This is a genomic window from Staphylococcus sp. EG-SA-14 (assembly GCF_017151935.1).
In the GTDB taxonomy this organism is placed as follows: domain Bacteria; phylum Bacillota; class Bacilli; order Staphylococcales; family Staphylococcaceae; genus Staphylococcus; species Staphylococcus aureus.
This window is the reverse complement of sequence record NZ_JACVZM010000022.1, coordinates 1-49,112: the sequence shown is the minus strand read 5'-3', so window position 1 is coordinate 49,112 and position 49,112 is coordinate 1. Positions and strand designations below refer to the sequence as shown.

The window sequence follows — 49,112 nt, the reverse complement described above, 5'->3', positions numbered from 1 at the left end:
TACAATATGCTAAAAACGTTATGGGGGCTAAAATTGTTGCCTTCGACATCAATGATGATAAATTAGCATTCGCGAAAGAATTAGGTGCTGATGCTATTATTAATTCTAAAGATGTTGATCCAGTTGCAGAAGTTATGAAATTAACTGATAACAAAGGATTAGATGCAACAGTGGTAACTTCAGTTGCTAAGACGCCATTTAACCAAGCGGTTGATGTTGTAAAAGCTGGTGCAAGAGTTGTTGCCGTTGGTTTACCTGTTGATAAAATGAACTTAGATATCCCAAGATTAGTGCTTGACGGTATTGAAGTAGTAGGTTCACTTGTTGGTACAAGACAAGACTTACGTGAAGCGTTTGAATTTGCTGCTGAAAATAAAGTAACACCTAAAGTTCAATTAAGAAAATTAGAAGAAATCAATGATATTTTTGAAGAAATGGAAAATGGTACTATAACTGGTAGAATGGTTATTAAATTTTAAAAATATCAACTGACTATATAGATAAAGAAGGTAGTGCTCTGAACACTATCATTATAATCAAACACGAGGTTTTCATGAAAGATAGTGAAAATCTCGTGTTTTTTTGGTTTTGAGGTGTTGTTAGTATTTTATAAAATGGCTTACATATATGAAGCGTTGATTAAGTATGGAATTGTTAATTAATTGAACCTATTTAGCTTTAAGAAGGCATAACAAGATGACCTTATTTTATGCTATAATATTTCTATTATGCGAAGATTAAGGTGAGTAGTAAATTGGATAAAAAAGTAAGTATTCAAACAAAGCAAGTGTTGAAACAGCACAACGAAAAAGAAAAATTTGAATTTACTACTGAAGGAACTTGGCAACAAAGGCAATCTAACTTTATTCGGTATGTAGAACAAATTGAGGATGCAACAGTTAATGTTACAATAAAAGTGGATGATGGTAGCGTTAAGTTGATTCGTAAAGGCGACATTAATATGAATTTGCATTTTGTTGAAGGACAAACGACAACAACTTTTTACGATATATCGGCTGGACGAATTCCACTAGAAGTTAAAACATTACGCATTTTGCATTTCGTAAGTGGAGACGGTGGCAAGCTAAAGATTCATTATGAATTATATCAAGATAATGAAAAAATGGGTTCTTATCAATATGAAATTAACTATAAGGAGATAGGCGAATGAATATTATTGATCAAGTGAAACAAACATTAGTAGAAGAAATTGCAGCAAGTATTAACAAAGCAGGATTAGCAGATGAGATTCCTGATATTAAAATTGAAGTTCCTAAAGATACAAAAAATGGAGATTATGCTACTAATATTGCGATGGTACTGACTAAGATTGCAAAGCGTAATCCTCGTGAAATTGCTCAAGCGATTGTTGATAACTTAGATACTGAAAAAGCACATGTAAAACAAATTGACATTGCTGGTCCAGGATTCATTAATTTTTACTTAGATAATCAGTATTTAACAGCAATTATTCCTGAAGCAATTGAAAAAGGTGATCAATTTGGACATGTAAATGAATCAAAAGGTCAAAATGTATTGCTTGAGTATGTTTCAGCTAACCCTACAGGAGATTTACATATTGGTCATGCTAGAAATGCAGCAGTTGGTGATGCTTTAGCTAATATTTTAACTGCAGCTGGCTATAATGTAACACGTGAATATTATATTAATGATGCTGGTAATCAAATTACTAACTTAGCGCGTTCGATTGAAACACGTTTCTTTGAAGCTTTAGGTGACAATAGTTATTCAATGCCTGAAGATGGCTATAATGGAAAAGATATTATTGAAATAGGTAAAGATTTAGCAGAGAAACACCCTGAAATTAAAGATTATTCTGAAGAAGCACGTTTGAAAGAATTTAGAAAATTAGGCGTAGAATACGAGATGGCTAAACTGAAAAATGATTTGGCAGAGTTCAATACGCATTTTGATAATTGGTTTAGTGAAACATCTTTATATGAAAAAGGCGAAATTCTTGAAGTTTTAGCAAAAATGAAAGAATTAGGTTATACGTATGAAGCTGATGGCGCTACATGGTTACGTACAACTGATTTTAAAGACGACAAAGACAGAGTATTAATTAAAAATGACGGTACATATACGTATTTCTTACCAGATATTGCGTACCACTTCGATAAAGTTAAACGTGGTAATGACATTTTAATCGATTTATTTGGTGCTGATCATCATGGTTATATTAATCGTTTGAAAGCATCTCTTGAAACGTTTGGTGTAGATAGTAATCGTTTAGAAATTCAAATCATGCAAATGGTTCGTTTAATGGAAAATGGTAAAGAAGTGAAGATGAGTAAACGTACTGGTAATGCGATTACATTAAGAGAAATTATGGACGAAGTTGGCGTTGACGCTGCACGTTATTTCTTAACTATGCGTAGTCCTGATAGTCACTTTGATTTTGATATGGAATTAGCGAAAGAGCAATCTCAAGACAATCCAGTTTACTATGCTCAATATGCACATGCGCGTATCTGTTCAATTTTAAAACAAGCGAAAGAGCAAGGAATTGAGGTAGCTGCTGCGAATGATTTTACAACGATTACAAATGAAAAAGCGATTGAATTGTTGAAAAAAGTAGCTGATTTCGAACCTACAATTGAAAGTGCAGCTGAGCATAGATCAGCACATAGAATTACTAATTATATTCAAGACTTGGCTGCTCATTTCCATAAATTCTACAATGCTGAAAAAGTATTAACAGATGATATTGAAAAAACAAAAGCACATGTTGCTATGATTGAAGCGGTCAGAATTACATTGAAAAATGCATTGGCAATGGTCGGTGTAAGCGCACCTGAATCAATGTAAGAACATTTATATACACTCCAACGTAGAGTTTCTCGAAAGATACTTTGTGTTGGAGTGTTTTTTTTAGGTATGTGACATATTGGGGAATGCTTAGTATGTGAATAAGGTTAAGAGGAACACAGTTGGATGCTACTGCACAACTGCATAAGAGAGCCTGAGACATAAATCAATGTTCTATGCTCTACAAAGTTATAATGGCAGTAGTTGACTGAACGAAAATTCGCTTGTAACAAGCTTTTTTCAATTCTAGTCAACCTTGCCGGCGGGGCCCCAACAAAGAGAAATTGGATTCCCAATTTCTACAGACAATGCAAGTTGGGGTGGGACGACGAAATAAATTTTACGATAATATCATTTCTGTCCCACTCCCTCTAAAATGGAGGGTGTAAATGTTAGGAACTGATGAATTATATAAAGTTTTATATGAACATCTCGGACCACAATTTTGGTGGCCTGCTGATAATGACATTGAAATGATGTTAGGTGCAATTTTAGTTCAAAATACTAGATGGCGAAATGCAGAAATTGCATTGAATCAAGTTAAAGAACACACGCATTTTAATCCAAATCATATATTAGAACTACCTATTGAAACGTTACAATCATTGATACATTCAAGTGGCTTTTATAAAAGTAAATCACTGACGATTAAAACATTATTAACATGGTTAGCACGACATCATTTCAATTATCAAGAGATTAATGAGCGATATAAAGGTGGATTAAGAAAAGAATTATTATCTTTGAAAGGTATTGGAAGTGAAACAGCAGATGTCTTACTTGTTTATATATTCGGACGTATTGAATTTATTCCAGATAGCTATACAAGAAAAATATATGATAAATTAGGATATGAAAACACTAAAAGTTATGATCAATTAAAAAAAGTAGTCACATTACCAAATCATTTTACAAATCAAGATGCTAATGAATTTCATGCTCTGTTAGATGTATTTGGTAAACATTACTTTAGAGACAAAGATATAAAGAATTATGATTTTTTAGAACCTTACTTTAAAAAGTAAACGCTGTGAAGTTAGATAGATGAGTTTATATGAAATATAAAAAATAATTTACTATTTTCTTTTAGTATGTGGACTTATATAATAAATAGAAGCATATAAAGAAAAAACAGTTGTTTGCTAACGCACCAAATGCATAAAAATCCCTAATTAATAAATTAAGGGGTAAAGAGGATTACAGTTGCTTGCTAAGGCACAACTGCATAAATCCCTCTAATCGCTAAAGATGAAGAGAAACGCAGTTGGATGCTAAGGCACAACTGCATAAATCCCTCTAATCGCTAAAGCTCAAGAGGCTTTAAAAAGGAGATGTGATAGTGTGAAGAAATCGTTAATTGCTTTTATTTTGATTTTTATGCTTGTCCTGAGTGGCTGTGGTATGAAAGATAATGATAAACAAGGTAGCAATGATAATGGCTCGTCTAAATCGCCGTACCATAGAATTGTTTCGTTAATGCCTAGTAATACTGAAATTTTATATGAATTAGGATTAGGTAAATACATAGTTGGTGTTTCAACGGTTGATGATTATCCAAAAGATGTGAAAAAGGGTAAGAAGCAATTTGATGCTTTGAATCTAAATAAAGAGGAACTTTTAAAGGCAAAGCCAGATCTAATTCTTGCGCATGAGTCGCAAAAGGCAACTGCTAATAAAGTATTGTCATCATTAGAGAAACAAGGCATCAAAGTAGTGTATGTTAAAGATGCACAATCAATTGATGAAACTTACAACACATTTAAGCAAATTGGGAAATTAACGCATCATGATAAGCAGGCTGAACAACTTGTTGAGGAAACTAAAGATAATATCGATAAAGTCATAGATTCAATTCCTGCTCATCATAAAAAATCAAAAGTATTTATTGAGGTTTCATCAAAGCCTGAAATATATACAGCAGGGAAGCATACATTTTTTAATGATATGTTAGAAAAATTAGAAGCCCAAAATGTGTATAGTGACATTAATGGTTGGAACCCTGTAACGAAGGAAAGTATTATTAAAAAGAACCCAGATATATTAATTTCGACGGAAGCTAAGACAAGATCAGATTATATGGATATCATCAAAAAAAGAGGTGGATTCAATAAAATTAATGCTGTCAAGAATACACGTATTGAAGTTGTAAATGGTGATGAAGTATCAAGACCAGGTCCACGTATTGATGAAGGATTAAAAGAATTAAGAGATGCAATTTATAGAAAATAAACCATTCTAATTATGCCCCTTATTGCTACATGTAAAAAATACATGTTTGAGATAAGGGGTTTTTAAAATATATTTAGTGAATGATAGCAACGCGAGTATGTGATTGCTATAATGAATGTAATTATCGATGAAAGAAAAGAGAATGCTATGACATTTAATAAAGTATTATTGAGCTGGATAGTCATATTGATTATAACAACTAGCATATATCTATTTTGGCAGTTGGGCGATATCAATGATGTATTTAACCAGTCTATTTTAATCAATGTTAGATTACCGAGATTATTAGAAGCATTGTTGACAGGTATGATATTAACTGTTGCAGGCCTTATATTTCAAACAGTTTTAAATAATGCATTGGCAGATAGCTTTACATTAGGATTGGCAAGCGGCGCTACATTTGGTTCAGGATTAGCATTATTTTTAGGTTTAACAACGTTATGGATTCCTGTATTTTCAATAACATTTAGTTTGATAACATTAATAACTGTATTAGTCATTACGTCGGTATTGAGCCAAGGCTATCCAGTTAGAATCTTAATATTAAGTGGTTTAATGATTGGTGCGTTATTCAATTCACTTCTATATTTTTTGATTTTATTAAAACCTCGCAAATTAAATACAATTGCCAATTATCTGTTTGGTGGTTTTGGTGATGCAGAATACTCAAATGTATCTATAATAGCAATCACATTTATCATTGCATTGTTTGGTATATTTATCATTCTTAATCAACTAAAGTTATTGCAATTAGGAGAACTAAAAAGTCAGTCACTAGGCTTAAATGTTCAATTGATTACATATATCGCGTTATGTATAGCTTCTATGATAACGGCGATAAATGTCGCATATGTTGGCATCATTGGATTCATTGGTATGGTGATACCGCAACTCATTAGAAAATGGCAGTGGAAACAATCATTAGGAAGACAATTGGCTTTAAATATTGTAACTGGAGGACAAATAATGGTTATGGCAGATTTTATTGGTAGCCATATATTGTCACCAGTACAAATACCGGCAAGTATTATCATTGCATTAATTGGTATACCAGTGTTATTTTACATGCTAATATCTCAGTCGAAACGGTTACACTAGCACACGACATTTGCTAAAATAAAAATAACTATAAACATAAAGAGGGCATAAGCGATGGATTTGAATCAAATTAAAGCAGTTGTATTTGATTTAGAAGGTACGTTGTTGGACAGAGTTAAATCTCGAGAGAAATTTATCGAAGAGCAATATGAACGATTTCATGACTACTTAATTCATGTTCAACTGGCAGATTTTAAAAAAGCATTTATTGAGCTAGATGACGATGAAGATAATGATAAACCTGATTTATATAAAGAAATCATTAAACGTTTCCATGTAGATAGGTTAACTTGGAAAGACTTATTTAATGATTTTGAAATGCATTTTTATCGTTATGTATTTCCTTATTACGATACTTTGTATACACTAGAAAAGCTATCGCAAAAAGGCTTTCAAATTGGTGTTATCGCAAATGGTAAATCTAAGATTAAACAATTTCGATTACATTCACTTGGTTTGATGCATGTTATTAATTATTTATCAACATCAGAAACAGTTGGTTTTCGTAAACCACATCCTAAAATTTTTGAAGATATGATTGATCAACTAGGGGTATTACCTGAGCAAATTATGTATGTTGGCGATGATGCGTTAAATGATGTAGCTCCAGCACGAGCTATGGGCATGGTTAGTGTATGGTATAAACAAGAAGATGCTGAAATTGAACCACTCGAAGAAGAAGTTGATTTTACAATTACAACAGTGGAAGAATTATTAACCATTTTACCAATAAAAAATGATAATAAAGGAGAAAATTATGGATCTATTTACTAGAAAAGATGGAACATCGATACATTACAGTACATTAGGTGAAGGCTATCCTATCGTATTGATTCATACTGTACTTGATAATTATTCTGTGTTTAATAAATTAGCAGCAGAATTAGCAAAATCATTTCAAGTTGTGTTAATTGATTTACGTGGACATGGCTATTCTGATAAACCTCGTCACATTGAAATAAAAGATTTTTCTGATGACATTGTTGAATTACTTAAATATTTATATATTGAAGAAGTTGCATTTGTATGCCATGAAATGGGTGGAATCATTGGTGCGGATATTTCAGTACGTTATCCTGAATTTACATCATCACTTACGTTGGTAAATCCAACATCTATTGAAGGTGAATTACCGGAAGAACGTTTATTTAGAAAATATGCCCATATTATTCGAAACTGGGATCCTGAAAAACAAGATAAATTTTTAAATAAGCGTAAGTATTATCGTCCGAGAAAAATGAATCGATTCCTCAAACATGTCGTAGATACAAATGAAATATCAACTAAAGAAGAAATTCAAGCAGTTAAAGAGGTATTCAAAAACGCTGATATTTCTCAAACTTATAGAAATGTCGTAGTACCGACAAAAATTATTGCAGGAGAATTCGGTGAAAGAACAACAAGATTAGAAGCTAAAGAAGTAGCTGATTTAATCCAAAATGCGGACTTTGAAGTATATCAAGAATCAAGTGCATTCCCATTTGTTGAAGAGCAAGAAAGATTCGTCGAAGATACAGCTGCATTTATCAACAAACATCACGATGAAAAGCATGTTTAATTTTTAGTGATAAGTGAAATATAAAAGTAGTAATTATTATTTGTAATATAATTGTAATATGACTGTTGTTTTAGAAATGATTGTTGTATAATGGTTGTGAGCACAAGACGATATAAATAAAAGGAGAGAGTGCTTATGAAAAAGCTACTAACGGCAAGTATAATTGCATGTTCTGTTGTAATGGGAGTAGGCTTAGTGAACACTAGTGCCGAAGCAGCAAGTGGCAACTCTATTGATACTGTTAAACAATTAATTAAGGGTGATCAGTCATTAGAAAATGTGAAAATTGGCGAATCTATTAAAGATGTTTTAACTAAGTACAAAAATCCGATGTATTCTTACAATGAAGATGGAACTGAACATTATTACGAATTCCATACTAAAAAAGGTATGTTATTAGTAACTACTGATGGTAAGAAAAACAATGGTAAAGTAACTCATATTTCAATGATGTATAATGATGCTAATGGTCCAACATATCAAGCTGTTAAAAATTATGTTGGCAAAGCAGTAACACATACGGAATATAGCAAAGTTGCTGGTAATTTTGGATATATTGAAAAAGGCAAAACGACTTATCAATTTGCCTCAGCACCAAAAGATAAAAACATAAAATTATATCGTATTGATTTGGAAAAATAATAATTAAATTAATCGTGCTTAACCGACAAGTTAAATCGCAATACTTGTCGGTTATTTTATTACATGGCATAATACAGTGAATATTAATTTTTATGATTTGCGAAGGGGAAATTAAACCAATACAATAAATAAAGATGTTTCATTTTAAAGGAGTACTACCAATGCGTATTAACGATAAAATTTTACTAGAAAATATAGAAGATTACTTTAATCATAAAGGTTTATCACCGCATTTGATTGATGATATTAAAGAGAAAGTAATTACTGATATAAAAAATTCTGAAAAGAAAGATCAAGATTATATTGAATATAAAAGAAAATCTCCAGCACAAATCATATTAATGATTCAAAGGAATTTGTTTGCTTTACAAATGAATCCAGTTATTTTCTTTATTATAAACTTCATTCTCATATCCTATTTATATGATAAACAGTATGTTCAGTTTCAAGCTATTACTGGAATGAGTCTATTTTATTGTTTAGTGATTTTTCCAATGACTATTGTTGTATACCTAAGGGTGTCTCAAAAGAATTACTTGCGTAGTAATAAAATAGAAATGATTATGGGTACAATTATCGCTATCATATCCTTGTTATTAATTATATTACAAGCATTTAATATTACTTGGGGCGTTATACCAATTACAAATTTTGGACATCAATTTTTCTTTTTCATTGGTATTATTTTAGTAATTGCCGGCATATTTTATAAGCGACTTGAGTTTTCGGGAATCGGGTTATTATTTTGTCAAAAAACCGTCGATGCAATGATTCATAATCCACAATCAGCCCAGATTTTTTCATTAATTATATGGATATTATTAGTAGTTCTAGTTATATATTTCACAATTAGATTATCTTCACGTACAAGATTATAAATATGATAAAACTATTCACTTGATTAATTGTATTAATTGAGATGAATAGTTTTTTTATTGTTGGAATAACTTTTGGTAATTTATAAATAATTTAAAAAAATTGTTTATAAAATGGAAGCGTATATAGAATGAAGGTTGGGTATATAGTTTATTGAGGGAGGTGTCACAATGAATAAAGTCACAATTAATCCTCAAATCCAATTAACTTATCAAATTGAAGGTAAAGGGGATCCTATAATATTACTTCATGGATTGGATGGTAATTTAGCTGGATTTGAAGATTTGCAACATCAACTAGCATCATCATATAAAGTACTTACTTACGATTTAAGAGGTCATGGCAAGTCTTCTAAAAGTGAATCATACGATTTAAACGATCACGTTGAGGATTTAAAAATTCTAATGGAGAAGTTAAATATTCATGAGGCACATATTCTAGGACATGATTTAGGTGGGGTAGTTGCTAAGTTATTTACAGATAAATATGCTTATCGTGTAAAATCATTAACTACCATTGCATCGAAGAAAGATGACTTAATACACAGCTTTACTCAATTGTTAATACAATATCAAGATGATATAGCGGGTTTTAATAAGTCTGAAGCGTATATTCTTTTATTTTCTAAATTGTTTAGAAATCAAGAGAAGACGATGAAATGGTATCAAAAACAAAGAATATATAGCATTAAGTCTGAGGATGATAGTGCGGTGGCAATTCGTTCATTAATTTTGCATAAAGATGAACCTATGTATTTAAAAAAACGTACATGTGTACCTACTTTGTTAATTAATGGGGAACATGATCCTTTGATTAAAGATAAGAATCATTTTAAATTGGAAGCGCATTTTTTAAATGTTACGAAAAAAATCTTCGAACATTCAGGACATGCACCGCATATTGAAGAACCAGAAGCATTTATGAATTATTATTTAAATTTTTTAAAAAGCGTATCATAATATGTGATATATAAACCTAGGGCATAAAGTCCTTAGGCAATGTGAAAAAGCTGATTACTATTCATTATTTGATAGAAATCAGCTTTTTTTGAAATGTATTTGATATATACTGCTCGTTATGCGGCTATCTTCCTTATATTAAGTGCCATTAGTGCAAAACCTCTTAACAATTAGGTAAAAAAAGACATAAAAAAAGGAAGTTTAATAGAATGTATCATCTATCAAACTTCACCAAATTGCGCTAAACAAAATTATAGTTCAATTTCGTTGTTTGCTTCAGTGATTCGTTTATTTACTCGACTCAATAATGATTCGATTTTTTTACGTTGTTGTGCATTAACAAGAATTAATACAGTTCTTTCATCATGCTCATTACGTTTTTTATCGAAGTAATCTTCTTGAGATAAAATTTTAACTGCTTTAACAACTTGTGGTTGTTTGTAGTTTAAATGATTAATAATATCTTTAAGATAGTATTCTTTCTCTTTGTTTTCGCTGATGTATGTCAATACAGCGAATTCTTCAAAGCTAATTGAAAATTCCTTTTTAATTAAACTTTTTAATTTGTCAGCATAAGTGACCATTGATAACAACTCAAAGCAATCATTGATTTTTGTAATTGCCATGTTTAAAACCTCCCTATTTGATGCATCTTGCTCGATACATTTGCCCGATAATATATTGATATCTAATCTTTATTTATTATAGATATGTTAGTCATAATTTTGCATTAAATAAGTTTTATTAAATATATTTAATGCTCTATTATTTAGTTAATTATAACTAATTAAAAATGAGAAGTAAACAAAAAAGTGTTTATAAAACAAATTATTCATTAGACACAGTGATTGTATTTCTGGATTAGCATTTGGTTTAGTCAAAAATATCAGCATTTTTTATAATTTACCTTAATTTAATCGTCAATACAAGGTAATTTATTTAATGAAACGATTTAGCGCAATTAAATGTTTCGATATTCAATGTGTGTCTAAAGAGATTCTTTGTTATAGCTTAACTCTTCCAAGTTAACTTCTTCTACTATTTATACCCATTTTTCAGAATTTTATCACTAAAAATGAAAAATTTTTATAATTTTTTTAATTTAGTAATTCTCAGTGCAGTTTTAATGATAAGAAAAACACATTAATTTAGTGATTAAAACCAATCTATAGCACGTTAAAGTGTCTATACGTTATTCCGATTGATAACGGGTAACAAATAATAGAAAGTACGATAATTGATCATGCATTAAAGCACTTTTATTTTTCAAACTCGACTCAATGAATTATAAAAAGTTGTGCATTTTGACTTATTTTTAATTAATTGAATAACCAACTATGAAATATTAGCACGAATAACATAATTTTTGCTATTAATTTGGTGTAAATTATTAAAAAATAACATTAATTTAGGTCTTAAGAATGAGTTGACTATCGAATTTGCTAAATTAAAATTTGTTGTGTCAAAGTATACTACCCAAATCAACGCTTTTCTAAAGATTTTTAGACCACAAAAAAATAGCTTATCACTTTTAAAAATAATTACAAGTTAAAATGATAAGCTAAAAGTTAAATTAAAATAATCTTAAAAGTATAATGCCTGTCAAAATACATAATAGACCAATAGTTTTTCTGGATGTCATTGCTATTTTAGGTGAACTAAATAATCCAAAGTGATCTATCAATATGCCCATTAGAATCTGGCCAAACATCCCAATAAGTGTTGTTAATGCTGCACCCATATGAGGCATTAAGATAATGTTAGCTGTTACAAAAGCCATACCAAGTATACCGCCAGTAAAATAGATAGGCTTTAATTTACCGAATTTTAAATGACTTGTTTTTAGTTTTAAAGAACGATTAAAAATAGCGGTTAAAATCAATAGCGCTATTGACCCAATTGTAAATGATACTAATGATGCAAAGGCTGGTGAATGAGTATGACTTGCTAAAGCACTATTAATTGTCGTTTGAATAGGTGGAAAGAAACCAAAAATAAATCCTAAGAGAAGCCAAAACAGTAAATACTTTTGATCAGTTAGTAATAAATTATTCTTGTTAAATTGATTCATTATGACGATGCCGACAATGAGTAACAATACTCCGATTGCTTTAATTAAATTAAAATCATGAACTGTTGCACCAAATAATCCGAACGTATCAATAATGACCCCCATTATAATTTGGCCCGCAACTGTTGCAATGACAGTTAATGTTGCACCTAATTTTGGCAATAACAATAAATTGCCAGTTAAAAAGCTAACCCCAAGCAAACCACCGACTACCCATGTGTAGTTAAATGATTGATTATTGTAAAAGTGAATAGTAAAGACTTCTGGATTGATAATGATATTTAAAATAATTAAACAAATTGTTCCAACTGAAAATGAAATGAATGAAGTATAGAAAGGCGATTTAGTATACAGTGATAGTCTTGAATTGACAGATGTTTGGATAGGAATAAGCATTCCAACTAGGACACCAATGATATAGAAAAGAAGCATATGAATAAAGTCTCACTTTCCAAAGTTAATAATAAAATCATATATATACATTATCATTATAGAGAAAATATACAACTCATTTACAATAATGTTGAAAAAAACAGGACATTATCACAACAAAATCACCCTAGACAATCATGATGAAAGTCTAGGGTGTTAGTATTTATACTAAATTAATTGTGCTTTCTTTATATCTATTTCTTATCTTCAAATAAAACAGTTGTTGTTTTATCAATAATTTGAGCAGAATGTACTTTGGTGATAGTACCACTATTTGACTTTATAATATTTAAATCTACTAATGCATTCATACTATCACGTGCAACTTGCTCGGTCACTACGTTGTTTAATTGTGGTAATTGCAGTTTTACAGGCTTGTCTAGTGAAGATTTAAAACTTAATTCAAGTGTTTTAGTCATGAATATGTCCTCCTGATTAAATTGATAAAGATTTGATGAGTTCGATATTGCTATATGTTTCTCCAGTAAGTCGCTCAATAAGTTTGCTGAATGTTTTAATTTGGTCGTTTGATGCATCAGGGTTAATGTTAGCGAATCGACGCTTAAATTCTGTTTGTTTGCCGTTAGCGTCTAGTTTAGTAAATGATAATACAATAGTGATGTGGTTTATTTTACTCATATTTTAAAACCTCCTTTCAGACTATATATCGAAACAAAATAATAAAATGGCTAATTTTATTTTCTATGTTTAAAATCTATAAAAAAGGTAATAGATATATGTAACTAAAATATAAAATAGCTATGATTAAGACACTTAAAGCAAGGGGAGGTTGAGTAATGAATAAAGTAGAAGCGATTAAATTTAATGATGATATTGTTAAAATGTATGAAGCGCTCAAGATAAAATCTGAACGTGACTATTTATTCTTTAAGTTAGCTATACATAGTGGATTGAAAGTATCAGAATTATTAACAATTACAGTCTCTCAAGTTAAGAGACTAATTGAAAAGTGTACGTTATCAGAAATGTGTAAAGCACATTTTCATTCGTTGATTAAAATTAGGTTACCAGAAACATTATCGAAAGAACTACTTCAATATATAGAGGACAGGAGTCTTTCGAATGAAGACGTTCTTTTTCAATCACTACGAACAAATCAAGTATTATCTAGACAGCAAGCATATCGAATAATTCACCAAGCATCAATTGAAGCTGGTATAGATAATGTAGGACTAACGACATTGCGTAAGACATTTGCATATCATGCTTATCAAAAAGGTATACCTATACCAGTCATTCAAAAGTATTTAGGGCATCAATCTGCTATTGAAACACTAAATTTTATCGGTTTAGAAAATGAGTGTGAACATAGTATTTATATTTCATTACAATTATAGAAACAAAGGAGGCTAATAATGAGTTTGGTTTATTTATTAATTGCTATACTTGTGATTATGGCAATGATACTTCTAATGTCTAAACGTAGAGCATTGGCTAAATATGCCGGGTACATAGCGTTGGTTGCACCTGTAATTTCATCTATCTATTTTTTGATTCAAATACCATCAGTAGCTAAACTGCAATATCTTTCTACCTCTATTCCATGGATTAAGACATTAGATATTAATTTAGATTTACGTTTAGATGGTTTAAGTTTAATGTTTTCTCTTATTATTTCACTTATTGGAATTGCAGTATTCTTCTATGCAACTCAATATTTATCCTCTCGAAAAGACAATTTACCAAGGTTTTATTTTTATTTAACGTTATTTATGTTCAGTATGATTGGTATTGTATTATCAGACAATACGATATTGATGTACATTTTTTGGGAATTAACGAGTGTATCATCATTTTTATTGATTTCATATTGGTATAACAATGGTGACAGTCAATTTGGTGCGATTCAATCATTTATGATTACAGTATTTGGTGGATTGGCGTTATTAGTTGGTTTTATTATGCTGTATATCATGACAGGAACGAATAATATCACTGACATATTAGGACAAGCAGATCATATTAAGAATCATGGATTGTTTATCCCTATGATTTTTATGTTTTTATTAGGTGCATTTACAAAATCAGCACAATTTCCATTTCATATTTGGCTACCTAGAGCAATGGCTGCACCTACACCTGTAAGTGCTTATTTACATTCAGCCACGATGGTAAAAGCTGGTATCTTTTTATTACTTCGATTTACACCATTATTAGGTCTTAGCAATATGTACATATATATCGTCACGTTTGTTGGTTTAATAACAATGTTATTTGGTTCAATCACAGCTTTAAAACAATGGGATTTAAAAGGAATCCTAGCATATTCAACAATCAGTCAACTAGGAATGATTATGGCAATGGTCGGTATCGGTGGTGGATATGCTCAACACCAACAAGACGCAATAGCATCTATTTATGTATTTGTATTATTTGGTGCGCTATTTCATCTAATGAATCATGCCATCTTTAAATGTGCGCTTTTCATGGGAGTAGGTATTTTAGATCATGAAGCAGGTTCAAGGGATATACGAATTTTAAGTGGAATGCGTCAACTATTTCCTAAAATGAATCTAGTCATGACGATAGCGGCTCTATCTATGGCTGGAGTACCATTTTTAAATGGATTTTTAAGTAAAGAAATGTTTTTAGATGCATTAACACAAACTGGACAATTATCCCAATTTAGTTTGATTTCAATGATAGCTATCGTGTTTGTTGGTGTTATTGCGAGTGTTTTTACATTCACATATGCACTATACATGGTAAAAGAAGTATTTTGGACAAAATATGATTCTAAGGTTTTTACTAAAAAAAATATCCACGAACCATGGTTGTTTAGTTTACCATCTCTTATATTAATGGTGCTAGTACCTGTAATCTTTTTTGTACCAAATATATTTGGGAAGGGGATTATCGTTCCAGCATTAAGAGCTGTACCAGGTGGTAATCATCAAATTGATCAATTGGCACCACATGTTTCGCAATGGCATGGATTTAACATACCGCTTCTTTTAACCATCATCATTATTTTATTGGGTAGTGTACTAGCAATCAAAGTAGATTGGAAAAAAGTGTTCACAGGTAAAATTAGACAGATTTCAGTTTCAAAAAGCTATGAGATGGTATATCGACATTTTGAAAAGTTTGCTACGAAGCGATTTAAACGTGTTATGCAAGATCGTTTAAACCAATACATTATTATGACCTTAGGCATATTTATGATTATCATTGGATATGGTTATATTCGAATTGGACTTCCTAAAGTACATCAGTTACATGTTTCTGAATTTGGGGCATTAGAAATTATATTAGCAATCGTAACTGTCACAATTGGTATTTCTTTAATTTTTATACGTCAACGACTGACAATGGTCATTTTAAATGGAGTCATCGGATTTGTTGTGACCTTATTCTTTATAGCAATGAAAGCCCCTGATTTAGCATTGACTCAGCTAGTAGTTGAAACAATAACGACGATACTATTTATTGTCAGTTTTTCAAGATTACCAAACGTGCCAAGATCTAACGCTAACAAAAAAAGAGAAATAATTAAAATTTCTGTATCACTCTTGATGGCACTTATTGTTGTATCATTAATTTTTATTACACAACAAACAGATGGTTTATCATCAATATCAGACTTTTATTTAAAAGCTGACAAACTAACAGGTGGTAAAAATATTGTAAATGCGATACTTGGTGACTTTAGAGCATTAGATACATTATTTGAAGGATTAGTGTTAATTATTACTGGGCTAGGTATTTACACATTATTAAATTATCAAGATCGGAGGGGACAAGATGAAAGAGAATGATGTCGTGTTAAGAACGGTCACGAAACTTGTTGTATTTATTTTATTGACTTTCGGATTCTATGTCTTCTTCGCAGGTCATAATAATCCTGGTGGTGGGTTTATTGGTGGTTTAATATTTAGTTCAGCGTTTATTTTAATGTTTCTGGCTTTTAATGTTGAAGAGGTTTTAGAAAGTTTACCGATTGATTTTAGAATTTTAATGATTATTGGAGCATTGGTATCATCTATTACTGCGATAATACCTATGTTTTTTGGAAAACCATTTTTGTCTCAATATGAAACAACTTGGATACTTCCAATTTTAGGACAAATTCATGTAAGTACAATAACACTTTTTGAATTAGGTATTTTATTCTCAGTTGTTGGTGTTATTGTCACAGTGATGTTGTCGCTTAGCGGAGGTCGATCATGAATTTAATATTATTACTAGTTATAGGATTTTTAGTGTTTATAGGAACATATATGATTTTATCAATCAATTTAATTCGTATTGTAATCGGAATTTCAATATATACTCATGCTGGTAATCTCATTATTATGAGTATGGGAACGTATGGTTCTAGTAGATCAGAACCATTAATAACTGGTGGAAACCAATTGTTTGTTGATCCCTTGTTACAAGCTATTGTACTAACTGCAATAGTTATAGGGTTTGGGATGACTGCGTTTTTACTTGTACTTGTTTATAGAACTTATAAAGTAACAAAAGAAGATGAAATTGAAGGCCTAAGGGGGGAAGATGATGCTAAGTAACTTATTGATTTTACCAATGTTATTACCATTCCTTTGTGCCTTAATCCTTGTATTTTTAAAAAATAATGATCGTATTTCTAAATATTTATACTTAGGTACAATGACTATCACCACAATTATTTCATTAATGCTATTAATTTATGTTCAGCGTCACCGTCCAATTACGCTAGACTTTGGAGGATGGTCAGCGCCCTTTGGTATACAGTTTTTAGGAGATTCTTTAAGTTTGATTATGGTTACAACCGCTTCGTTTGTGATTACTTTAATTATGGCATACGGATTTGGGCGTGGCGAACATAAAGCAAATCGTTATCACTTGCCATCGTTCATATTATTTTTAAGTGTTGGCGTGATAGGCTCTTTTCTAACATCAGATTTATTTAATTTATACGTCATGTTTGAAATTATGTTACTAGCGTCATTTGTACTCATTACACTTGGACAATCTGTAGAACAATTACGTGCTGCAATTATTTATGTTGTCTTGAATATTATTGGTTCATGGCTATTCTTATTAGGTATAGGTTTACTTTATAAAACAGTAGGTACATTAAACTTTTCACATATTGCAATGCGTTTGAATGACATGGGAGATAATCGCACTGTTACAATGATTTCATTAATCTTCTTAGTCGCATTTAGTGCGAAAGCAGCGCTGGTCCTTTTTATGTGGCTACCCAAAGCCTACGCTGTGTTAAATACTGAGCTTGCAGCATTATTTGCAGCGTTAATGACCAAAGTAGGGGCCTATGCATTAATTCGATTCTTCACTTTACTATTTGATCAACATAATGATCTCATACATCCATTGCTAGCAACTATGGCTGCTATAACTATGGTCATCGGCGCTATAGGTGTCATTGCTTATAAAGATATTAAAAAGATTGCAGCTTACCAAGTCATAATCTCAATAGGATTTATCATTTTAGGTTTAGGAACAAACACGTTTGCAGGTATTAATGGTGCAATATTTTATTTGGTAAATGACATTGTTGTAAAAACATTGCTATTCTTTATTATTGGTAGTTTAGTTTACATTACAGGCTATCGACAATATCAATATTTGAATGGCTTAGCTAAAAAAGAACCTTTATTTGGAGTTGCGTTTATTATAATGATTTTTGCTATTGGCGGCGTGCCTCCATTTAGTGGCTTTCCGGGGAAAGTACTTATTTTCCAAGGTGCATTGCAAAATGGCAATTATATTGGACTAGCGTTAATGATTATTACTAGTCTAATTGCAATGTACAGTTTATTTAGGATACTTTTTTATATGTATTTTGGAGATAAAGATGGGGAGGAAGTTAATTTTAAGAAAATCCCGCTATATCGAAAAAGAATTTTAAGTATTTTAGTAGTTGTGGTTATCGCAATCGGAATTGCTGCACCTGTTGTGTTAAATGTTACAAGTGATGCAACTGAGTTGAACACGAGTGATCAATTATATCAAAAACTTGTAAATCCGCATTTGAAAGGAGAGGACTAAATGAATCAAATAGTTTTAAATATTATCATTGCATTCTTATGGGTATTATTTCAAGATGAAGATCATTTTAAATTCTCGACTTTCTTTTCTGGATATCTAATTGGTTTAATTGTCATTTATATATTACACAGGTTTTTCAGCGATGATTTTTATGTTAGAAAAATATGGGTAGCTATTAAATTTTTAGGTGTTTATTTATATCAATTAATAACATCTAGCATTAGCACGATTAATTATATTCTTTTTAAAACAAAAGATATGAACCCTGGATTACTTTCATATGAAACAAGACTAACAAGTGATTGGGCAATAACATTTTTAACAATTTTAATTATTATAACTCCAGGGTCTACAGTAATACGAATTTCTCAAGACTCTAAAAAGTTTTTTATTCATAGTATCGACGTGTCAGAAAAAGAAAAAGATAGTTTGTTAAGAAGTATTAAGCATTATGAAGACTTAATATTGGAGGTGTCGCGATGATACAAACAATAACACATATTATGATTATTAGTTCACTCATTATTTTTGGAATTGCATTAATCATCTGTTTATTTAGATTAATCAAGGGACCTACAACAGCAGATCGTGTCGTTACATTTGATACAACAAGTGCTGTCGTAATGTCAATTGTGGGTGTGTTAAGTGTACTTATGGGCACCGTTTCTTTCTTAGATTCAATCATGCTCATTGCCATTATATCTTTTGTAAGTTCTGTTTCAATATCACGCTTTATTGGTGGGGGGCATGTGTTTAATGGAAATAACAAAAGAAATCTTTAGTCTTATTGCTGCTGTGATGTTGTTGTTAGGTAGTTTTATTGCTCTTATTAGTGCAATAGGTATCGTGAAATTCCAAGATGTTTTCTTAAGAAGTCACGCTGCGACAAAAAGTTCAACTTTATCCGTGTTATTAACTTTAATCGGTGTATTAATTTATTTTATTGTGAATACAGGATTTTTCAGTGTGCGTTTATTACTGTCACTTGTTTTTATTAATTTAACTTCACCAGTCGGCATGCACTTAGTCGCTCGCGCTGCTTATCGCAACGGCGCTTATATGTATCGAAAAAATGATGCTCACACACATGCATCAATATTATTAAGTTCAAATGAACAAAACTCTACAGAAGCATTACAATTACGTGCTAAAAAACGAGAAGAGCATCGTAAGAAATGGTATCAAAACGATTGAAGTGTTGGCTAAATTGTTAAGCATAACAATGCTTTTGAAAATCTGTTTTCAAAATTAATCATTAAAAGAGTACTTTGAAATTGGTTAGTCGATTTTAAGGTGCTCATTTTTTGTATTATAAGTTAATGTTGTTATGTGAAAGCAAGTTGTTTATTTATACAAACAATTAGTGATAAAATAAAATTAAATAATTGCAAATTTAAGTACTGCAATCGTAGACATATATCTATATTAAAGTGCTTTTGTGGTCGCTAACTCAATTTATCCTCTAAAGTATAATTACAACGAGATGTGATACTTAATTTTCAATTAAACAATACTTTTTAGAGAGGTGAAAGTTTGGAAATATTTGAAACAATTCTTATATTTATAGCTGTTGTGATACTAAGTTCGTTTGTCCATACTTTCATACCTAAAGTACCCCTAGCATTTATACAAATTTTCTTGGGCATGTTACTATTTATTACCCCAATCCCTGTTCAATTTAATTTTGATTCTGAATTGTTTATGGTAACAATGATTGCGCCTTTGTTATTTGTAGAAGGTGTTAATGTTTCTAGAGTCCATTTAAGGAAATATATTAAGCCAGTGATGATGATGGCATTAGGATTAGTCATTACTACTGTGATAGGTGTAGGTTTATTTATTCATTGGATTTGGCCAGATTTACCTATTGGAGCAGCATTTGCAATTGCTGCCATTCTTTGTCCTACTGATGCAGTAGCAGTGCAAGCAATCACTAAAGGAAAGGTCTTGCCAAAAGGAGCAATGACAATTCTTGAAGGTGAGTCATTATTGAATGATGCTGCTGGTATTATTTCATTTAAAATAGCTGTTGGAGTATTAGTTACAGGTGCTTTTTCACTTGTTGATGCTGTTCAGTTGTTTTTAATTGCATCAATTGGTGGCGCAGTGGTTGGTTTACTTATAGGTATGGCATTAGTAAGGTTCCGACTAACATTGATGCGTCGAGGATATGAAAACATTAATATGTTTACAATTATTCAATTGTTAACACCATTTGTTACGTATTTAATTGCTGAATTGTTTCACGCATCAGGAATCATTGCAGCAGTAGTTGCAGGACTTGTACATGGTTTCGAACGTGACAGAATTATGCAAGTACGTACACAACTGCAAATGAGTTACAATCATACATGGAATATACTAGGTTATGTTTTAAATGGCTTTGTTTTTTCAATATTAGGATTTTTAGTACCTGAAGTTATTATTAAAATTATCAAAACAGAACCGCACAATTTAATCTTTTTAATAGGCATCACTATTGTTGTTGCTTTAGCTGTCTATCTATTTAGATTTGTTTGGGTTTATGTCTTATATCCTTATTTTTATTTAGCCATCAGTCCATTCCAAAAAATGATGACTAAAAATGATGATGATAATCCAACGACTGAGAAACCACCAAAGCGAAGTTTATACGCTTTAATTATGACGTTATGTGGTGTGCATGGAACAATTTCTTTAGCAATCGCATTAACGTTACCGTATTTTTTAGCAGGGCATCATGCTTTTACGTATAGAAACGACTTATTATTTATTGCATCTGGTATGGTTATTATTAGTTTGGTAGTTGCGCAAGTATTATTGCCATTATTAACGAAACCTGCACCTAAAACAGTAATTGGCAATATGTCGTTTAAAGTTGCTAGAATTTATATATTAGAACAAGTTATTGATTATCTAAATCAAAAATCTACTTTCGAAACAAGTTTTAAATATGGTAACGTGATTAAAGAATATCATGATAAATTAGCATTTTTAAAAACTGTAGAGAAAGATGATGAAAACTCTAAAGAATTAGAACGTCTACAAAAAATTGCTTTTAATGTAGAAACAAAAACATTAGAGTCTTTAGTAGATGAAGGACAAATAACGAATAGTGTACTTGAAAACTATATGCGTTATGCTGAAAGAACACAGGTATATAGACAAGCATCATTAATAAGAAGAATGATTGTATTATTACGAGGTGCTTTATTAAAACGAAGAGTACAAACGAGAGTGAACTCCGCATCTTCACTTAGTGTTACGGATAACTTAATGGAATTAAATAAAATTAATAAATTAGTCCATTATAATGTGGTTAGTCGTTTGTCTAAGGAAACAACAAAAGATAATACACTTGAAGTTGGAATGGTTTGTGACGGTTATTTAATGCGAATTGAAAACTTAACACCATCAAATTTCTTCAACTCAGCAAGTGAAGATACGATTACTAAAATTAAATTAAATGCATTGAGAGAACAACGTCGCATTTTACGTGAATTGATAGATACAGACGAAGTATCTGAAGGTACTGCTTTGAAATTAAGAGAGGCAATCAATTACGATGAAATGGTTATTGTAGATAGTATGACGTAGTTCCTAATTATGCTAAAAGGGATTGATGAAAAACTGAAGGGCTTTTCATCAATCCCTTTTATTTTATGGGAATTGAATAGATAGTTTTAAACTATACGAATTATTAATATTTGAGATTTAATTGAAATAAGTTTTAAAAATTGGAGGAGATAGATTAAGCGAAGTCATTTAAAGGTGAAGTTAAGTGTATTCACAAAAAATAGCCACACTCATATGACATCGGATGAGTGTGGCTTAAGGATCTATGGGGGGAGGAAACCATAGATGTTTACTTTGATAGGCCAGATTAAATATCAAAGTATGCGATTATTTATAGCTTGATGCAAAAGTGGTATGCCTATTAAAAGTTACTGCACATAGCTTTTAATATTCCGTTCAAAGGAAAGGGGCATACAATTGAACAATCTGTAATAGTACTTTTAACCAGCTATGCTAAAAGTCTAGTAGGGAGAACAGTTGTCCAATCACATAAGAACCTCTAACTTCGTTAGTACGATTAAGAAAAGCTTTTTAGTTAGTATGTAATACAATTTATTGACGCGCGTGAATCTCTTTTATAAGAGTGTGTAGGGAATGGCGTTGTATAAATTGTATTAGAAGAACTTCTAACGCATCTCTGTGGTTAAAAGAGATGAAGGGAACGACAGTTTAATTAAAACTGCATAAGAACTTCTAGCTTTTCTCTTTCGTTCAAAGAGAAGTTCTAATACCACCATATCGTGCGATCGGGAACGGTATATATATTAATAGGAGGGTAATATATATTTAACGCACGATATGGGACTATTAGCCTTCGACTTTGTTATGTTGATGTGTGGCCTAAAATATTGGAGATACCAATATTTTAGGTTGCATCAACATCAATTCATCTTACTTCATTAAAACACAGCGTGTTATTTCATGCTTCCGTGTACAGTTTCAATATTTGATTTCATCATTTTGTAGTAAGAGTCACCTTTAGTGCCTTCTTTACCGATTGAATCTGTGTACACTTCACCAAAGATATCTTTCTTCGTTTCTTCAGATAAACTTTCCATTGCTTTCTTATCAACACTTGTTTCTACTAATAAGTGTTTTAATTTGTGCTTTTTAACAAACTCAATAGCTTGTCTCATTTGTTCAGGTGTACCTTGTTTTTCAGTGTTAATTTCCCAAATATAACCTGGTGTAATACCGTATTGTTTTGAGAAGTACTTGAAGGCACCTTCACTTGTAATCATGGCACGTTGTTCTTTTGGAATGTCATTAAATTTGTCTTTACTGTCATTATTTAATTTTTCCAATTGAGCAATGTATTTGTTACCTTGCTTTTCATAATCTGCTTTATGTTTTTTGTCGTTATCGATAAATGTTTGTTGAATTGTTTTTACGTATTTAATACCGTTATCTAAACTTAACCATGCGTGTGGATCTTGTTTATCTTTGTTGCCTTCTTCACCGTTTAAATAGATAGGTTTAACATCTTTTGATACTGCGATAACTTTTTTATCTTTTAATGATTTACCAGCCTGTTCTAAGGCTTTTTCAAACCAACCGTTACCAGTCTCTAAATTTAATCCGTTGTATAAAATAACGTCAGCGTCAGTTAACTTTTTAATATCTTTAGGTTTAACTTCATATTCATGAGGATCTTGACCAACAGGTACAATACTATGAATATCGACGTTGTCTCCACCAACATTTTTAGCCATATCATATAAAATTGAATTCGTCGTTACTACTTTTAATTTGCCATTTGACTTATCACTGCTTTGTTTACCACCAGTACCACATGCAGCAACTAGAAGTAATAAGGCTAATAATAAAGGTACTAATTTTTTCATGTTAAACTTCCTCGTTTCTTTCTATTCGTAAATTTTGTGAAAAATAATGTGATGATATAAATTACAAACGTACAAAGTACGATTGTCGCACCACTAGGAATGTTGTAAATATAGCTGTAATAAAGTCCGACAATTGAACTTATGACACTTATTAAACTTGCTATAATCATCATTGAGTATAGTTTTTTACTAATTAAAAATGCTGTAGATGCAGGTGTAATTAATAATGCAACTACAAGAATAATACCTACCGTTTGAATACTTGCTACTGTTACTAATGAGAGTAACAACATCACAAAGTAATGTAATAACGTCGTATTTAGACCACTCATTCTACTAAACGTTGGATCGAATGTAGAAATCATTAATGGACGATAGAAAATAATGATTAGAATAAGGACGATTGAACCAATCACAATAGTTGTTAAAAATGCACTATTTGTGATTGCCAGTAAATTACCAAACAGAATATGGTACAAATCTGTCGTAGTGTTTATTAAGCTAATAATAATAATCCCCGAAGCTAAGAAAGCGGTAAAACTAATTCCAATAGCGGCGTCAGGTTTCGTTTTACTACTAGATGTGATATAACCGATAAAAATACTTGCGATCATACCAGTTATAAGTGCGCCTACAAACATTGGAATACCAAATAAGAATGATAGGGCAACACCAGGTAATACTGCGTGACTCATTGCATCTCCCATTAATGAAAGACCACGTAATACAATTAAACTACCAACTGTACCACAAACTATCCCTACAATAATTGAAGTTATCAATGCTCGATTCAAGAATTGATATGTAAATAAATGTTCGACAAACTCTAACATGTTATATTGCTCCTTTGACTAGGGTCACTACAGTCAGTGCTACTCATAAATGTTTCGTTTAAGCGAGTGACACTCATAGCCTCTTCACTATCACCAAAGTATCGTAATGTTTGATTTAATAGAATAATGCGATCAAAGTATTGCTTTGCTTTTGATAGATCATGGTGGATGATAAGAATAAGTTTTCCTTGTTGTTTTAAGTTCTCGATTTTTGTCATGATTAATTTTTCGCTACTAAAATCAATTCCGACAAACGGCTCATCTAGAAAATAAACTTCACTTTCGGACATCAATGCTCTTGCTACTAGCACACGTTGTAATTGTCCACCACTTAATTCTGAAATTTGTCGATGACGTAAAGATTCTAATTCTAAATCGCTTAATAACTGTTTGAGTTTATCCCTTGCTGATTTATTAGGTCGTCTAAACCATCCAATTTCTTTGTAGCAACCTGATAAAATCACTTGTTCCACACTTATAGGAAAATCTAAATCAATATGTGCTTTTTGTGGAATATATGTAATATGTTGCAGTTGTTGTTGTATAGGTTTGTTATATAACAATTTAGTACCGGTAGCATTAAATTCACCAATTAAAGACTTGATAAGGGAAGATTTACCAGCACCATTCGGGCCCATGATACCAATTATTTCGCCGCGTACTGGTATCGATAAGGAAATGTTTTTAAGTACATGCTTATTACCTAAAAACAGATTTAAATCTTTTGTTTCTAACAAACGTTTATACCTCCTAATTAAAAGTTTAGGCTAACCTAATTAATTGTATAATAAACTGAGAATATTTATCATGTCAAGTAAATTCGTGATATAATATAGACAATGTATGTGAGGTGAAAGTATGTTAACTGAAGAAAAAGAGGACTATTTAAAGGCAATCCTTACGAATAATGGCGATAAAAACTTTGTGACAAATAAAATCTTATCTCAATTTTTAAATATTAAGCCTCCATCTGTAAGTGAAATGGTAGGACGTCTTGAAAAAGCAGGCTATGTTGAAACAAAACCATACAAAGGTGTTAGATTAACAGAGGATGGTTTAACGCATACGCTTGATATCATTAAGAGACATCGACTATTAGAATTATTTTTAATAGAAATATTGAAATACAATTGGGAAGAAGTACATCAAGAAGCAGAAATTTTAGAACATCGAATTTCAGATTTATTTGTTGAAAGGCTGGATAGCCTGTTAAATTTCCCAGAAACTTGCCCGCACGGCGGTGTGATTCCTAGAAATAATGAATATAAAGAGAAATATATAACAACGATTTTGAATTATGAACCTGGTGATATCGTTACAATCAAACGTGTGAGAGATAAGACCGATTTGCTAATATATTTGTCTAGTAAAGATATTTCTATTGGTAATGAAGTGGAAATTGTATCGAAAGATGAAATGAATAAAGTAATTATCATTAAACGTAATGATAATGTAATTATTGTCAGTTACGAAAATGCAATGAACATGTTTGCTGAAAAATAAAATAAAGAAGCCATAAAGATATCCATGATTGAACTGATAAAGACATATGGATAATTGCTTTAGGCTTCTTTTTTATTAGTTAATTTATCAAGTGAGTATATTTGAGTAAAATATTCACTGCATAAAGATTGAAGATAATCCATATTGTACTATAAATGAAGATAGGTACATGACTGAGTTCTTTAAGTGCACTACCATCCCACTGTGGACTCGGACGCTGGAAAGTCAATTTAGCAATCGTCCAACTAGATTGTAGAACTTCGCCTAATAATACACCTAAAATATATTGATAACTCATTGTGACAAGTAGTTGAATTTCTACTATATTTTCATCTTTTAATATAAAATACAACATGATAGAAATTAAAGTTATAACAACAATGGGTGAGCCTTTTCTAGATGTTAAAATTAAAAAATAAATAAATATCAATAAATAGGTAAATATAAAGAAACTAGGTATCTGATAATGGCTCGACGCTAAACCTATCAATAACATAATAGGTGGCATAAAATAACCACCAATCGTTGTAAGCCATTGACCTGCTAGATGTCTAGATTGTGTAATTGCGAATCCTTGTTGTAATGTCTGTTGTCGCTCTCGTGGACTTGTTACAATGACTAAATCTTTTGCACGGCCACCAGCGAGTTTATTAAACAATACATGACCAAATTCATGTGTTAAAACAGGGATATAGTTTAAAATGACATCTAAATAGTTCAAAACAGGCTTATGTCTATATTGATGAATAGCAATATAACAAGCTGCAACAATAACGATAATGTATATATTAAGTTGAATTGTCGTATTAAAAAAGTTTGATAAATAATTCATTGTTAACCTCATATAAGATATTAATTTAAAGTTTGCTTAGCACTTATTATAAATGATATTGGCATCAATAGCGTTAGACTTTAGACTTACCTTAGTTAAACTAATTTTAATTTTTGAAAAGGTGAATATGTGTTAAAATAAAGCAAAATCATTTCGATATAAATAGGATGAATATAAATACTGTTAATATTGATTACACTAACATAATAATGAAATAAGATAGGAGATTCCTGTTATGACTGTTGAAGAAAGATCCAATACAGCCAAAGTTGACATTTTAGGGGTCGATTTTGATAATACAACAATGTTGCAAATGGTTGAAAATATTAAAACCTTTTTTGCAAATCAATCAACGAATAATCTTTTTATAGTAACAGCCAACCCTGAAATAGTGAATTACGCGACGACACATCAAGCGTATTTAGAGTTAATAAATCAAGCGAGCTATATTGTTGCTGATGGGACAGGAGTAGTCAAAGCTTCGCATCGTTTAAAGCAACCTCTAGCGCATCGTATACCTGGTATTGAGTTGATGGATGAATGTTTGAAAATTGCTCATGTAAATCATCAAAAAGTATTTTTGCTAGGGGCAACTAATGAAGTTGTAGAAGCGGCACAATATGCATTGCAACAAAGATATCCAAACATATCGTTTGCACATCATCACGGTTATATTGATTTAGAAGATGAGACAGTAGTAAAACGAATTAAACTGTTTAAACCTGATTACATATTTGTAGGTATGGGATTCCCTAAACAAGAAGAATGGATTATGACACATGAAAACCAATTTGAATCTACAGTGATGATGGGCGTAGGTGGTTCTCTTGAAGTATTTGCTGGGGCTAAAAAGAGAGCGCCTTATATCTTTAGAAAATTAAACATTGAATGGATATATAGAGCATTAATAGATTGGAAACGTATTGGTAGATTAAAGAGTATTCCAATATTTATGTATAAAATAGCCAAAGCAAAAAGAAAAATAAAAAAGGCGAAATAATCATGATGACAAAAATAAAACCGAGGAAATCCTTAAATGGAGATTCTCGGTTTTTTCGGTTTATTTAATAACGAAGCGGGACTCATCGAGTTTGTTTCTAAATTCTTTTTGTTCGGCTTTGGATTTCTTTTTAAAATCGTTAAGGAAAGCTTCATATTTAGGTAATACATCATCAAGTTCACCGTAATCTTTTAACTTTCCGCCTTCAATCCAAGCAATCTTAGTACAAAATTGTCTCACTTGTCCTAAGTTATGACTAACGAAAAAGATGGTTTTGTTTTGCTCTTTAAACTCGTAAATTTTATCTAAACATTTTTGTGCAAAAGTTTGGTCACCTACAGATAAAGCTTCGTCAATGACTAAGATATCTGGATTAACTGTGATATTAATTGAAAAACCAAGTTTTGCACGCATACCACTTGAATACTTTTTAACTGGTTGATAAATAAACTCACCAAGTTCACTAAATTCAATAATCTTAGGTGTCATCGCTTTAATTTCTTTTCGCTTAAAGCCCATACATAACATTTTAAATTCGATATTTTCAATCCCTGTAAGTTGTCCACTCAAGCCAGCACTAATTGCGATAACGCTGACTTCACCATTACGATCCACTTTGCCAACAGTAGGCGACAAAGAACCGCCAATGATATTGCTCAACGTTGATTTGCCGGAACCATTGATGCCAACAAGCCCTATGACGTCGCCTTCATATGCTTTTAAACTAATGTCATCTAAAGCGAAAAATGTTTTGTTTTTATGTTTGGGAATGAGCGCATCTTTCATACGTTCTTTATTTGTACGATAAATACGATATTCTTTTGTTACATTTTTAATGTTTACCGAAACGTTCATTTGTAGACCTTCCTTATTCACATTTATCTAGATTATAATATACTACTCAACAGTTGTTAAATTTTAAAACCTGTTGTAAAGTGTATAGAAGATTTTGTTATTATCAGAGTTGGTGTTTTGACACAAAATGTTAATCATCAATGATAACAATGATATTTAAAAACTAAACTTATTTCAACTTACATGATTGTATACTATAATGTATTTGTAATAAACTAATATTTTAAAGAACTAGACAATAATTTTGATAGCATCCATGTATAGTGATAGTATTTACAACAATTATTATAATACTATTTAGTTAAGTAGAGAAATAGTTAAACATTTGAAAGTGTGGTTTAATGGAATGTCAGCAATAGGAACAGTTTTTAAAGAACATGTAAAGAACTTTTATTTAATTCAAAGACTGGCTCAGTTTCAAGTTAAAATTATCAATCATAGTAACTATTTAGGTGTGGCTTGGGAATTAATTAACCCTGTTATGCAAATTATGGTTTACTGGATGGTTTTTGGATTAGGAATAAGAAGTAATGCACCAATTCATGGTGTACCTTTTGTTTATTGGTTATTGGTTGGTATCAGTATGTGGTTCTTCATCAACCAAGGTATTTTAGAAGGTACTAAAGCAATTACACAAAAGTTTAATCAAGTATCGAAAATGAACTTCCCGTTATCGATAATACCGACATATATTGTGACAAGTAGATTTTATGGACATTTAGGCTTACTTTTACTTGTGATAATTGCATGTATGTTTACTGGTATTTATCCATCAATACATATCATTCAATTATTGATATATGTACCGTTTTGTTTTTTCTTAACTGCCTCGGTGACGTTATTAACATCAACACTCGGTGTGTTAGTTAGAGATACACAAATGTTAATGCAAGCAATATTAAGAATATTATTTTACTTTTCACCAATTTTGTGGCTACCAAAGAACCATGGTATCAGTGGTTTAATTCATGAAATGATGAAATATAATCCAGTTTACTTTATTGCTGAATCATACCGTGCAGCAATTTTATATCACGAATGGTATTTCATGGATCATTGGAAATTAATGTTATACAATTTCGGTATTGTTGCCATTTTCTTTGCAATTGGTGCGTACCTACACATGAAATATAGAGATCAATTTGCAGACTTCTTGTAATATATTTATATGACGAAACCCCGCTAACCATTAATAAATGGAAGTGGGGTTCATTTTTGTTTATAATTTAAGTAAATAACATATTAAGTTGGTGTATTATGAACGTTTTAATAAAGAAATTTTATCATTTGGTAGTTCGAATACTTTCTAAAATGATTACGCCTCAAGTGATTGATAAACCGCATATCGTATTTATGATGACTTTTCCAGAAGATATTAAGCCTATCATCAAAGCATTAAATAATTCGTCGTATCAGAAAACTGTTTTAACAACACCAAAACAAGCGCCTTATTTATCTGATCTTAGCGACGATGTTGATGTGATAGAAATGACTAATCGAACATTGGTAAAACAAATTAAGGCTTTGAAAAGCGCGCAGATGATTATTATCGATAATTATTACCTATTACTAGGTGGATATAATAAGACTTCTAATCAACACATTGTTCAAACGTGGCATGCAAGTGGTGCATTAAAAAACTTTGGCTTAACAGATCATCAAGTCGATGTGTCTGACAAGGCAATGGTTCAGCAGTACCGTAAAGTTTATCAAGCGACGGATTTTTACTTAGTGGGTTGTGAACAAATGTCACAATGTTTTAAACAGTCTTTAGGTGCAACAGAAGAGCAAATGCTGTATTTTGGGCTTCCGAGAATTAATAAATATTACACAGCTGATAGAGCAACGGTTAAGGCAGAGTTAAAGGATAAATATGGAATTACAAATAAGTTGGTATTATATGTACCAACATATAGAGAAGATAAAGCAGATAATAGGGCTATTGATAAAGCTTATTTTGAAAAATGTTTACCAGGATATACACTGATTAATAAATTACATCCATCAATTGAAGATTCAGACATTGATGACGTATCTTCAATCGACACGTCTACATTAATGCTAATGTCAGATATAATTATTAGCGACTATAGTTCGCTGCCAATAGAAGCTAGCTTGTTAGATATTCCAACTATATTTTATGTGTATGATGAAGGAACATATGATAAAGTGAGAGGCCTGAATCAATTTTACAAAGCAATACCGGATAGCTACAAAGTGTATACTGAAGAAGATTTAATAATGACGATACAAGAAAAAGAACATCTATTAAATCCGTTATTTAAAGATTGGCATAAGTATAATACTGATAAAAGTTTACATCAGCTCACAGAATATATAGATAAGATGGTGACAAAATGAGGCTTACGATAATCATACCTACATGTAATAATGAGGCAACAATTCGACAATTGTTAATATCTATTGAGAGTAAAGAACACTATAGAATCCTTTGTATTGATGGTGGTTCTACTGATCAAACAATTCCTATGATTGAACGGTTACAAAGAGAACTCAAGCATATTTCATTAATACAATTACAAAATGCTTCGATAGCTACGTGTATTAATAAAGGTTTGATGGATATCAAAATGACAGATCCACATGATAGTGACGCATTTATGGTCATAAATCCAACATCAATCGTATTGCCAGGTAAATTAGATAGGTTAACTGCAGCTTTCAAAAATAATGATAATATTGATATGGTAATAGGGCAGCGAGCTTACAATTACCATGGTGAATGGAAATTGAAAAGTGCTGATGAGTTTATTAAAGATAATCGAATCGTTACATTAACGGAACAACCAGATTTGTTATCAATGATGTCTTTTGACGGAAAGTTATTCAGTGCTAAATTTGCTGAATTACAGTGTGACGAAACTTTAGCTAACACATACAATCACGCAATACTTGTCAAGGCGATGCAAAAAGCTACGGATATACATTTAGTTTCACAGATGATTGTCGGAGATAACGATATAGATACACATGCTACAAGTAACGATGAAGATTTTAATAGATATATCATAGAAATTATGAAAATAAGACAACGAGTCATGGAAATGTTACTATTACCTGAACAAAGGCTATTATATAGTGATATGGTTGATCGTATTTTATTCAATAATTCATTAAAATATTATATGAATGAACACCCAGCAGTAACGCACACGACAATTCAACTCGTAAAAGACTATATTATGTCTATGCAGCATTCTGATTATGTATCGCAAAACATGTTTGACATTATAAATACAGTTGAATTTATTGGTGAGAATTGGGATAGAGAAATATACGAATTGTGGCGACAAACATTAATTCAAGTGGGCATTAATAGGCCGACTTATAAAAGATTCTTGATACAACTTAAAGGGAGAAAGTTTGCACATCGAACAAAATCAATGTTAAAACGATAACGTGTACATTGATGACCATAAACTGCAATCCTATGATGTGACAATATGAGGAGGATAACTTAATGAAACGTGTAATAACATATGGCACATATGACTTACTTCACTATGGTCATATCGAATTGCTTCGTCGTGCAAGAGAGATGGGCGATTATTTAATAGTAGCATTATCAACAGATGAATTTAATCAAATTAAACATAAAAAATCTTATTATGATTATGAACAACGAAAAATGATGCTTGAATCAATACGCTATGTCGATTTAGTCATTCCAGAAAAGGGCTGGGGACAAAAAGAAGACGATGTCGAAAAATTTGATGTAGATGTTTTTGTTATGGGACATGACTGGGAAGGTGAATTCGACTTCTTAAAGGATAAATGTGAAGTCATTTATTTAAAACGTACAGAAGGCATTTCGACGACTAAAATCAAACAAGAATTATATGGTAAAGATGCTAAATAAATTATATAGAACTATCGATACTAAACGATAAATTAATGTAGGTTATTATAAAATAAATATAAAACGGACAAGTTTCGCAGCTTTATAATGTGCAACTTGTCCGTTTTTAGTATGTTTTATTTTCTTTTTCTAAATAAACGATTGATAATCATATGAACAATAAGTGCTAATCCAGCGACAAGGCATGCACCACCAATGATAGTGAATAATGGATGTTCTTCCCACATACTTTTAGCAACAGTATTTGCCTTTTGAATAATTGGCTGATGAACTTCTACAGTTGGAGGTCCATAATCTTTATTAATAAATTCTCTTGGATAGTCCGCGTGTACTTTACCATCTTCGACTACAAGTTTATAATCTTTTTTACTAAAATCACTTGGTAAAACATCGTAAAGATCATTTTCAACATAATATTTCTTACCATTTATCCTTTGCTCACCTTTAGACAATATTTTTACATATTTATACTGATCAAATGAACGTTCCATTAATGCATTCCCCATCATATTACGTTGCTTCTCGCCACCAAGGTTTTTATAGTCTCCTGCACCCATGATAACTTGATTAATTCTAAATTTACCTCGTTTGGTAGTAATCGTATGGTTGTAATTTGCTGTATCACTTGATCCAGTTTTTAAACCATCTGTACCCGGCAAACTCATTTTTGCACCTTCCAATGAAAAGTTGAATGTGTAATACGTAACTGCATGCGTTGTTGGTGCTAACTGCTTTGTAAAGTCTAATATTTTAGGTGTCTCTTTAATCACGTGTAAATCTAAAATGGCATAGTCTCTAGCAGTCGTTACAGTACGTTCTTGGTCTTTATACTTTGTTGGTGCAAATGAACGTAATCTTGAATTTTCAGCACCCGTTGGATTGACGAAATGTGTATTTTTCATTCCGATAGCTTTAGCTTTGTTATTCATTAAATCAACGAAATCGCTGGTGTTTTTTGATACCTTCTTAGCTAAAATTAATGCCGCGGCATTACTAGAATTAGATACTGTAATTTGTAATAGGTCTGCGATTGTCCATACTTGTCCAGGATATAGTTTCGTATTACTCAACTCAGGTAGTGTAGACATAATATATTCTTTGTTCGTCATTGTGACAGTGTCATCAAGTGAAAGCTGCCCCTTATTTACAGCTTCCAATGTTAAGTACATTGTCATTAATTTAGTCATAGACGCTGGATTCCACTTAGTATCGATATTGTATTGATACAGTAATTGTCCAGTTTGACTTACATTAACAGCACTCGTCGGTTCGTATGCAGCCGACAAACCTGCATAACCATATTGATTTGCTGCTTGTACAGGGGTTACGTCACTGTTAGCAGCTTGTGCATATGGTGTCATAATACTTAATGTTAAACATAAAATGATGATAATAGATATTAAATTTTTCATAAAGCGTTAATCTTCCCTTTTCCAATTCTTAAATATTCCCTAAAAGCAATGGTCATTCCTACTTACGGAAATCATTGCTAATTCACTTCACCTTAATTAAATTGTTGAAAATAAAGTTTTCTGCAGTTAATTTGAAAAATAATGCAAATATATTACGTGCGTAGCTAAAGGTGTTATAATGTTTGTACGAAGAGCAAACTTACTCAAAAGCGATTAATTTTCATGTTTTAATATAAAGACTTTGAGAAGTTATTACAAAAAATGCAATAGAAATATTCTATCATATAAATGTTATGAGCGGTATTTTGGGGCAACACTTTATTTGATTTTTAAAGTTTTGTTGGGAGAAAGTATATGATAGAAATGCATGTATCTATCTAAATGAATTAACTATAAATTTCAAACAGAAGAGGTAAAACTATGAAACGAGAAAATCCATTGTTTTTCTTATTTAAAAAACTATCATGGCCAGTGGGTCTTATCGTTGCAGCTATCACTATTTCATCACTAGGGAGCTTAAGTGGACTATTAGTGCCACTGTTTACTGGACGAATTGTAGATAAATTTTCCGTGAGCCATATCAATTGGAATCTAATCGCATTATTTGGTGGTATCTTTGTTATCAATGCTTTATTAAGCGGATTAGGTTTATATTTATTAAGTAAAATTGGTGAAAAGATTATTTATGCGATACGCTCAGTTTTATGGGAGCATATCATACAATTAAAAATGCCATTCTTTGACAAAAATGAAAGTGGTCAATTAATGAGTCGATTAACTGACGATACGAAAGTGATAAATGAATTTATTTCACAAAAGCTACCTAACTTATTACCATCAATCGTTACATTAGTTGGGTCACTAATCATGTTATTTATTTTAGATTGGAAAATGACATTATTAACATTTATAACGATACCGATATTCGTTTTAATTATGATTCCTCTAGGTCGTATTATGCAAAAGATATCGACAAGTACACAATCTGAAATTGCAAACTTCAGTGGTTTGTTAGGGCGTGTCCTAACTGAAATGCGTCTTGTTAAAATATCAAATACAGAGCGACTTGAATTAGATAATGCACATAAAAATTTGAATGAAATATATAAATTAGGTTTAAAACAGGCTAAAATTGCGGCAGTTGTACAACCAATTTCAGGTATTGTTATGTTGCTAACAATTGCAATTATTTTAGGTTTTGGTGCATTAGAAATTGCGACTGGTGCAATCACTGCAGGTACATTAATTGCAATGATATTTTATGTTATTCAATTATCTATGCCTTTAATCAATCTTTCAACGTTAGTTACAGATTATAAAAAGGCAGTCGGTGCAAGTAGTAGAATATACGAAATCATGCAAGAACCTATTGAACCGACAGAAGCTCTTGAAGATTCTGAAAATGTATTAATTGATGACGGTGTATTGTCATTTGAACATGTAGACTTTAAATATGATGTGAAGAAAATATTAGATGATGTGTCGTTCCAAATCCCACAAGGTCAAGTGAGTGCTTTTGTAGGTCCTTCTGGGTCTGGTAAAAGTACGATATTTAATCTGATAGAACGTATGTATGAAATTGAGTCAGGTGATATTAAATATGGCCTTGAAAGTGTCTATGATATCCCGTTATCTAAGTGGCGACGCAAAATTGGATATGTTATGCAATCAAATTCGATGATGAGTGGTACAATTAGAGACAATATTTTATACGGAATTAATCGTCATGTTTCAGATGAAGAACTTATTAATTATGCTAAATTAGCGAACTGTCATGATTTTATCATGCAATTTGATGAAGGATATGACACGCTTGTAGGTGAACGAGGATTGAAACTGTCTGGCGGACAACGTCAACGTATTGATATTGCTAGAAGTTTTGTTAAAAATCCTGATATTTTGTTACTTGATGAAGCAACAGCTAATCTCGATAGTGAAAGTGAATTGAAAATTCAAGAAGCTTTAGAAACATTGATGGAAGGTAGAACAACGATTGTCATTGCGCATCGTTTGTCTACGATTAAAAAAGCCGGTCAAATTATATTCTTAGACAAAGGACAGGTAACAGGTAAAGGTACGCATTCAGAACTGATGGCATCACATGCGAAGTATAAAAACTTTGTAGTGTCTCAAAAATTAACAGATTAATTTTATATATAAGTAAGCTTGGAGCAAATACACATATACCATCGAGGAAATTAAAGTGTGGCACATTGATGGATATAGATGTTAATAAATTGCTTCAAGCTTTTGTCTATTTAAATCATTTGAGAAGTTACGACATAATAATTCTTAAATTAATGAAATCGATATTTTAAGAAAAAAATGCTCATGGTATAATACAAGTTATAAGCAAACATACATATATTAAATACTGTAGCCACGAGTCATAATTCTTCATATTTTACATAGCAATTTAACTGATTTTAGAGTCCACGGTACAGAAGTTTGATATTTCAATGTTTCTAAATTTTTAAAAAATTAAATCATAGGTGGGTGCCAAATGTTTTTATTAATCAACATTATTGGTCTAATTGTATTTCTTGGTATTGCGGTATTATTTTCAAGAGATCGCAAAAATATCCAATGGCAATCAATTGGGATCTTAGTTGTTTTAAACCTGTTTTTAGCATGGTTCTTTATTTATTTTGATTGGGGTCAAAAAGCAGTAAGAGGAGCAGCCAATGGTATCGCTTGGGTAGTTCAGTCAGCGCATGCTGGTACAGGTTTTGCATTTGCAAGTTTGACCAATGTTAAAATGATGGATATGGCTGTTGCAGCCTTATTCCCAATATTATTAATAGTGCCATTATTTGATATCTTAATGTACTTTAATATTTTACCGAAAATTATTGGAGGTATTGGTTGGTTACTAGCTAAAGTAACAAGACAACCTAAATTCGAGTCATTCTTTGGGATAGAAATGATGTTCTTAGGAAATACTGAAGCATTAGCCGTATCAAGTGAGCAACTAAAACGTATGAATGAAATGCGTGTATTAACAATCGCAATGATGTCAATGAGCTCTGTATCGGGAGCTATTGTAGGTGCGTATGTACAAATGGTACCAGGAGAACTGGTACTAACGGCAATTCCACTAAATATCGTTAACGCGATTATTGTGTCATGCTTGTTGAATCCAGTAAGTGTTGAAGAGAAAGAAGATATTATTTACAGTCTTAAAAACAATGAAGTTGAACGTCAACCATTCTTCTCATTCCTTGGAGATTCTGTATTAGCAGCAGGTAAATTAGTATTAATCATCATCGCATTTGTTATTAGTTTTGTAGCGTTAGCTGATCTATTTGATCGTTTTATCAATTTGATTACAGGATTGATAGCAGGATGGATAGGCATTAAAGGTAGTTTCGGTTTAAACCAAATTTTAGGTGTGTTTATGTATCCATTTGCGCTATTACTCGGTTTACCTTATGATGAAGCGTGGTTGGTAGCACAACAAATGGCTAAGAAAATTGTTACGAATGAATTTGTTGTTATGGGTGAAATTTCTAAAGATATTGCATCTTATACACCACACCATCGTGCGGTTATTACAACATTCTTAATTTCATTTGCAAACTTCTCAACGATTGGTATGATTATCGGTACATTGAAAGGCATTGTTGATAAAAAGACATCAGACTTTGTATCTAAATATGTACCTATGATGCTATTATCAGGTATCCTAGTTTCATTATTAACAGCAGCTTTCGTTGGTTTATTTGCATGGTAATATGTCGAAGAGTGACTATGATAATACATTTTAACTAATAAATATGTCCAGGCATGTCGTCTATTGATATAGGTGAGATGCTTGGACTTTTTTATTATTGATATAAAGGTATTTAAATATTTTTAAAGTTACCGAAATTGAAGCATTATAAAAACCAAGTGCACATGGTAATACACTTGGCTTTTATGGGAAATGAATATTATTGTACATATGACAGTAAGGACTAGGTACAGTCATAGTACTTCGAGCAAAATTTGTTTTGTTATTATAAACAACACAAAGGAGATAACTTCTCTATTGAAGAAGTTAAAAACATTATAGCAGACAATGAAATGAAAGTAAATTAAAAATTCAGAATATTTTTAATTATTATATTGTGAGTGATATTTATTAGGGAAAGCTATTCTTCATATAAATTAGTTAAATAGTAAATCTTTGTTAGAACTCTTTCCATAGAGTTGTGACAGCATTTTTGTTGTGCTACTATTTTTATAGTCTAATAAATATATAAAGGGGATGGTTTCGTGAATAAAACGGTTAAAGATTTAATACTAGTTGTCTTAGGTTCATTTATCTTTGCTGCAGGTGTAAATGCATTTATTATTTCTGGTAACTTAGGTGAAGGCGGGGTTACAGGTTTAGCAATTATTTTATATTATGCGTTTCATATTTCACCAGCCATCACTAACTTCTTGGTCAACGCAGTATTGATTGCCATAGGTTATAAATTTTTGAGTAAGAGAAGTATGTACTTAACTATTCTTGTAACAATTCTTATTTCAATATTTTTGAGTTTAACAGAATCATGGCAAGTAGAAACTGGAAACAGCATTGTGAATGCCATTTTTGGTGGTGTAAGCGTTGGACTAGGAATCGGAGTAATTATCCTTGCAGGCGGTACAACAGCAGGTACAACAATTTTGGCGAGAATTGCAACGAAATACCTCGATGTAAGCACGCCATATGCTTTGCTTTTCTTCGATATGATCGTTGTTGCAATTTCACTTACAGTTATTCCACTTGATAAAGTATTAGTAACAGTAATATCACTTTATATAGGAACAAAAGTGATGGAATATGTCATAGAAGGTTTAAACACTAAAAAAGCTATGACGATTATTTCAACTAATCCCGACAAACTTGCCAAAGCAATAGACGAGCAAATTGGAAGAGGTTTAACCATTTTAAACGGACATGGCTATTATACGCGTGAAGAAAAAGATGTCTTATACGTTGTTATTTCTAAAACACAAGTTTCAAAAGCAAAGCGATTAATTAAACAAATCGATAAAGATGCATTCCTCGTAATTCATGATGTAAGAGATGTCTATGGTAATGGCTTTCTTGCAGATGAATAAATAAATGGTATGAGCACACATACTTAAATAGAAGTCCACGGACAAGTTTTTGAACTATGAAGACTTATCTGTGGGCGTTTTTTATTTTATAAAAGTAATATACAAGACATGACAAATCGAGCTATCCAATTTAAAAAGTAATGTTAGTCAATAAGATTGAAAAATGTTATAATGATGTTCATGATAATCATTATCAATTGGGATGCCTTTGAAAATTGATAATTTAAAAATAGAAATTATTTTTTATAAACAGAAAGAATTTTATTGAAAGTAGGGAAATTATGAATCGTTTGCATGGACAACAAGTTAAAATTGGTTACGGGGATAACACGATTATAAATAAATTAGATGTTGAAATACCAGATGGCAAAGTGACGTCAATCATTGGTCCTAACGGCTGCGGGAAATCTACTTTGCTAAAGGCATTGTCACGTTTATTGGCAGTTAAAGAAGGCGAAGTATTTTTAGATGGTGAAAATATTCATACACAATCTACGAAAGAGATTGCAAAAAAAATAGCCATTTTACCTCAATCACCTGAAGTAGCAGATGGCTTAACTGTTGGGGAATTAGTTTCATATGGTCGTTTTCCACATCAAAAAGGATTTGGTAGATTAACTGCTGAGGATAAGAAAGAAATTGATTGGGCAATGGAAGTTACAGGAACTGATACATTCCGACACCGTTCAATCAATGATTTAAGTGGTGGTCAAAGACAACGTGTTTGGATTGCAATGGCATTAGCACAAAGAACTGATATTATCTTTTTAGACGAACCAACAACATATTTAGATATCTGTCATCAATTAGAAATACTAGAATTAGTTCAGAAGCTAAATCAGGAACAAGGTTGTACAATTGTCATGGTTCTTCATGATATCAACCAAGCGATTCGTTTCTCAGATCATCTTATTGCGATGAAAGAAGGGGATATCATCGCTACAGGTTCAACAGAAGACGTATTAACACAGGAAATATTAGAAAAAGTTTTTAATATTGATGTTGTTTTAAGTAAAGATCCTAAAACTGGAAAACCTTTACTGGTAACTTATGACTTATGTCGCAGAGCTTATTCTTAATTAAGTAAGTTAATATGATAAAAAGGACAATTAACATGACAAATAGAGAGAACCCAACGCCATTGAAGTTTTTATCCTATATTATAGGTTTAAGTATGATACTACTAATCACACTATTTATTTCTACATTAATAGGTGACGCCAAAATTCAAGCCTCTACAATTATAGAGGCTATTTTTAATTATAATCCTAGCAATCAACAGCAAAACATCATCAATGAGATTAGGATTCCCAGAAATATAGCAGCAGTAATTGTAGGTATGGCGCTTGCAGTTTCTGGTGCGATTATACAAGGTGTTACTCGTAATGGTCTTGCTGATCCGGCGCTCATAGGTTTAAATTCAGGTGCTTCATTTGCTTTAGCATTAACATATGCAGTTTTACCAAACACTTCATTTTTAATATTGATGTTTGCTGGATTTTTAGGTGCTATTCTAGGAGGTGCTATTGTATTAATGATAGGCCGATCTAGACGTGATGGATTTAATCCGATGCGTATTATTTTAGCGGGTGCAGCAGTAAGTGCTATGTTAACAGCGCTAAGTCAAGGTATTGCATTAGCTTTTAGACTAAATCAAACAGTAACATTTTGGACTGCTGGAGGCGTTTCAGGCACAACATGGTCACACCTTAAGTGGGCAATTCCATTAATTGGTATTGCGTTATTCATTATATTAACAATTAGTAAACAACTTACCATTTTAAATCTTGGTGAATCATTAGCTAAAGGTTTAGGTCAAAATGTAACAATGATCAGAGGCATATGTTTAATTATTGCTATGATTCTAGCAGGTATTGCAGTTGCTATCGCTGGACAAGTTGCATTTGTAGGTTTGATGGTACCTCATATAGCAAGATTTTTAATTGGAACTGATTATGCTAAAATTCTACCATTAACAGCCTTGTTAGGTGGGATACTCGTGCTTGTTGCCGATGTGATAGCACGATATTTAGGAGAAGCGCCTGTTGGTGCAATCATTTCATTTATCGGTGTTCCTTACTTTTTATATTTAGTTAAAAAAGGAGGACGCTCAATATGATTAGTTCAAATAATAAACGCAGACAATTGATAGCACTGGCTGTTTTTAGCATTCTACTATTTCTAGGTTGTACTTGGAGTATTACCTCAGGTGAATACAACATACCTGTTGAAAGATTTTTCAAAACTTTAATTGGACAAGGTGATGCCATTGATGAGTTAATCTTATTAGATTTCAGGTTACCTCGGATGATGATTACTATTTTGGCTGGCGCAGCGCTTAGTATTAGTGGTGCAATAGTGCAAAGTGTCACAAAAAATCCAATAGCTGAACCAGGTATATTAGGTATTAACGCAGGTGGCGGATTTGCAATCGCATTATTTATTGCAATTGGTAAAATTAATGCTGACAACTTTGTTTATGTACTGCCGTTAATAAGTATACTAGGTGGTATCACCACTGCATTGATTATTTTTATTTTCAGTTTTAATAAAAATGAAGGTGTTACACCTGCGAGTATGGTATTAATAGGTGTAGGTTTACAAACAGCATTATATGGTGGCTCAATTACAATTATGTCAAAATTTGATGATAAGCAATCTGATTTCATCGCTGCTTGGTTTGCAGGTAATATTTGGGGTGACGAATGGCCATTTGTCATTGCATTTTTACCGTGGGTGTTGATTATTATTCCTTACTTACTATTTAAATCGAATACACTAAATATTATTCATACGGGTGATAATATTGCACGAGGTCTAGGTGTAAGGTTAAGCAGAGAACGTTTAATATTATTCTTTATCGCAGTGATGTTATCATCTGCTGCTGTAGCAGTAGCAGGTTCAATTTCGTTTATCGGATTAATGGGTCCGCATATTGCCAAACGTATCGTTGGACTACGTCACCAGTTGTTTTTACCAATTGCCATTTTAGTAGGGGCATGTTTACTTGTTATAGCTGATACAATTGGCAAAATTGTATTACAACCAGGTGGGGTTCCAGCAGGTATTGTCGTAGCAATTATTGGTGCACCGTATTTCTTATATTTAATGTACAAAACGAAAAATGTATAGTGTCAAAGGACACAACTTATTGCTATGAAAGGCACTTTATTATAAGGCTTTTCATAGCATTTTTTATTTAATGAGCCACTCAATACTATTTATTTTTTCAATAATGAACCATTAAGTTATCAAGACTGTCTTATCATAAATATATTTGATAACGGTATCAGGTTAACCCTTTATGATAGCGCATTCATTTATTCTGTTTTATACTATGACTGATAATACCAAGGAGGTACAACATGATGAAAAAGTTAATCAATAAAAAAGAAACATTTTTAACTGATATGCTTGAAGGATTGTTAATTGCGCACCCAGAGTTAGATCTGATTGCTAATACAGTTATTGTAAAAAAAGCTAAGAAAGAACATGGTGTAGCAATAGTCTCTGGAGGTGGAAGCGGACATGAACCTGCGCATGCCGGTTTTGTTGCAGAAGGTATGCTAGATGCAGCGGTTTGTGGCGAAGTATTTACATCACCTACACCTGATAAAATATTAGAAGCTATTAAAGCAGTAGATACTGGTGATGGTGTATTACTAGTTGTAAAAAACTATGCAGGTGACGTGATGAATTTCGAAATGGCACAAGAGCTTGCAGAAATGGAAGGTATAAATGTTCAAACTGTTATTGTTCGTGACGACATTGCTGTGACAAACGAAGTACAACGTCGTGGTGTTGCAGGAACAGTGTTTGTTCATAAGCTTGCCGGTTATCTTGCTGAAAAAGGTTATTCATTAACAGAGATAAAATCGCGTGTAGAAGCGTTGTTACCTGAAATTAAAAGTATTGGTATGGCAATTGAGCCACCGCTTGTTCCAACTACTGGAAAATATGGCTTTGATATTGAAGACGACAAAATGGAAATCGGTATTGGTATACATGGTGAAAAAGGTATTCATAGGGAAGAAGTAAAGGATATTGATCATATTGTTGGAACATTGTTAGACGAATTGTATAAAGAAGTTACTGCCAATGATGTCATATTAATGGTAAATGGTATGGGTGGTACGCCGTTATCTGAATTAAATATCGTAACTAAATATATTCAACAAAATTTAGCTGCAAGAACGGTTAATGTTGCTAAATGGTTTGTTGGTGATTATATGACATCTTTAGACATGCAAGGTTTTTCTATAACTATCGTGCCTAATAAACCAGAATATTTGGAAGCATTTTTAGCACCAACAACAAGTCAATACTTTAAATAAGAAGTGAATATGAATAAATATACATTTATGAGGTGGCACAAATGAAAGTGAATGATATGAAAGCACGTTTATTAAATTTAGAAGAAACGTTTAAAAAACATGAATCTGAATTAACTGAATTAGATCGAGCAATTGGTGATGGTGACCACGGGGTTAACATGGTTCGTGGGTTTAGTAGTCTTAAAGACAAACTTGATGATAGCTCAATGCAATCATTGTTCAAATCAACTGGTATGGCATTGATGTCAAATGTTGGGGGTGCATCTGGACCACTGTATGGCTTTAGCTTTGTTAAAATGTCTGCAGTCACCAAAGATGATATGGATAATCAAGATTTCATTACACTAATTCAGGCATTTGCCGAAGCGGTTGAATCACGTGGTAAAGTTACTTTAAATGAAAAGACAATGTATGATGTAATAGCGCGAGCAGCAGAGAAGCTTAAAAATGGTGAAACTTTAACATTCAATGATTTACAGCAATTAGCAGATAATACAAAAGATATGGTAGCAACGAAAGGTAGAGCTGCATATTTTGGAGAAGAATCAAAAGGTTATATTGATCCAGGTGCTCAAAGTATGGTTTATATTTTAAACGCTTTGATTGGAGATGAAGATAATGCCTAAAATTATACTTGTTAGCCACAGTAAAGAAATTGCAAGTGGTACAAAATCTTTGTTAAAGCAAATGGCAGGTGACGTTGATATTATACCAATCGGGGGATTACCAGATGGTTCAATTGGAACTTCATTTGATATCATCCAAGAAGTTTTGACTAAATTAGAGGATGATGCATTGTGTTTTTACGATATTGGATCTTCAGAAATGAATGTAGATATGGCAATTGAAATGTATGATGGTAATCATCGTGTGTTAAAAGTTGATGCACCAATTGTTGAAGGCAGTTTTATCGCAGCAGTAAAGCTATCAATCGGCGGTTCAATTGATGATGCATTAGCAGAAATGAAACAATCATTTTAGTTAAAATTTACTAATAATGAAAAATGTAAACCTTTTTCAAATGAAACTTTATAAAAAATATGATAGTATATATGTAAATGTTTAATAAAATCTGGAGAAATAGGAGGACATTGCCATGCAACACCTTATAAAAAAACATGTATTGAATGGCGAGTTTGATTTAGTACGACAATTGATGTCCGAAACAGATTTTATGGAATTTGAAGAAGCATATATTTCAAGTGCGCATGAAGTAGAAAGTATGATGTTTTATACATGTATTTTAGATATGATTAAGTACGAAGAATCATCTGAAATGCATGACTTAGCATTTTTATTGCTTGTGTATCCACTAAGTGAATATGAAGGTGCTTTGGATTCTGCTTATTATCATGCAGACGCTTCCATAAAACTTACTGACGGCAAAGAAGTTAAAAGTTTGTTACAAATGTTATTATTGCATGCGATACCAACACCTGTTATTTCAGATAAGAAGGCTTTTGATATCGCCAAGCAAATTTTAAAATTAGATCCTAATAATAATGTTGCTCGTAACGTCTTAAAAGACACTGCCAAACGTATGGACAACGTTGTTGTTGATATAAATGAATTACACCAACGTAATGCACGTTAATTACATTTCAATTATATTAGCTTAATAATAGTTTTAACATTTGGTTGGGTTGGGACATATGTTCCAGCCTTTTTTAATACTTAAAAACTAACGAAGTATACTTGTGTGCACAAATGGTTTTTATACAACATTTTATAAATTTATACATTTTAATAAAGAACATACGATATATGGTTTAAACCTTGTTAACTGAGAGATTTTGATATGTATTCTTCGAAATTTAACTAAATTTACGAAATTCAAGAAGCACAATAATTAATCAATTTTCCTATACAAAAGTTCGTATGACTGCATTATAAAAGCATAAATTTATAATTTTTTTAAATGTCATTGAACGTGATAATGTGAATGGATTGAGCAATTTTGAAAAAGTGAAAAATAACCTATGCGACTTGCAATTAATTTTCAGTACGTTATAATGCACACTGTGCAAAATTAAGGAGGTCTATTATTCACATGATGATGAATAAAGAAGCAACAAAAATTGGATTTGCCTACGTCGGCATTGTAGTGGGCGCAGGATTTTCAACTGGACAAGAAGTTATGCAATTTTTCACTAAATATGGCTTGTGGGCTTATTTAGGTGTTATTATATCTGGTTTTATTTTAGCTTTTATTGGGCGCCAAGTAGCAAAAATTGGTACTGCCTTTGAAGCGACAAATCATGAATCAACATTACAATACGTATTCGGTGAAAAGTTTAGTAAAGTCTTTGATTATATTTTAATCTTCTTCTTATTTGGTATAGCTGTAACCATGATAGCTGGTGCAGGCGCAACATTTGAAGAAAGTTATAACATACCTACATGGCTAGGTGCTTTAATTATGACATTAGCGATTTATATTACGTTGCTATTAGACTTTAATAAAATAGTACGTGCACTAGGTATCGTTACACCATTTTTAATTGTTTTAGTTGTATTAATCGCTGGCGTTTATTTATTTAAAGGTCATGTTTCATTAGCAGAAGTTAACCAAGTAGTGCCTGAAGCAAGTATTTGGAAGGGAATCTGGTTTGGTACAATATATGGTGGATTAGCTTTTTCTGTAGGTTTTAGTACCATCGTAGCAATCGGTGGGGATACTGAAAAGCGTACAGTGTCAGGTGCAGGCGCGATGTATGGTGGTATTATCTATACTGTATTACTAGCATTGATCAACTTTGCATTGCAAAGTGAATATCCAACTATTAAAAATGCCTCAATTCCTACATTGACGTTAGCAAATAATATCCATCCTTTAATAGCAACAGTGTTATCTGTTATTATGCTGGCGGTTATGTATAATACTATTCTAGGACTAATGTATTCATTTGCAGCACGTTTTACAGAACCATACAGTAAAAATTATCATATCTTTATTATTATAATGATGGTAGCAGGTTATTTATTAAGTTTCGTAGGATTTGCTGAATTAATTAATAAGTTATATACAATTATGGGATATGTAGGCTTATTTATTGTAGTAGCTGTAATTATTAAATATTTCAAACGTAAAAATGCGGATAAAAAACATATTGCTTAATATCATATGAGGGATATCCGAAACTTTACAATTGAATCACTTTGTTTTAACCTTAAAAGCAATTCGTCTCTACTCTTATCGGGCGAATTGCTTTTTATATTTATTCAGTCTATTAATATGAGCGTCTAACAAATAGAGAGGTACGATGTAATGAATAAAGATAATAAATGGACGATGATAACTGCGCTTTTTATAACTGTAATCAGTGTATTGTTAGCATTTCATCTGAAACAACATTATGACCAAATTACAAATGAGAACCATGCTAATAAAGACAAAATTAATATTAAAAATAAAAATGTGCGCATTTATCAAAACCTTACATACAATAGAGTTTTCCCTAACAGTAAATTAGATATTATTACACCTGTTGATATGTCTTCTAATGCCAAACTGCCAGTTATTTTTTGGATGCACGGTGGTGGTTATATTGCGGGTGATAAGCAGTATAAAAACCCATTATTAGCGAAAATTGCTGAACAAGGGTACATTGTTGTGAATGTAAATTATGCATTGGCGCCACAATATAAATATCCCACACCATTAATTCAAATGAATCAAGCAACTCAATTCATTAAAGAAAATAAAATGAATTTACCTATTGATTTTAATCAAGTAATTATTGGCGGTGATTCTGCAGGTGCTCAATTAGCTAGCCAATTTACGGCAATACAGACGAATGATTGCTTAAGAGAAGCCATGAAATTTGATCAGTCATTCAAACCATCGCAAATTAAAGGTGCTATACTATTTGGTGGTTTTTATAATATGCAAACAGTTAGAGAAACTGAGTTTCCAAGAATACAGTTATTTATGAAAAGTTATACTGGCGAAGAAGATTGGGAAAAGAGCTTTAAAAATATTTCACAAATGTCTACAGTAAAACAATCGACAAAAAATTATCCACCAACATTTTTATCTGTTGGAGATAGCGATCCATTCGAAAGTCAAAATATAGAATTCAGTAAGAAATTACAAGAATTGAATGTACCAGTAGATACTTTGTTTTATGATGGTACGCATCATTTACATCATCAGTATCAATTTCACCTTAATAAACCTGAATCGATAGATAATATCAAAAAAGTGTTACTTTTCTTAAGTCGTAATACATCTTCTAGTGGTATTCAAACTGAAGAGAAACCACAAATAGAAAATCCGAGTAATGAATTACCGTTAAATCCTTTAAACTAATGATAAACAGTAGTAATTTATTACTTAAGCAACATTTAAGATCTTCAAATTGAAAACGAAGAATTTAAAACATGTGGGGCTAATGTGTAAGAGTCTGAGATATAATAAATTGTTAGCGGTTCTTTATCATTTCTATCTCACCCTATTATGATGTGACATTTATTTTACAAACTAATTTGTTTTGAACCTGAAAATAACTTTTTACAACTAAATTGTCGGAAAACAGTGTGTACATGATATAATAAATTTATAAATTGAAAAGAATTCAAAAGAAAAAATAAAATATAGATTGAGCACGAAGTGATTTGAAATAAGGTTGTGAAAGGGAATGACAAGGTCAGCATTAAAACCATTTAAAAATAAACGCGTTATGGTTACTGGACGTATACAACGTGTTTTGTTTAAAAATTATTTAGATAGACATAGCACATTTAAGCCGAATGTAAGGATATTATTAAAAGATGTATTTGTTTCAGGTGTATCAATAGATCATTTATGGTTATATGAGACAAATAAATACTATGCATTGGCAATGGAACTTATTCATCAACGAGTAAAATTTAGTGCGAATGTTGTACCATATTACAAAATAAATAGAAATAATAATTTATTCGTACAAGATTATGGAATTAAGCGTAAAGGTAGGTTAATTACTGAAGAAGCTTACAATCAAAACAATCAGTATCAGGATAAGATATATGAAAAATTACCGGATATAGATTTTAGACTCGAAGATTTTTATAGTAAGGAAAACTAAACAACATATATAAAGCACCACTAATCGTAGTTGATAGTTGATCAATTACACATTAGTGGTGCTTTATTTTGAATTTAAATTTGATAAATGAATAAGAGTATACGCATTCATTTAAGATTAGATGACATTGATAAGTATGAGTAATGTATTAGGTAACCATTAAATTCGTTGTTATGCGATTCTGATACAAGA

The 49,112-nt window shown here is 31.6% G+C and carries 50 protein-coding genes and 1 pseudogene; 41 read left to right on the top strand and 10 right to left on the bottom strand.

Features of this window, described 5'->3' with window-relative positions; genetic code table 11:
* From IDG63_RS11950 to IDG63_RS11895, 12 genes and pseudogenes are all read left to right on the top strand, one after another.
* On the top strand, positions 1–479 hold a 479-nt coding region (locus IDG63_RS11950; protein ID WP_206176441.1), incomplete at its 5' end, for a zinc-binding dehydrogenase.
* Between the two features lie 74 nt (positions 480–553).
* Positions 554–662: pseudogene (locus tag IDG63_RS11945) on the top strand (hypothetical protein).
* A gap of 92 nt (positions 663–754) precedes the next feature.
* Positions 755–1,171: a YwiB family protein gene (locus tag IDG63_RS11940; protein WP_000359088.1), complete on the top strand. Its 417-nt coding sequence runs from the start codon at positions 755–757 to the stop codon at positions 1,169–1,171.
* Positions 1,168–2,829, top strand: coding sequence for an arginine--tRNA ligase (gene argS, locus IDG63_RS11935; protein WP_001021139.1), 1,662 nt, complete (start codon positions 1,168–1,170; stop codon positions 2,827–2,829). Before IDG63_RS11940 ends, argS begins: the two co-directional genes overlap by 4 nt.
* A gap of 389 nt (positions 2,830–3,218) precedes the next feature.
* Entirely contained in the window at positions 3,219–3,854 is a 636-nt protein-coding gene (locus IDG63_RS11930; protein ID WP_000901766.1) for an endonuclease III domain-containing protein, read from the top strand.
* Between the two features lie 316 nt (positions 3,855–4,170).
* On the top strand, positions 4,171–5,058 hold the full coding sequence (locus IDG63_RS11925; RefSeq protein ID WP_000749059.1) for an ABC transporter substrate-binding protein: 888 nt from the start codon (positions 4,171–4,173) through the stop codon (positions 5,056–5,058).
* A gap of 147 nt (positions 5,059–5,205) precedes the next feature.
* Positions 5,206–6,156 carry a FecCD family ABC transporter permease gene (locus IDG63_RS11920; RefSeq protein WP_001790232.1) on the top strand — a complete coding sequence of 317 codons (951 nt, stop codon included), beginning with the start codon at positions 5,206–5,208 and terminating at the stop codon, positions 6,154–6,156.
* A 54-nt stretch (positions 6,157–6,210) separates the two neighbouring features.
* Positions 6,211–6,930, top strand: coding sequence for an HAD family hydrolase (locus IDG63_RS11915; RefSeq protein WP_000365354.1), 720 nt, complete (start codon positions 6,211–6,213; stop codon positions 6,928–6,930).
* Positions 6,914–7,714, top strand: coding sequence for an alpha/beta fold hydrolase (locus IDG63_RS11910; protein WP_000362967.1), 801 nt, complete (start codon positions 6,914–6,916; stop codon positions 7,712–7,714). Before IDG63_RS11915 ends, IDG63_RS11910 begins: the two co-directional genes overlap by 17 nt.
* 135 nt (positions 7,715–7,849) lie before the next feature.
* Complete coding sequence (locus tag IDG63_RS11905; RefSeq protein ID WP_000735558.1) at positions 7,850–8,356, top strand: SA0570 family protein; 507 nt, start codon at positions 7,850–7,852, stop codon at positions 8,354–8,356.
* Positions 8,357–8,517: 161 nt separating this feature from the next.
* A complete protein-coding gene (locus IDG63_RS11900) occupies positions 8,518–9,234 on the top strand; it encodes a hypothetical protein (protein WP_001222133.1) in 717 nt (238 codons plus the stop codon).
* A 168-nt stretch (positions 9,235–9,402) separates the two neighbouring features.
* The gene (locus IDG63_RS11895; RefSeq protein ID WP_001045423.1) at positions 9,403–10,191 is read left to right on the top strand and encodes an alpha/beta fold hydrolase; all 789 of its coding nucleotides are present in this window, start codon (positions 9,403–9,405) and stop codon (positions 10,189–10,191) included.
* Between the two features lie 251 nt (positions 10,192–10,442).
* Here IDG63_RS11895 and sarA read toward each other — a convergent pair whose 3' ends face one another.
* The 4 genes from sarA to sroA form a co-directional block, all read right to left on the bottom strand.
* Positions 10,443–10,817, bottom strand: coding sequence for a global transcriptional regulator SarA (sarA, locus tag IDG63_RS11890; protein ID WP_001018677.1), 375 nt, complete (start codon positions 10,815–10,817; stop codon positions 10,443–10,445).
* A gap of 947 nt (positions 10,818–11,764) precedes the next feature.
* Positions 11,765–12,694: a DMT family transporter gene (locus IDG63_RS11885; RefSeq protein WP_001808303.1), complete on the bottom strand. Its 930-nt coding sequence runs from the start codon at positions 12,692–12,694 to the stop codon at positions 11,765–11,767.
* A 194-nt stretch (positions 12,695–12,888) separates the two neighbouring features.
* Positions 12,889–13,113: a DUF2922 domain-containing protein gene (locus IDG63_RS11880; RefSeq protein ID WP_000169042.1), complete on the bottom strand. Its 225-nt coding sequence runs from the start codon at positions 13,111–13,113 to the stop codon at positions 12,889–12,891.
* Positions 13,114–13,129: 16 nt separating this feature from the next.
* Positions 13,130–13,333 (bottom strand): sigS mRNA-stabilizing protein SroA, encoded by a 204-nt coding sequence (gene sroA, locus IDG63_RS11875; protein WP_000036085.1) that lies wholly within the window; start codon positions 13,331–13,333, stop codon positions 13,130–13,132.
* Between the two features lie 158 nt (positions 13,334–13,491).
* On the opposite strand from sroA, the gene IDG63_RS11870 reads away from it, so the two are divergent.
* From IDG63_RS11870 to IDG63_RS11830, 9 genes are all read left to right on the top strand, one after another.
* Entirely contained in the window at positions 13,492–14,052 is a 561-nt protein-coding gene (locus tag IDG63_RS11870) for a tyrosine-type recombinase/integrase (RefSeq protein ID WP_001044915.1), read from the top strand.
* Positions 14,053–14,070: 18 nt separating this feature from the next.
* A complete protein-coding gene (gene mnhA2 / locus IDG63_RS11865; protein WP_086095875.1) occupies positions 14,071–16,473 on the top strand; it encodes a Na+/H+ antiporter Mnh2 subunit A in 2,403 nt (800 codons plus the stop codon).
* Entirely contained in the window at positions 16,460–16,885 is a 426-nt protein-coding gene (mnhB2, locus tag IDG63_RS11860) for a Na+/H+ antiporter Mnh2 subunit B (protein WP_000661906.1), read from the top strand. Before mnhA2 ends, mnhB2 begins: the two co-directional genes overlap by 14 nt.
* On the top strand, positions 16,882–17,226 hold the full coding sequence (mnhC2, locus tag IDG63_RS11855; RefSeq protein WP_001048985.1) for a Na+/H+ antiporter Mnh2 subunit C: 345 nt from the start codon (positions 16,882–16,884) through the stop codon (positions 17,224–17,226). The genes mnhB2 and mnhC2 overlap by 4 nt, the downstream gene beginning before the upstream one ends.
* Positions 17,216–18,712 carry a Na+/H+ antiporter Mnh2 subunit D gene (gene mnhD2 / locus IDG63_RS11850; protein ID WP_000950548.1) on the top strand — a complete coding sequence of 499 codons (1,497 nt, stop codon included), beginning with the start codon at positions 17,216–17,218 and terminating at the stop codon, positions 18,710–18,712. The genes mnhC2 and mnhD2 overlap by 11 nt, the downstream gene beginning before the upstream one ends.
* Positions 18,713–19,195 (top strand): Na+/H+ antiporter Mnh2 subunit E, encoded by a 483-nt coding sequence (gene mnhE2 / locus IDG63_RS11845; RefSeq protein WP_001071971.1) that lies wholly within the window; start codon positions 18,713–18,715, stop codon positions 19,193–19,195.
* Positions 19,192–19,494, top strand: coding sequence for a Na+/H+ antiporter Mnh2 subunit F (gene mnhF2 / locus IDG63_RS11840; protein WP_000616642.1), 303 nt, complete (start codon positions 19,192–19,194; stop codon positions 19,492–19,494). The genes mnhE2 and mnhF2 overlap by 4 nt, the downstream gene beginning before the upstream one ends.
* Entirely contained in the window at positions 19,469–19,906 is a 438-nt protein-coding gene (gene mnhG2 / locus IDG63_RS11835; protein WP_000406612.1) for a Na+/H+ antiporter Mnh2 subunit G, read from the top strand. Before mnhF2 ends, mnhG2 begins: the two co-directional genes overlap by 26 nt.
* A gap of 339 nt (positions 19,907–20,245) precedes the next feature.
* Positions 20,246–22,288, top strand: coding sequence for a cation:proton antiporter (locus IDG63_RS11830; protein WP_000402172.1), 2,043 nt, complete (start codon positions 20,246–20,248; stop codon positions 22,286–22,288).
* A gap of 893 nt (positions 22,289–23,181) precedes the next feature.
* Here the strand turns inward: IDG63_RS11830 and mntC are convergent.
* Genes mntC through IDG63_RS11815 form a run of 3 tightly spaced genes read right to left on the bottom strand, consistent with a single transcriptional unit; the run spans position 23,182 to position 25,681 of the window.
* Positions 23,182–24,111 carry a manganese ABC transporter substrate-binding lipoprotein MntC gene (gene mntC / locus IDG63_RS11825; RefSeq protein WP_000737654.1) on the bottom strand — a complete coding sequence of 310 codons (930 nt, stop codon included), beginning with the start codon at positions 24,109–24,111 and terminating at the stop codon, positions 23,182–23,184.
* On the bottom strand, positions 24,108–24,944 hold the full coding sequence (locus tag IDG63_RS11820; RefSeq protein WP_000889252.1) for a metal ABC transporter permease: 837 nt from the start codon (positions 24,942–24,944) through the stop codon (positions 24,108–24,110). The genes mntC and IDG63_RS11820 overlap by 4 nt, the downstream gene beginning before the upstream one ends.
* A complete protein-coding gene (locus tag IDG63_RS11815; protein WP_000894464.1) occupies positions 24,938–25,681 on the bottom strand; it encodes a metal ABC transporter ATP-binding protein in 744 nt (247 codons plus the stop codon). Before IDG63_RS11815 ends, IDG63_RS11820 begins: the two co-directional genes overlap by 7 nt.
* A gap of 121 nt (positions 25,682–25,802) precedes the next feature.
* On the opposite strand from IDG63_RS11815, the gene IDG63_RS11810 reads away from it, so the two are divergent.
* Positions 25,803–26,447: a metal-dependent transcriptional regulator gene (locus tag IDG63_RS11810; RefSeq protein ID WP_000954654.1), complete on the top strand. Its 645-nt coding sequence runs from the start codon at positions 25,803–25,805 to the stop codon at positions 26,445–26,447.
* Positions 26,448–26,526: 79 nt separating this feature from the next.
* Here IDG63_RS11810 and IDG63_RS11805 read toward each other — a convergent pair whose 3' ends face one another.
* Positions 26,527–27,279, bottom strand: coding sequence for a M50 family metallopeptidase (locus IDG63_RS11805; RefSeq protein WP_001108545.1), 753 nt, complete (start codon positions 27,277–27,279; stop codon positions 26,527–26,529).
* 235 nt (positions 27,280–27,514) lie between these two features.
* Here IDG63_RS11805 and tarA point away from each other — a divergent pair, with 235 nt between their 5' ends.
* Positions 27,515–28,279 (top strand): N-acetylglucosaminyldiphosphoundecaprenol N-acetyl-beta-D-mannosaminyltransferase TarA, encoded by a 765-nt coding sequence (gene tarA / locus IDG63_RS11800; protein WP_000215388.1) that lies wholly within the window; start codon positions 27,515–27,517, stop codon positions 28,277–28,279.
* A 60-nt stretch (positions 28,280–28,339) separates the two neighbouring features.
* Here tarA and tagH read toward each other — a convergent pair whose 3' ends face one another.
* Positions 28,340–29,134 (bottom strand): teichoic acids export ABC transporter ATP-binding subunit TagH, encoded by a 795-nt coding sequence (tagH, locus tag IDG63_RS11795; protein WP_001103232.1) that lies wholly within the window; start codon positions 29,132–29,134, stop codon positions 28,340–28,342.
* Between the two features lie 346 nt (positions 29,135–29,480).
* Here tagH and tagG point away from each other — a divergent pair, with 346 nt between their 5' ends.
* The 4 genes from tagG to tagD all read left to right on the top strand — a co-directional run bounded on the left by tagG (position 29,481) and on the right by tagD (position 33,014).
* Positions 29,481–30,293, top strand: coding sequence for a teichoic acids export ABC transporter permease subunit TagG (gene tagG, locus IDG63_RS11790; RefSeq protein WP_001273058.1), 813 nt, complete (start codon positions 29,481–29,483; stop codon positions 30,291–30,293).
* Positions 30,294–30,391: 98 nt separating this feature from the next.
* Complete coding sequence (gene tarB / locus IDG63_RS11785; RefSeq protein WP_001101596.1) at positions 30,392–31,495, top strand: teichoic acid glycerol-phosphate primase TarB; 1,104 nt, start codon at positions 30,392–30,394, stop codon at positions 31,493–31,495.
* Positions 31,492–32,553: a glycosyltransferase family 2 protein gene (locus IDG63_RS11780; RefSeq protein WP_001241184.1), complete on the top strand. Its 1,062-nt coding sequence runs from the start codon at positions 31,492–31,494 to the stop codon at positions 32,551–32,553. The genes tarB and IDG63_RS11780 overlap by 4 nt, the downstream gene beginning before the upstream one ends.
* A 62-nt stretch (positions 32,554–32,615) precedes the next feature.
* Positions 32,616–33,014, top strand: coding sequence for a glycerol-3-phosphate cytidylyltransferase (gene tagD / locus IDG63_RS11775; RefSeq protein ID WP_000832260.1), 399 nt, complete (start codon positions 32,616–32,618; stop codon positions 33,012–33,014).
* Between the two features lie 116 nt (positions 33,015–33,130).
* On the opposite strand, the gene pbp4 is transcribed toward tagD, so the two are convergent.
* On the bottom strand, positions 33,131–34,426 hold the full coding sequence (gene pbp4, locus IDG63_RS11770) for a penicillin-binding protein PBP4 (RefSeq protein ID WP_000793046.1): 1,296 nt from the start codon (positions 34,424–34,426) through the stop codon (positions 33,131–33,133).
* Positions 34,427–34,846: 420 nt separating this feature from the next.
* Between pbp4 and IDG63_RS11765 the strand changes: the two genes are divergently transcribed.
* The 14 genes from IDG63_RS11765 (at position 34,847) to IDG63_RS11700 (ending at position 48,920) form a co-directional block, all read left to right on the top strand.
* Positions 34,847–36,574: an ABC transporter ATP-binding protein gene (locus tag IDG63_RS11765; RefSeq protein WP_000817954.1), complete on the top strand. Its 1,728-nt coding sequence runs from the start codon at positions 34,847–34,849 to the stop codon at positions 36,572–36,574.
* Positions 36,575–36,929: 355 nt separating this feature from the next.
* Positions 36,930–38,159, top strand: a complete 1,230-nt coding sequence (locus IDG63_RS11760) for a NupC/NupG family nucleoside CNT transporter (RefSeq protein ID WP_000479279.1) — start codon at positions 36,930–36,932, stop codon at positions 38,157–38,159.
* A 254-nt stretch (positions 38,160–38,413) separates the two neighbouring features.
* Entirely contained in the window at positions 38,414–38,506 is a 93-nt protein-coding gene (locus IDG63_RS11755) for a hypothetical protein (protein WP_001788321.1), read from the top strand.
* 177 nt (positions 38,507–38,683) lie between these two features.
* Positions 38,684–39,517: a YitT family protein gene (locus tag IDG63_RS11750; RefSeq protein WP_001044662.1), complete on the top strand. Its 834-nt coding sequence runs from the start codon at positions 38,684–38,686 to the stop codon at positions 39,515–39,517.
* 281 nt (positions 39,518–39,798) lie between these two features.
* On the top strand, positions 39,799–40,596 hold the full coding sequence (locus IDG63_RS11745) for an ABC transporter ATP-binding protein (RefSeq protein ID WP_001080809.1): 798 nt from the start codon (positions 39,799–39,801) through the stop codon (positions 40,594–40,596).
* Between the two features lie 35 nt (positions 40,597–40,631).
* A complete protein-coding gene (locus IDG63_RS11740; protein WP_000184741.1) occupies positions 40,632–41,636 on the top strand; it encodes a FecCD family ABC transporter permease in 1,005 nt (334 codons plus the stop codon).
* Positions 41,633–42,649, top strand: a complete 1,017-nt coding sequence (locus IDG63_RS11735) for a FecCD family ABC transporter permease (RefSeq protein ID WP_000625877.1) — start codon at positions 41,633–41,635, stop codon at positions 42,647–42,649. Before IDG63_RS11740 ends, IDG63_RS11735 begins: the two co-directional genes overlap by 4 nt.
* Positions 42,650–42,882: 233 nt before the next feature.
* A complete protein-coding gene (gene dhaK / locus IDG63_RS11730) occupies positions 42,883–43,851 on the top strand; it encodes a dihydroxyacetone kinase subunit DhaK (RefSeq protein WP_000976269.1) in 969 nt (322 codons plus the stop codon).
* A gap of 41 nt (positions 43,852–43,892) precedes the next feature.
* A complete protein-coding gene (gene dhaL, locus IDG63_RS11725; RefSeq protein ID WP_000867200.1) occupies positions 43,893–44,477 on the top strand; it encodes a dihydroxyacetone kinase subunit DhaL in 585 nt (194 codons plus the stop codon).
* Positions 44,470–44,832, top strand: a complete 363-nt coding sequence (dhaM, locus tag IDG63_RS11720) for a dihydroxyacetone kinase phosphoryl donor subunit DhaM (RefSeq protein WP_001124169.1) — start codon at positions 44,470–44,472, stop codon at positions 44,830–44,832. Before dhaL ends, dhaM begins: the two co-directional genes overlap by 8 nt.
* A 115-nt stretch (positions 44,833–44,947) precedes the next feature.
* A complete protein-coding gene (locus IDG63_RS11715) occupies positions 44,948–45,445 on the top strand; it encodes a hypothetical protein (RefSeq protein ID WP_001164085.1) in 498 nt (165 codons plus the stop codon).
* Between the two features lie 456 nt (positions 45,446–45,901).
* Complete coding sequence (locus IDG63_RS11710) at positions 45,902–46,969, top strand: YkvI family membrane protein (RefSeq protein WP_000980137.1); 1,068 nt, start codon at positions 45,902–45,904, stop codon at positions 46,967–46,969.
* Positions 46,970–47,119: 150 nt separating this feature from the next.
* Positions 47,120–48,163, top strand: a complete 1,044-nt coding sequence (locus IDG63_RS11705; RefSeq protein ID WP_001030770.1) for an alpha/beta hydrolase — start codon at positions 47,120–47,122, stop codon at positions 48,161–48,163.
* A 328-nt stretch (positions 48,164–48,491) separates the two neighbouring features.
* Entirely contained in the window at positions 48,492–48,920 is a 429-nt protein-coding gene (locus IDG63_RS11700) for a hypothetical protein (RefSeq protein WP_000198504.1), read from the top strand.
* Positions 48,921–49,112 lie beyond the last annotated feature (192 nt).

Excerpts from the sequence above, each read along its gene's own strand:
- argS (WP_001021139.1), top strand. The coding sequence starts at position 1,168 with ATGAATATTATTGATCAAGTGAAACAAACATTAGTAGAAGAAATTGCA.
- IDG63_RS11930 (WP_000901766.1), top strand. The coding sequence starts at position 3,219 with ATGTTAGGAACTGATGAATTATATAAAGTTTTATATGAACATCTCGGA.
- IDG63_RS11920 (WP_001790232.1), top strand. The coding sequence starts at position 5,206 with ATGACATTTAATAAAGTATTATTGAGCTGGATAGTCATATTGATTATA.
- IDG63_RS11915 (WP_000365354.1), top strand. The coding sequence starts at position 6,211 with ATGGATTTGAATCAAATTAAAGCAGTTGTATTTGATTTAGAAGGTACG.
- IDG63_RS11910 (WP_000362967.1), top strand. The coding sequence starts at position 6,914 with ATGGATCTATTTACTAGAAAAGATGGAACATCGATACATTACAGTACA.
- IDG63_RS11905 (WP_000735558.1), top strand. The coding sequence starts at position 7,850 with ATGAAAAAGCTACTAACGGCAAGTATAATTGCATGTTCTGTTGTAATG.
- IDG63_RS11900 (WP_001222133.1), top strand. The coding sequence starts at position 8,518 with ATGCGTATTAACGATAAAATTTTACTAGAAAATATAGAAGATTACTTT.
- IDG63_RS11895 (WP_001045423.1), top strand. The coding sequence starts at position 9,403 with ATGAATAAAGTCACAATTAATCCTCAAATCCAATTAACTTATCAAATT.
- sarA (WP_001018677.1), bottom strand. The coding sequence starts at position 10,817 with ATGGCAATTACAAAAATCAATGATTGCTTTGAGTTGTTATCAATGGTC.
- IDG63_RS11885 (WP_001808303.1), bottom strand. The coding sequence starts at position 12,694 with ATGCTTCTTTTCTATATCATTGGTGTCCTAGTTGGAATGCTTATTCCT.
- IDG63_RS11880 (WP_000169042.1), bottom strand. The coding sequence starts at position 13,113 with ATGACTAAAACACTTGAATTAAGTTTTAAATCTTCACTAGACAAGCCT.
- sroA (WP_000036085.1), bottom strand. The coding sequence starts at position 13,333 with ATGAGTAAAATAAACCACATCACTATTGTATTATCATTTACTAAACTA.
- IDG63_RS11870 (WP_001044915.1), top strand. The coding sequence starts at position 13,492 with ATGAATAAAGTAGAAGCGATTAAATTTAATGATGATATTGTTAAAATG.
- mnhA2 (WP_086095875.1), top strand. The coding sequence starts at position 14,071 with ATGAGTTTGGTTTATTTATTAATTGCTATACTTGTGATTATGGCAATG.
- mnhB2 (WP_000661906.1), top strand. The coding sequence starts at position 16,460 with ATGAAAGAGAATGATGTCGTGTTAAGAACGGTCACGAAACTTGTTGTA.
- mnhC2 (WP_001048985.1), top strand. The coding sequence starts at position 16,882 with ATGAATTTAATATTATTACTAGTTATAGGATTTTTAGTGTTTATAGGA.
- mnhD2 (WP_000950548.1), top strand. The coding sequence starts at position 17,216 with ATGCTAAGTAACTTATTGATTTTACCAATGTTATTACCATTCCTTTGT.
- mnhE2 (WP_001071971.1), top strand. The coding sequence starts at position 18,713 with ATGAATCAAATAGTTTTAAATATTATCATTGCATTCTTATGGGTATTA.
- mnhF2 (WP_000616642.1), top strand. The coding sequence starts at position 19,192 with ATGATACAAACAATAACACATATTATGATTATTAGTTCACTCATTATT.
- mnhG2 (WP_000406612.1), top strand. The coding sequence starts at position 19,469 with ATGGAAATAACAAAAGAAATCTTTAGTCTTATTGCTGCTGTGATGTTG.
- mntC (WP_000737654.1), bottom strand. The coding sequence starts at position 24,111 with ATGAAAAAATTAGTACCTTTATTATTAGCCTTATTACTTCTAGTTGCT.
- IDG63_RS11820 (WP_000889252.1), bottom strand. The coding sequence starts at position 24,944 with ATGTTAGAGTTTGTCGAACATTTATTTACATATCAATTCTTGAATCGA.
- IDG63_RS11810 (WP_000954654.1), top strand. The coding sequence starts at position 25,803 with ATGTTAACTGAAGAAAAAGAGGACTATTTAAAGGCAATCCTTACGAAT.
- IDG63_RS11805 (WP_001108545.1), bottom strand. The coding sequence starts at position 27,279 with ATGAATTATTTATCAAACTTTTTTAATACGACAATTCAACTTAATATA.
- tarA (WP_000215388.1), top strand. The coding sequence starts at position 27,515 with ATGACTGTTGAAGAAAGATCCAATACAGCCAAAGTTGACATTTTAGGG.
- tagH (WP_001103232.1), bottom strand. The coding sequence starts at position 29,134 with ATGAACGTTTCGGTAAACATTAAAAATGTAACAAAAGAATATCGTATT.
- tagG (WP_001273058.1), top strand. The coding sequence starts at position 29,481 with ATGTCAGCAATAGGAACAGTTTTTAAAGAACATGTAAAGAACTTTTAT.
- tarB (WP_001101596.1), top strand. The coding sequence starts at position 30,392 with ATGAACGTTTTAATAAAGAAATTTTATCATTTGGTAGTTCGAATACTT.
- IDG63_RS11780 (WP_001241184.1), top strand. The coding sequence starts at position 31,492 with ATGAGGCTTACGATAATCATACCTACATGTAATAATGAGGCAACAATT.
- tagD (WP_000832260.1), top strand. The coding sequence starts at position 32,616 with ATGAAACGTGTAATAACATATGGCACATATGACTTACTTCACTATGGT.
- pbp4 (WP_000793046.1), bottom strand. The coding sequence starts at position 34,426 with ATGAAAAATTTAATATCTATTATCATCATTTTATGTTTAACATTAAGT.
- IDG63_RS11765 (WP_000817954.1), top strand. The coding sequence starts at position 34,847 with ATGAAACGAGAAAATCCATTGTTTTTCTTATTTAAAAAACTATCATGG.
- IDG63_RS11760 (WP_000479279.1), top strand. The coding sequence starts at position 36,930 with ATGTTTTTATTAATCAACATTATTGGTCTAATTGTATTTCTTGGTATT.
- IDG63_RS11745 (WP_001080809.1), top strand. The coding sequence starts at position 39,799 with ATGAATCGTTTGCATGGACAACAAGTTAAAATTGGTTACGGGGATAAC.
- IDG63_RS11740 (WP_000184741.1), top strand. The coding sequence starts at position 40,632 with ATGACAAATAGAGAGAACCCAACGCCATTGAAGTTTTTATCCTATATT.
- IDG63_RS11735 (WP_000625877.1), top strand. The coding sequence starts at position 41,633 with ATGATTAGTTCAAATAATAAACGCAGACAATTGATAGCACTGGCTGTT.
- dhaK (WP_000976269.1), top strand. The coding sequence starts at position 42,883 with ATGATGAAAAAGTTAATCAATAAAAAAGAAACATTTTTAACTGATATG.
- dhaL (WP_000867200.1), top strand. The coding sequence starts at position 43,893 with ATGAAAGTGAATGATATGAAAGCACGTTTATTAAATTTAGAAGAAACG.
- dhaM (WP_001124169.1), top strand. The coding sequence starts at position 44,470 with ATGCCTAAAATTATACTTGTTAGCCACAGTAAAGAAATTGCAAGTGGT.
- IDG63_RS11715 (WP_001164085.1), top strand. The coding sequence starts at position 44,948 with ATGCAACACCTTATAAAAAAACATGTATTGAATGGCGAGTTTGATTTA.
- IDG63_RS11710 (WP_000980137.1), top strand. The coding sequence starts at position 45,902 with ATGATGATGAATAAAGAAGCAACAAAAATTGGATTTGCCTACGTCGGC.
- IDG63_RS11705 (WP_001030770.1), top strand. The coding sequence starts at position 47,120 with ATGAATAAAGATAATAAATGGACGATGATAACTGCGCTTTTTATAACT.
- IDG63_RS11700 (WP_000198504.1), top strand. The coding sequence starts at position 48,492 with ATGACAAGGTCAGCATTAAAACCATTTAAAAATAAACGCGTTATGGTT.